Annotated in this window: 39 protein-coding genes (1 of these 39 cut by a window edge); 28 read left to right on the forward strand and 11 right to left on the reverse strand. The window is 61.5% G+C overall.

Annotated features, from left to right (window positions below):
• The 8 genes in view from NZ740_05785 to NZ740_05820 are tightly spaced (at most 13 nt apart) and all read left to right on the forward strand, a layout consistent with a single transcriptional unit that may run on beyond the window.
• Positions 1-172: the 3' end of a hypothetical protein gene (locus NZ740_05785; GenBank protein ID MCS6771518.1), read on the forward strand. 269 nt of this gene lie to the left of the window's left edge; the window shows 172 of its 441 coding nt (coding positions 270-441); the start codon falls outside the window, past its left edge; its stop codon occupies positions 170-172.
• Between the two features lie 2 nt (positions 173-174).
• Positions 175-693 (forward strand): methylated-DNA--[protein]-cysteine S-methyltransferase, encoded by a 519-nt coding sequence (locus NZ740_05790; protein ID MCS6771519.1) that lies wholly within the window; start codon positions 175-177, stop codon positions 691-693.
• Positions 690-1,769, forward strand: a complete 1,080-nt coding sequence (gene murG, locus NZ740_05795) for an undecaprenyldiphospho-muramoylpentapeptide beta-N-acetylglucosaminyltransferase (protein MCS6771520.1) — start codon at positions 690-692, stop codon at positions 1,767-1,769. The genes NZ740_05790 and murG overlap by 4 nt, the downstream gene beginning before the upstream one ends.
• Complete coding sequence (gene murC, locus NZ740_05800) at positions 1,769-3,205, forward strand: UDP-N-acetylmuramate--L-alanine ligase (protein ID MCS6771521.1); 1,437 nt, start codon at positions 1,769-1,771, stop codon at positions 3,203-3,205. Before murG ends, murC begins: the two co-directional genes overlap by 1 nt.
• Positions 3,202-4,092: a D-alanine--D-alanine ligase gene (locus NZ740_05805; protein MCS6771522.1), complete on the forward strand. Its 891-nt coding sequence runs from the start codon at positions 3,202-3,204 to the stop codon at positions 4,090-4,092. Before murC ends, NZ740_05805 begins: the two co-directional genes overlap by 4 nt.
• 13 nt (positions 4,093-4,105) lie before the next feature.
• Positions 4,106-4,984 carry an FtsQ-type POTRA domain-containing protein gene (locus tag NZ740_05810; GenBank protein MCS6771523.1) on the forward strand — a complete coding sequence of 293 codons (879 nt, stop codon included), beginning with the start codon at positions 4,106-4,108 and terminating at the stop codon, positions 4,982-4,984.
• Between the two features lies 1 nt (position 4,985).
• On the forward strand, positions 4,986-6,191 hold the full coding sequence (gene ftsA / locus NZ740_05815) for a cell division protein FtsA (GenBank protein ID MCS6771524.1): 1,206 nt from the start codon (positions 4,986-4,988) through the stop codon (positions 6,189-6,191).
• Positions 6,191-7,378 carry a cell division FtsZ family protein gene (locus NZ740_05820; protein ID MCS6771525.1) on the forward strand — a complete coding sequence of 396 codons (1,188 nt, stop codon included), beginning with the start codon at positions 6,191-6,193 and terminating at the stop codon, positions 7,376-7,378. Before ftsA ends, NZ740_05820 begins: the two co-directional genes overlap by 1 nt.
• A gap of 119 nt (positions 7,379-7,497) precedes the next feature.
• Here NZ740_05820 and NZ740_05825 read toward each other — a convergent pair whose 3' ends face one another.
• Together NZ740_05825 and miaB are read right to left on the reverse strand one after the other, a co-directional pair.
• On the reverse strand, positions 7,498-7,881 hold the full coding sequence (locus NZ740_05825; protein MCS6771526.1) for a hypothetical protein: 384 nt from the start codon (positions 7,879-7,881) through the stop codon (positions 7,498-7,500).
• Position 7,882: 1 nt separating this feature from the next.
• Positions 7,883-9,244, reverse strand: coding sequence for a tRNA (N6-isopentenyl adenosine(37)-C2)-methylthiotransferase MiaB (gene miaB, locus NZ740_05830; protein ID MCS6771527.1), 1,362 nt, complete (start codon positions 9,242-9,244; stop codon positions 7,883-7,885).
• Between the two features lie 86 nt (positions 9,245-9,330).
• On the opposite strand from miaB, the gene NZ740_05835 reads away from it, so the two are divergent.
• The 7 genes from NZ740_05835 (at position 9,331) to NZ740_05865 (ending at position 18,251) form a co-directional block, all read left to right on the forward strand.
• Positions 9,331-11,136, forward strand: a complete 1,806-nt coding sequence (locus NZ740_05835; protein ID MCS6771528.1) for an FAD-dependent oxidoreductase — start codon at positions 9,331-9,333, stop codon at positions 11,134-11,136.
• A 5-nt stretch (positions 11,137-11,141) separates the two neighbouring features.
• Entirely contained in the window at positions 11,142-11,678 is a 537-nt protein-coding gene (locus tag NZ740_05840; protein MCS6771529.1) for a peroxiredoxin, read from the forward strand.
• 52 nt (positions 11,679-11,730) lie between these two features.
• Positions 11,731-13,635, forward strand: coding sequence for a lysophospholipid acyltransferase family protein (locus tag NZ740_05845; GenBank protein ID MCS6771530.1), 1,905 nt, complete (start codon positions 11,731-11,733; stop codon positions 13,633-13,635).
• A gap of 71 nt (positions 13,636-13,706) precedes the next feature.
• Positions 13,707-14,459 (forward strand): hypothetical protein, encoded by a 753-nt coding sequence (locus tag NZ740_05850; protein ID MCS6771531.1) that lies wholly within the window; start codon positions 13,707-13,709, stop codon positions 14,457-14,459.
• Positions 14,456-15,265 carry a TIGR02757 family protein gene (locus tag NZ740_05855; GenBank protein ID MCS6771532.1) on the forward strand — a complete coding sequence of 270 codons (810 nt, stop codon included), beginning with the start codon at positions 14,456-14,458 and terminating at the stop codon, positions 15,263-15,265. Before NZ740_05850 ends, NZ740_05855 begins: the two co-directional genes overlap by 4 nt.
• 85 nt (positions 15,266-15,350) lie before the next feature.
• Positions 15,351-17,339, forward strand: a complete 1,989-nt coding sequence (gene tkt, locus NZ740_05860; protein ID MCS6771533.1) for a transketolase — start codon at positions 15,351-15,353, stop codon at positions 17,337-17,339.
• A gap of 21 nt (positions 17,340-17,360) precedes the next feature.
• Positions 17,361-18,251 (forward strand): PHP domain-containing protein, encoded by an 891-nt coding sequence (locus NZ740_05865; GenBank protein MCS6771534.1) that lies wholly within the window; start codon positions 17,361-17,363, stop codon positions 18,249-18,251.
• A gap of 78 nt (positions 18,252-18,329) precedes the next feature.
• Here the strand turns inward: NZ740_05865 and NZ740_05870 are convergent, their stop codons facing one another.
• Positions 18,330-19,562 (reverse strand): RsmB/NOP family class I SAM-dependent RNA methyltransferase, encoded by a 1,233-nt coding sequence (locus NZ740_05870; GenBank protein ID MCS6771535.1) that lies wholly within the window; start codon positions 19,560-19,562, stop codon positions 18,330-18,332.
• 96 nt (positions 19,563-19,658) lie between these two features.
• Between NZ740_05870 and NZ740_05875 the strand changes: the two genes are divergently transcribed.
• Together NZ740_05875 and NZ740_05880 are read left to right on the forward strand one after the other, a co-directional pair.
• On the forward strand, positions 19,659-20,822 hold the full coding sequence (locus NZ740_05875) for a nucleoside-diphosphate kinase (protein ID MCS6771536.1): 1,164 nt from the start codon (positions 19,659-19,661) through the stop codon (positions 20,820-20,822).
• Positions 20,823-20,835: 13 nt separating this feature from the next.
• Positions 20,836-22,035 carry an aspartate/tyrosine/aromatic aminotransferase gene (locus NZ740_05880; GenBank protein MCS6771537.1) on the forward strand — a complete coding sequence of 400 codons (1,200 nt, stop codon included), beginning with the start codon at positions 20,836-20,838 and terminating at the stop codon, positions 22,033-22,035.
• A 198-nt stretch (positions 22,036-22,233) separates the two neighbouring features.
• Here the strand turns inward: NZ740_05880 and NZ740_05885 are convergent, their stop codons facing one another.
• Positions 22,234-24,174 carry a tetratricopeptide repeat protein gene (locus NZ740_05885; protein MCS6771538.1) on the reverse strand — a complete coding sequence of 647 codons (1,941 nt, stop codon included), beginning with the start codon at positions 24,172-24,174 and terminating at the stop codon, positions 22,234-22,236.
• Positions 24,175-24,209: 35 nt separating this feature from the next.
• Positions 24,210-25,031 carry a hypothetical protein gene (locus NZ740_05890; protein ID MCS6771539.1) on the reverse strand — a complete coding sequence of 274 codons (822 nt, stop codon included), beginning with the start codon at positions 25,029-25,031 and terminating at the stop codon, positions 24,210-24,212.
• A 14-nt stretch (positions 25,032-25,045) separates the two neighbouring features.
• Here NZ740_05890 and sucC point away from each other — a divergent pair, with 14 nt between their 5' ends.
• A complete protein-coding gene (gene sucC / locus NZ740_05895; GenBank protein ID MCS6771540.1) occupies positions 25,046-26,203 on the forward strand; it encodes an ADP-forming succinate--CoA ligase subunit beta in 1,158 nt (385 codons plus the stop codon).
• Positions 26,187-27,059, forward strand: coding sequence for a succinate--CoA ligase subunit alpha (sucD, locus tag NZ740_05900; protein MCS6771541.1), 873 nt, complete (start codon positions 26,187-26,189; stop codon positions 27,057-27,059). The genes sucC and sucD overlap by 17 nt, the downstream gene beginning before the upstream one ends.
• 34 nt (positions 27,060-27,093) lie before the next feature.
• On the opposite strand, the gene hemG is transcribed toward sucD, so the two are convergent.
• The 4 genes from hemG to hemL are packed head-to-tail and all read right to left on the reverse strand — an operon-like array spanning position 27,094 to position 31,677.
• Entirely contained in the window at positions 27,094-28,542 is a 1,449-nt protein-coding gene (hemG, locus tag NZ740_05905; GenBank protein ID MCS6771542.1) for a protoporphyrinogen oxidase, read from the reverse strand.
• Positions 28,539-29,627: a uroporphyrinogen decarboxylase gene (gene hemE, locus NZ740_05910; GenBank protein ID MCS6771543.1), complete on the reverse strand. Its 1,089-nt coding sequence runs from the start codon at positions 29,625-29,627 to the stop codon at positions 28,539-28,541. Before hemE ends, hemG begins: the two co-directional genes overlap by 4 nt.
• A complete protein-coding gene (locus NZ740_05915; protein MCS6771544.1) occupies positions 29,624-30,376 on the reverse strand; it encodes a chlorite dismutase family protein in 753 nt (250 codons plus the stop codon). Before NZ740_05915 ends, hemE begins: the two co-directional genes overlap by 4 nt.
• Positions 30,373-31,677, reverse strand: a complete 1,305-nt coding sequence (hemL, locus tag NZ740_05920; protein MCS6771545.1) for a glutamate-1-semialdehyde 2,1-aminomutase — start codon at positions 31,675-31,677, stop codon at positions 30,373-30,375. The genes NZ740_05915 and hemL overlap by 4 nt, the downstream gene beginning before the upstream one ends.
• A gap of 763 nt (positions 31,678-32,440) precedes the next feature.
• On the opposite strand from hemL, the gene tig reads away from it, so the two are divergent.
• Genes tig through NZ740_05945 form a run of 5 tightly spaced genes read left to right on the forward strand, consistent with a single transcriptional unit; the run spans position 32,441 to position 38,445 of the window.
• The gene (gene tig, locus NZ740_05925) at positions 32,441-33,769 is read left to right on the forward strand and encodes a trigger factor (GenBank protein MCS6771546.1); all 1,329 of its coding nucleotides are present in this window, start codon (positions 32,441-32,443) and stop codon (positions 33,767-33,769) included.
• Positions 33,766-34,386: an ATP-dependent Clp endopeptidase proteolytic subunit ClpP gene (clpP, locus tag NZ740_05930; GenBank protein MCS6771547.1), complete on the forward strand. Its 621-nt coding sequence runs from the start codon at positions 33,766-33,768 to the stop codon at positions 34,384-34,386. Before tig ends, clpP begins: the two co-directional genes overlap by 4 nt.
• 6 nt (positions 34,387-34,392) lie before the next feature.
• Positions 34,393-35,643 (forward strand): ATP-dependent Clp protease ATP-binding subunit ClpX, encoded by a 1,251-nt coding sequence (clpX, locus tag NZ740_05935; GenBank protein ID MCS6771548.1) that lies wholly within the window; start codon positions 34,393-34,395, stop codon positions 35,641-35,643.
• Positions 35,603-37,168, forward strand: coding sequence for a bifunctional metallophosphatase/5'-nucleotidase (locus NZ740_05940; protein MCS6771549.1), 1,566 nt, complete (start codon positions 35,603-35,605; stop codon positions 37,166-37,168). Before clpX ends, NZ740_05940 begins: the two co-directional genes overlap by 41 nt.
• Positions 37,165-38,445 carry an O-antigen ligase family protein gene (locus tag NZ740_05945; protein ID MCS6771550.1) on the forward strand — a complete coding sequence of 427 codons (1,281 nt, stop codon included), beginning with the start codon at positions 37,165-37,167 and terminating at the stop codon, positions 38,443-38,445. The genes NZ740_05940 and NZ740_05945 overlap by 4 nt, the downstream gene beginning before the upstream one ends.
• On the opposite strand, the gene NZ740_05950 is transcribed toward NZ740_05945, so the two are convergent.
• Entirely contained in the window at positions 38,342-39,751 is a 1,410-nt protein-coding gene (locus NZ740_05950; protein ID MCS6771551.1) for a CCA tRNA nucleotidyltransferase, read from the reverse strand. The two genes, NZ740_05945 and NZ740_05950, sit on opposite strands and share 104 nt — an antisense overlap.
• Positions 39,752-39,771: 20 nt before the next feature.
• Complete coding sequence (locus tag NZ740_05955; protein ID MCS6771552.1) at positions 39,772-40,746, reverse strand: hypothetical protein; 975 nt, start codon at positions 40,744-40,746, stop codon at positions 39,772-39,774.
• Positions 40,747-40,788: 42 nt separating this feature from the next.
• On the opposite strand from NZ740_05955, the gene NZ740_05960 reads away from it, so the two are divergent.
• From NZ740_05960 to NZ740_05975, 4 genes are all read left to right on the forward strand, one after another.
• Positions 40,789-41,352 carry a hypothetical protein gene (locus NZ740_05960; GenBank protein ID MCS6771553.1) on the forward strand — a complete coding sequence of 188 codons (564 nt, stop codon included), beginning with the start codon at positions 40,789-40,791 and terminating at the stop codon, positions 41,350-41,352.
• Between the two features lie 99 nt (positions 41,353-41,451).
• On the forward strand, positions 41,452-43,488 hold the full coding sequence (gene fusA / locus NZ740_05965; GenBank protein MCS6771554.1) for an elongation factor G: 2,037 nt from the start codon (positions 41,452-41,454) through the stop codon (positions 43,486-43,488).
• A gap of 28 nt (positions 43,489-43,516) precedes the next feature.
• The gene (locus NZ740_05970) at positions 43,517-44,269 is read left to right on the forward strand and encodes a YebC/PmpR family DNA-binding transcriptional regulator (protein MCS6771555.1); all 753 of its coding nucleotides are present in this window, start codon (positions 43,517-43,519) and stop codon (positions 44,267-44,269) included.
• A gap of 17 nt (positions 44,270-44,286) precedes the next feature.
• Positions 44,287-44,472 (forward strand): crossover junction endodeoxyribonuclease RuvC (locus NZ740_05975; protein MCS6771556.1); only part of this gene is annotated, 186 nt, incomplete at its 3' end.

Here is a 44,472-nt window from a genome sequence, read left to right on the forward strand (position 1 = left end):
GCGGACGACGAATCCGGTGGGTGACGCTCGTTTCCTGCGCTATTTCGCCAGCGGCACCTTCGTCCATTCGCGCCCGCTGGAGCGCGAACGGCGCGTTCTTCGCAACAAGGCCCTTTTCCTGCTTCTCGTCGCGCTGCTGCTCGCGTACCTCGTTTACAGCCTGGTCTTTTAGACATGGCGGACGGCCGCGGGGAAAGCCTGTTGACGATCCACACGACCTGGGGACCGATCCGCTTGGTGGCGAGCCAGGGGCGATTGGCCCGCTGCGTGTTGCCGTTGCAGCAACGACCACGCTCTAAGGCGCCGCGCGTGCTGGCCTCAAGCTGGTCGTCAGCCTCGCCGGCAGACCGATCTGTCCTGCGTGCGGGTGAGAAAATGATCCGAGCCGCGCTGCGCGGAAAAACCGTCGATGCTATTCCTACCCTCGCTGATGACGGATTAACCCCGTTCGCAAAAGCCTGTCGGGCCGCGATGCTCGCCATCCCGATGGGGACAACCATCTCCTATGCCGAACTTGCACGCCGGGCCGGTCGTCCCGGGGCTGCGCGCGCGGCGGGCCAGATTTGCGCGCGCAATCCGTTGCCGCTGATTGTGCCGTGCCATCGTGTTTGCGCGGCAGATCGCTCGCCGGGCGGGTTTTCCGCAGGGCTGGGGTGGAAAATGTGGCTGCTGAAGGCAGAGCGGGCCATATGAACATCGCCGTGGCGTGTGGGGGGACGGGAGGGCATATCTTCCCTGGGCTTGCGACGGCTCAGGAGCTCGTGCGCCGCGGGCACCGAGTCACGCTCTGGCTTGCAGGGAAATCGGGCGAATCGGAGGCGGTCGCGGGCTGGGCCGGACCTGTCGTGCGGCTTCGGGCCAGCGGTTTCGATTCCCGACCGGGCGTTGGGTCGATCCGCGCGGCGTGGTCTCTGCTCCGCGCGGCGGCGGCCGGTCGTTTTGTCATGGCGAAAGACCGGCCGGATGTTGTGCTCGCGATGGGCAGTTACGCCTCGGTCGGACCGGTACTAGCCGCAAGGTCCCTGGGCGTGCCGGCGGTTCTTCACGAATCGAACGTCGTGCCGGGTCGCGCGATCCGCTTCCTCGCCCCACGCGCTGCCGCGGTGGCGATCTCATTTGAGGCTTCCACCTTCTACCTCAGGCGGGCAAATCTTGTTCTGACGGGCATGCCGCTTCGCGCCGAACTGATCGAAGCCGCGCGGTCGCTGCCGCCGCGATCGTTCAACGGCGATCGCGCGACGGTACTGGTGATGGGGGGCAGCGGCGGGGCGAAGCGGCTGAACGAGATGGCGCCCCCCGCCTTGGCGGCCGTGGCGCGGGAGATCCCCTCAATCCGCATCATTCATATCACGGGGCGCGGCCGTGAGTCGGAAGCGCGCAGCTTCTACGACCGGTCCGGGTTGAACGCGGAGGTGCTCGGATTTACAACGGACATGGCCCGAATCTACTCCGAAGCCGACTTCGCGATTTGCCGCGCAGGGGCGGCTACCTGCGCGGAGCTTTCGCTTTTTGGATTGCCCGCCCTGCTGGTGCCTTATCCCCACGCCGTGGCTGACCATCAAACTGCCAACGCGCAGGCGATGGTCAAGTTGGGCGCCGCTGACATGGTGGCGGACGCTGACCTTGCGCCGGGCTGGCTGCAGGAATATCTGCTGGCACGTCTGCGCGATCCGGCCAAACGCGAAGCGATGAGTCGGGCCGCGCGCGCACGGGCGCAACACAAGGCTACAGCTGCGCTAGCCGATCTGGTGGAGCGATGTGCAGCGTAATGGCGGATCGCTCTCCACCCCGATGGGATCGGTTGGCGCCCGCCTACGAACGCGCGTGCCGAATTCTTGCGGCTGTGCCCGGCCCCGTCCACCTTCTCGGCATCTGCGGCGTCGGGATGGCGGGCCTGGCCGTATTGCTGCGGGGACGGGGGCACGTCGTCAGCGGCTGCGATGCAAGTCCCTCGGCGCGGATTGCGGGATTCCTGCGCAAACGAGGCATCGAAGTCCTTCATGGTCACGACCCGGAGCACATCTCTGGCAACGAACAGTTTCTCGTGCGAAGTCCGGCTGTCTCCGAGAGCCACTCGGAATGGCAGGCCGCGGCGGCTGCCGGCCGGCCGTGCTTCGACCGCGGCGAGGTTTTGGCGGCGCTGGTGCGATCCTGCAAGGCGGTCGGCGTATCCGGCACGCATGGCAAAACAACGACGACGGCGATGCTCGTGCACATCCTTCGGCAAGTGCAGGGCTCCGTAAGCTTTGCGGTCGGCGGCGAGATCGACGCCGACGGCACTGTTGCCGACCACGCTCCTGGCGCGCCACTGGTCTTCGAGGCGGATGAAAGCGATGGCACGCTCGTGCTGTACGAATGCGAGCACGCCGTGATCACAAACGTGGAAATGGATCACGCGGATTTTTTTGAAGACGAGGCTTCTCTCGACGCTTGCTTCGGAGCGTTCGCGGCGCGGGTTCGTGGCGAGACCTGGTTTTGTCGGGACGATCCGGGTGCCGTGCGCGCCGCCGAACGCGCCGGCCGGCCGAGAAGCTATGGTTTTGAGCCGGGCGCCGAACTCCGCGCTGAGCGCGTGGAATGCCGTGGTTTGGGGTCGGCGGCTGAGATTTTCGCCGGCGGCCGGCGCATCGGCTCGATGGCCCTGCGCGTCCCAGGGCGCACCAACGTGCTGAATGCGCTCGGCGCGATTGGCGCGTCGATGTCGTTGGGAATTGATCCGGCCTCCGCCATCCGGGCGCTGTCCTCATTTTCGGCCGTGCGGCGTCGCTTCGAGGTGATGCTGGACACTGCGAGGGCGACAATCGTTTCCGATTACGCGCATCACCCCACCGAAATCCGAGCGCTGGTCGCGCAGGCGCAGTTGGGGTTTGCTCCTCGCAGGCTCGTGGCTGTTTTCCAGCCGCACCGATACACGAGGACAGCCCTGCTGGGGTCGCTGTTTCCCGACGCATTCGAAGGTGTCGAACGCGTCATTCTGGCGCCGGTCTATGCAGCGAGCGAGCCGCCCATGCCGGGAGGTTCGCACATCGATCTGGCCGAGCATTTTGTGGCGCGGGGTCGACCTGTGGAAATTGCCGAATCACTGCTTGATGCATGGGACCGGATTCGACACAACTGGCGCGACGGAGATGTGCTCCTTGTGGTCGGCGCTGGCGATGTCGAGAAAATTGCCATGTGGGCCGCCGGCGAATGGAAAACGACATGAACCGAAAATTTCAGCGTGTGGCCGTGTTGATGGGAGGGCCTTCCTCGGAGCGAGAGGTCTCGCTCGCCTCTGGACGCGCCGTCTCCGCGGCCCTTCGCAGCCTCGGATACGAGGTGGCGGATGTGGACGTTCGGGACCGCACGCTGGAGCTGCCGGAGGGGATCGACGCGGTGTTTATCGCACTCCATGGCGAGTTTGGCGAAGATGGCGGCGTGCAATCGATTCTCGAGGCGCGCGGCATCCCCTACACCGGCTCCGGATCGGAGGCCAGTCGTCTGGCGTTCGACAAGATCCTCAGCAAACGGCTCTTCGAGCGGCACGCGATTTCGACGGCGCGGTACGAGGTCCTCAGACGCGGCGGTCGGCGGACCCTTAAGCTGCCCGTGGTTGTAAAGCCGCCGCGCCAAGGGTCGAGCATCGGGCTGAGTCGCGTGATGCAAGAGAGCGACTGGGAGTCGGCAATGGAGACGGCCCTCGCTCACGATACCGAGGTGTTAGTAGAAGCCTTTATTCCAGGCAGGGAATTGACGGTGGGCATCGTGGATGATCAGGTGCTGCCCGTGGTGGAAATTCGGGCTCCGGACGGCTGCTACGACTACCGCGCCAAATACACGAAGGGTTTGACGGAGTACCTCGTGCCCGCGCCGATCTCGCCGGCAGAAACGCGCCGTTGCCAGGAACTGGCATGGCGCACGTTTACCGCGATGGGTTGCCGAGGGATGGGCCGCGTAGACATCCGTTTGACGCCGGAAGGCGAGCCCTATGTACTGGAAATGAACACGATTCCCGGCTTCACCGAAACCAGCCTGCTGCCGAAGGCGGCCCGCGCCGCCGGTCTTGAGTTTGCCGCCCTCTGTGACAAGATCCTGAATCTTGCCCGCTGCTGACGAACCTCCAGGGATGTCGCTGTTTCGCAAATCCGCTTCCAGTTCGAACGTCCGCCGATCGCGGGGACGCGAGAGTGTCCTGGCCGTCAACGCCCGCGGCGGATCGGCGAAGGGCCGCGAACGCGTCCAGAAGACCGCGGCGCTCACGATCCTGTGCCTTGCGCTGCTCGTCACGGGATGGGCGGCCTACGCGGGTTTGTCCGTTGCCGGAGATCATCTCTTCGCCCGAAATGAGCGCTATCGGATCCGACAGATTGACATTTCCACGGACGGCACCCTGCCCATCACGCATCTGCGAGAATACGCTGGCGTGTCCGAGGGGCAGAATTTATTTGCGGTCGACATTCGACAGATCGCGCGGAACATCGAGCGAACGCCTCGAGTCCGGTCGGTCGAGGTCCGCCGTATTCTGCCGGATACGCTTTCGATACGCGTGCGGGAACGAATCCCCTTGGCGCGCGTGGCCGAAGGCGCTGCCGGGGCGCCAACCGGCGTGGATCGGGAGGGCTTCATTCTCGGTCCCGGCGTCGGGCGCGGGCTGCCGATCATTTCCGGTGTGTCGGAGACGGGCCTGTCGCCCGGCAGCGTCCTCACCGATCCGAAAACGCTCGACGCTATTCGCCTGCTTGAAATTTGCGAGCAGTCCAAGCTGGGGCCGTTGCTCCGAATCCAGGCAGTCAACGTCAGGCACCCTGACTATCTCGACGTGGCGCTGGCATCGGGCGCGCGCATCCTGCTCGGCCGCGACAAGTTGGAGTGGCGCCTCGAGAAACTGGCCGATCTGATCCTGACACACCGGGAGCTGGGTTTGGAGATCGAAACAGCCGATTTGACGGTCGACCGGAACTTTCCGGTTCGCACGCGGCCCATCGTGGAGGCGAGGGCGCGCTAACATGCCGTTTCGCGAACAGCCCATCGTGGTGGCCCTGGAACTGGGCACAACCAAAACGCGCGCGGTGGTCGGCGAGGCCCGCGAGGACCAGCATTTGATGGTCCTCGGGGTCGGCGAGTGCCCCTCCCGGGGCATTCGGAAAAGCGAGATCATCGATTTCGACGCTGCTGTCGAATGCGCGCGGGACGCCCTTGCCGCAGCGGAGTCGAATGCGGACGTGGGAATCAAACAGGTGTGCCTGCTGGCGTCCGGGGCGAACATCCGCGCCATTGTCAATCGCGGCAGTATTCCGCTGACCGAGGGCGAAGTCTCCCGCGAGGACATCGAGCACGTGATGGAGACGGCCCGCGCTGTCAACCTGCAGGGCGAATATGAGGTTTTGCATTCGATCTGCCAGCATTTCGAGGTGGATAGCCAGCGGGGGATTATCAATCCCGAGGGCCTCGAGGGCACCAAGCTGGCGGTCGACATGCTCATCCTGCACGCATCGCGGACATGGCTGCGCAATCTCGTGAAGGTTGCGAAAACCGCGGGGGTAGATGTGCAGGATGTCGCGGCCTCGGGGTTGTGCGCTGCGCTGGCCGTGTTGTCTCAGGAGGAGAAACAGCAGGGCGCCGCGGTCATTGAGCTGGGCGGCGGCAGCACGAATTATGTCGCTTACGCGGGGCAGATGATCGCGGCGGCCGGGGCCTTTGCCGTGGGGGGCGATCATGTCACCTACGACCTTGCCTGCGGGCTGAAAATTACGCTCGCCCAGGCCGAGCGCCTCAAAGAGGATTACGGGAGCGCCGTTATTGACCTGCAGCGCCGGGCACAACATGTCGAGCTTGGCCATGAGGCGGCCTCACGGGGGCGGTATGTACGGCTGGGCGATCTTCAGGCCATCACGAATGCGCGCGCGGAGGAAACGCTGTCGCTAGTGCGTGACGAACTGGAGCGCAAGAATCTGCTCCCGTATCTTGGTCGCGGGATTGTTCTGACCGGCGGCGGCAGCTATCTCAGGGACATCCTCGACCTGGCCGAAAAAGTGTTCAATCTGCCGTGCCGACAGGGACGCCCCCGGGACGTGAGCGGCCTGGCCGTTGCGACGGATGGGCCGGAATATGCCAGCACGATTGGCCTGCTCCGCTATGCCCTGCGCTCATCGCGGCAGAGTCGCCGGGGCTGGCTTCAGAATTGGTTCGGCTCCATTTGGGGAGGACGTTGATGGCGTTGCGCGGAAACGGAATGTTGTTTGCCTCCGCCGACGCGCGAGACGCGGGTCGAATCCTTGTGGCGGGCGTTGGCGGGGCCGGATGTAATGCCGTTGCCCTCATGGCCGAACGATGGACGGAGGGGCCCGGTCTGATCGCCATCAACAGCGACGCCCGCGCGCTCGCCACATGCGGGGCGCCCCGCACCCTCTTGATCGGGGAGAAGGCGACCCGAGGCCTCGGCGCCGCAGGTGACGTCGTCGCGGGCCGTCTCGCCGCCGAGGAAAGCCTAGCGTTGATAAAGGACGCTCTCTCCGGCCATGACCTCCTCCTGATGGTCGGCGCGATGGGGCGCGGCACCGGCACAGGCGCGATGCCAGTGATTGCCAGGGCGGCGCGCGACCTCGGGCTGTTGGTATACGCTTTTGTGGCGTTGCCATTTTCGATTGAGGGGGATCGCATTCGCCGCGTGGCGGAAGAGGGGGTCCTGCAGCTTCGCCGCAATGGGGCGGCCGTTGCCACCCTGCCCAATGACCGGTTGATCGCCCTCGCCGGTTCGGAAGCGCCGATGGAAGAGGCCTTCGCCCGGTCGGACGAGATCCTCGCGAACGGCATCCATGCCATCTGGCATTTGCTGTCCCGGACGGGCATCATCAACATCACCTTTGCGGACATCCAAGAATTGGCCGAGCGCAGCGGCGGAACGCTTGCCTTCGGCCATGCGGACGCGCAAGGTCCGGGTTGCGCCGCCGCCGTGCTCCAGAAATTGTTCACCACGCCGTTGTTGGAGGGCGGCCGGCTGATCCGGGAAGCTCAGGGCATCCTCGTCGCCATCGCAGGCGGGCCCGACCTCACCTTGTCAACATACCAGGGCATCGTAGGCCAAATCCAATCGTCAATGCGCGAGGATGCGCACATGACCGTGGGGGTGTTTATCGAGGAATCGCGTCGAAACCGCATCTCAGTCACTGTGCTGACCGCGGAGGCGTGGAGGGAGTTGAGAACGGACCAGGCGACGGGTCCTTCGGACGCTGCCGAACCCGACCGTGACTTGGGTCCGCTCCAGCCCGAATTGAACCTCGGGGATCAACGTCAATTGGACCGGGGTCCGTTTGGCAAAACGACCCCGACGATGATCAACGGGGAGGACCTCGACATTCCCACGTTCATCCGGCGCGGGATAAAACTTTCGTCCGGCTAGCGACAAACCCTTTGGCAGCGGCTCGCTTCGAGCCCCGATATGACCCGCGGAGCAGCTCGCTCAGCAATCGATGGCCGCGCCGCGCCGGAAGGAAACGACCGGCGATTCCGGATGAGCAGTCAGCCTTCGCGTGGTTGCTGCGCGGAGGCTTTCCACGCGATCATTGCTTTTCGCCACGCGTACCACGTGTCGTAAACGTTCGCCAGGTAGACGGCGATGAGGAAGACGGAACTTTTGACCAGCGGCAGGAAAACCGCCCTGGCCTCTTCCGGATCAACGCCCGTGGTCCAGGCATCCACCAGAATACGCACGGCATCCGGGCCCTTTAGCCACAATACATTCAAGAATATGAGGGTTGCTACGGCGCCCGCACCGCCATAGACGCAGCAAGCGACGATCCGGCGTTGGAGCCATTGACCGACACCGGGGAAGATGGCCGCCGAATAGAGCAAAGGTTTGAGGGAGGGCTTCTCCGAGATTCGCGCGGGTTGCGGGTAAAACATCTTATACGGCGAAGACGGGCACGTTGCGGGGGGACTTGGCCGGAGTTCCGATCATCGAATAGGGCGATGTCCAATCGATTCGGACCTCGACCTCCTCGCCCCGGAGATCCCGCATATCATCAAAGAAGACAAGCTTGCCATGCCGCGTGCGACCGCGCCACTTGCCCTTCTGCCGATCCTCGACGAGGACGGAGACGGTGGTCCCGCGAAACGCCCGCATCTTTTCCTCGAGGATCTTTTCCTGCACGGCATCTAATTCCCGCCAACGGGCCTCTTTTTCCTCCTCGGGAACGTCGTCCGGCATTCGCCGTGCCGCGATGGTCTTCGGACGTTCTGAGTATTTGGACAGATGCACTTTGTCGAAACGAACCTCCTGGACGATGCGAACAGTATCCTCGAACTGACGCCGGGTTTCTCCGGGGAACCCCACGATGATATCGGTATGAATTGCGGCGTCCGGGACGATGCTGCGAATCCGGTCGATCAGAGATAGGTACTGAGAAACCGTATAACCCCGGCGCATTCGCTCGAGGACCTCGTCATTCCCCGCCTGGATCGGAACTTCGATTTGTGGGCAGATGACGTCCGAATCGGCCACAGCGCGCAGGATGTCGTCCGTCATGTAGTTCGGGTGACTGGTGAGGAATCGAACGCGGCGGAGCCCGGGCACCGCGGCGACTCGGCGCAGCAATCCGCTCAGTCGGATGCCGTCCCCCAAATCCATTCCGTAGCGGTCGACGATCTGCCCGAGGAGCATCACCTCGCGGATCCCTTGGGAGGCAAGGGAGCGAACTTCGGCGAGGATCTCGTCGGGTGGGCGGCTCCGTTCGGCTCCACGTCGATAGGGAATCACACAGAAGGTGCAGGCATGGGAGCAGCCGAGAACGACAGGCACGTGGGCAGTCACTGTGCCGCGTTGCGTCCGCGGGAGGGGAAGATCCTCGTCCTGGATCGCGTCGCGAAGGGCACGGGCGCGGGTTTCGTCCACCTGAACATCGTCGAACCAGCCTCGCTTCTGAAGGAAATCGAGTAGAGGGGCGGTTTCCGAGGGTGGCATGAATACGTCCACGAAGGGGAATCGCGACTTGAGGGCCGGAGCTTCCTTCATTCCGACCATGCACCCCATGAGGGCGATGGTCATGCCGGGGCGCTCGCGCTTGACGCCGGACAGCGCAGTGAGGCGGCCGACCGCCTTGTCCTCCGCCTGCTGGCGAATGACGCACGTGTTCAACACGACCACGTCGGCCTCTTCGGCGCGTTCGGTCGGATTCAGTCCGGCGAACTCGAGCTGCTGTGCGAGACGGCGGGAATCCGCCTCGTTCATCTGGCAGCCGATTGTCCAGATGTGATAGGTGCGAGCCATTCCGCTGATGGGTAACCTGCCGTTGATTTACAGAAAAACCGATTTATTCGTATGTCATCGTTCTGCATATTTCAATCTTGGACGCCATGTCTCGCCATTCTTCTGCATCGCGATATCTCAAGACCGCGTCGAGGCCGGCGCCACCTCGGCCGCCTCACGCGGCCCTGAGCGTCGCCCGAGGATGCGGTATCGCTCCGAAAGACTTCGACTGGCTTGAGAAGAACATACCCTGCCAGGCAGCCTGTCCGGCGAAGACGGACATCCCCGCCTATCTGGACGCGATTGCAAAGGGAGATTTTGAGCTGGCGTACCGTATCAATTTGCGTGACAACGTCTTTCCCGCCGTTCTGGGGCGGGTGTGCACACGGCCCTGCGAGCCGGCATGCCGCCACGGGTGGAAGGGCTTGGGCGAGCCAGTGGCCATTTGCTTTTCCAAGCGGTCGGCATCGGATTTTCTTGCCCGTCGCGACCCGATTCTTCTCGAACCTGTTTTTCCTCCCTCGGGTAGGCGGGTCGCCATCGTCGGCGCCGGTGCAGCCGGTTTGGCTGCTGCCCGGGAGATGGCGCTGTGGGGTCATGAGGTCACTGTATTCGAAAGAGATGCCGAGCCGGGTGGCATGATGGTGCAGGGAATTCCCGCCTTTCGGTTGCCGCGGGAGATTGTGCATAGAGAGATCCGCCAGATCGCGCTGCAGGGCGTCTCCATCCGCTGCGGAGTCGAGGTGGGGCGCGACATTTCGTTCGACGAGCTGAGGAACTCATACGATGTGGTCCTTCTTGCCGTGGGGACGATGTCGCCCGTGCTGCCCGAAATACCCGGCATCAACCTTCCTGGCGTCGAGCACGGGCTGGTTTTCCTCAGGGCCGCGAATGCGGGCCGGCGGTCCGACATCGGCCGTCGCGTGGTGGTCATCGGCGGCGGATTCACCGCTGTCGATTGCGCGCGCATGGCGAAGAGGCTCGGAGCCGAGTCGGTCGGAATGTATTACCGGCGGACTGTCGATGAGATGTATATCACGCCCGGCGAAGTTGAGGAAATGGCGCGGGAGGGGATCGAATTTTCCGCGCAATGCGCTCCCGTGGCGGTGCTGGAAGAAAATGGTCGCGCAGTGGGCGTTCGTTTTGTCCGCACACGTCCGGGTCCCCCGGGACCGGAGGGTCGAAGAACTTTCGAGCCGATTCCGGGCAGCGAATTCGACGTGGCGGCCGATCTTATTCTCACGGCAACGGGGCAGCGTGCAGACCGAAGCTGGGTGCCGGAGCCCTGGATTGCGGCGCTGGAGGCGGCGAAGGGGCGGGGATGGGTTGATCTGGGTTCCGGGGTTTTTGCGGCGGGCGATTTTTCAGCCGGCGCGCGGTCTCTGATCGATGCGATCGCAGACGGTCGCAACGTCGCCCGCGCGATGGATCGATTCCTGATGGGCCGGGACCGATTCCGCGAGGAGGTGCGGATCGAGGATGCCGAAGAGACGGGCAGGACCCGTGAGATGGATTTTTGGCCGCGGAATCCGATGCCCTGCCTGCCTCCGGACCGGCGGGGGATCGACGACGAAGTCGAAACCGGTTTCGATGCGGAAACTGCGAAACGCGAGGCGAAACGCTGTTATTTGTGCCACTACAAGTACGAAATAGATAATGAACTTTGCATTTACTGCGACCGGTGCCTGAAGGTGAAGCCCGTCGAAGGATGCATTGTCAAGGTCAGCCAGATGATTTACGACGAGCAGGGTCGAATTACGGGATATATCCCATCTACGGGGAGCAAGGATTACAACTTGCTATACATCGACCAGTCGCAGTGCATTCGGTGCGGGGCCTGCAAGGATGTGTGTCCGGTTGAATGCATCGATCTTCAAAAAGTGTCGCTGTGCGTAACTTCGGTGAGGGGGTAGCCATCATGATTCGGCGAGTTTTGACAGTTTTTCTGGCAGTTGTGTGGACCGCCGTCTCGGCCTTTGCGGTCGAGGAGGGCGCTCCGGCGCCTCCTTTTCGCGCGGCCTCCACGGCGGGAGGACCTCTGTCCCTCGGCGATTTCTCCGGATCGTGGCTTGTCCTGTTTTTCTACCCGAAATCGTTCACGCCGGGGTGCACGGCACAAAGTTGTTCGCTTCGGGATGGGTATGCGGCAATCGCCGAACAGGGTGCGAAAATTCTGGGGGTCAGCACGGACAGTTTGGAAACCCAGCAGCGATTCAAAGCTGAGCACCGCCTGCCTTTTGATTTGCTGGCCGACCCGGACGGCCAGGTCGCAAGAGCCTACGGCGTCAGTGGGCTGTTTGGAAAGTTCGCGCGTCGCGTGACGTTCATTATCTCGCCCGACGGGAGGGTCGCGCGGGTGATTGAAGATGTGCAGACCGGTTCTCACGACCGCCAGGTCCTGGACGCCTTGCGGTTGGCCCAACAGACGTTTCAGGCTTCGACTCCCGCTCAATAAAAGATTCTTTGCGAATCGGATTCTGGCATACTGATCCCCATCGAATCGTCCGATGAGCGGATCGGAACAAATCAGGAAGCTGATCAATTTGGGGGATTACTTCAAAAATCCCCTTCAACAAAAGGTGTTCTCCGTGATTGGCGGCGCCGTGGAACGGGCACTGGCCATCGATCGGATCAACCAGTTGTACTACACGGTCGCCACGCTGGACGATGATCGGCACTTTCTGGATCGCGTCCTTGACGTCATGAATATCGAGACGAAGGTCTCGGAATCTGACCTTGATAAGATTCCCCGTTCGGGCCCGTTGGTCGTGGTGGCCAATCATCCGTTTGGTGGAATCGAAGGAATCATCCTCGGTGCCCTTCTTCGCTCGGTTCGGCCGGATGTCAAATTGATGGCGAATTTTCTGCTGAAGGCTATACCGGATCTCCACGACTCAATGATTTTCGTCGATCCTTTTGACCGCAAGGAATCGGCCCAAATCAATATGAAGCCGCTGAAGGAGTCGATCCGCTGGCTCAAATCGGGCGGTGTCCTCGGGGTATTCCCGGCGGGCGAGGTGTCGCACATTGACCTGCGTCGCGGCGGGATCTGCGACCCCGAATGGAGTCCGACGATCGCGCGGCTGATCCGTCTCACCGAATCGCCGGCCCTCCCCGTCTTCTTCCGCGGCTCGAATAGCCTGGTATTCCAAATACTGGGCCTCGTGCACCCCCGTCTGCGAACCGGGATGCTGCCCCGCGAACTCATCAACAAGAGCAACAAATCAATTGAGGTGCGGATCGGCACGCTGATTCCTTGGAAGCGTCTGGCTCCGCTGACCGATGACCGCGAGCTGATGGACTATCTTCGGATGCGCACATACCATCTTCGGCGCCGCCGGGAGGAAAAAAAACCGATCTTTCGTCGGGCAATTTTTCCGATTCGAATGTTCAAGCCTGAGAAGATGGAGATTGCGCCGCCGGTCGCGCCCGAGCTTCTGAAGGCGGAAATTGAGCATCTGCCAGACGCAAATCGCCTCGTGGAAAGCGGCGATTTCGCCGTTTATTACGCGGAGGCGGCGAGACTTCCCAACATATTGCGCGAGATCGGCCGGTTGCGCGAATTGACGTTCCGCGGAGTGGGGGAGGGCACCGGCCAGGCGCTCGATCTGGACCGGTTCGACGATTACTACCTTCATGTGTTTGTCTGGAACAGGTCTCGATCCGAAATCGTCGGCGCGTATCGGCTCGGCAAAACCGACGAAATCGTCAGCCGATTGGGCATCCGCGGCCTTTACACAAGCACGCTGTTTCGGTACCGGCGTCGATTGTTGGAGCGCCTGGGGCCCGCGCTGGAGATGGGCCGGTCGTTTGTCCGCCCCGAGTACCAGAAAAATTTCTCCCCCTTGATGCTGCTCTGGAAGGGCATCGCCCTGTTCATCGCCGACCACCCCAAGTACAAAATTCTTTTCGGGCCGGTGAGCATCAACAACGACTACCAATCCATCTCGCGCCAACTGTTGATTTCCTTCCTAAAGATAAACAACTTTGAGCCCGACCTTGCGAAGCTTGTCCGCGCGCGGAAGCCGCCACTGACCAACCCCTTCCATGCGTGGCAACTGCGCAGGCACCAGGCCGTGGTGAACGACCTGGAAGAGATCGATTCGCTCATTGCTGATCTCGAGACGGATCTCAAAGGGATGCCGATTCTTTTGCGTCAGTATCTCCGACTGGGAGGGCGTTTGTTGGGCTTTAATATCGACCCATCTTTTGGGAATTGCCTCGACGGCCTGATCCTCGTGGATCTCACGGAGACCGACCGAAGCCTGTTGGTCAAATACATGGGCCGGGAAAAGGCCGAACGGTTTCTGGCTTTCCATGGCATTCGCCTCCAAATTCCGGATGCGGCGCCTGCGCCCCCCGCCCCGCCATCCGCCAATCACGCACGGACCGCAGGACAGCTTCCTGCGTAGACCGCCCCGTCGGCTGGCAATTCCGTTCCTGTGGACGGTGCGTCGTCCGTCCGCTACGCTTCCATCGCGCCATGAAAATTGTCGCCCATCGGGGCGCCTCCTGGGAGGCCCCAGAAAACACCATCCCCTCCATCCTCCTCGCCTGGCGGGAGAGAGCGGATGCGGTCGAAATTGATGTTCGCCTCACTGCCGATGGAAAAATCGTTTTGATGCATGATGAAACTACGGCTCGCACGTCGAGGGAGTCGCTGGAGGTCGCACGGGTCCGTTGGGACGCACTCAAAACCCTGGACGTGGGCGCTTGGAAAAGCCCGCGATTCCGTTCCACGCCGATACCTTTGCTACGCGACGTGCTCAAAATGATTCCCGGCGGCCGGCAGCTCTGGATCGAAATCAAGTGCGGGGCGGAAATCCTTCCGCCGTTGCGCGACGAAATGGAGGTCCATCGTCTTCCGCCGCAAGCCATCGGATTTCTCGGGTTCAGCCCTTACCTAATGGCGCTCGTGAAACAGGCGTTCCCCAGATATTCTGTCTATCTCAATGTGGAACCGCGGGGCGAGGTCGGCGCTCCGGACCCATGGACGGCGGAGCATGTAATCGATCTTGCGCGGCGACACGGCCTCGATGGCGTGAGTGCCGGCATGTGTGACGCGGTCGACGAGCGATTTATCTCGGAAATTCTAGCGGCCGGACTCGGCCTAATAGTGTGGGTCGTGGATGATGAACATGTGGCGCTGAAACTCGCGCGGGCGGGTTTGCCCGCCCTGATGACCAACCGGCCGGATTTCCTTCGACACCGCCTGCGAGTCCACGGAATCCATTGAGAAGCCTCGAGGGACTTGCGGCTCGACTTGAAGCACTTTATGCGGAGTTCAACCGCCCGCTGTTGATTGGCGATGACCCGCTGGGATGCGTTCGTCCCTATGCGAATCCCGCCGACCGAGAGGTGGCCGCGCTGGTCGCCGCGGTCTGCGCGTTCGGAAACGTGAAGCAAATTTCCGCAAGCATCCGTCTGGCCCTTGCCGTATTCGGTCAGCAACCGGCGCAAGCGCTGCGCGACATTTCTGAGGCCGAGCTCGTCCAAGCGCTCGGCGGCTGGCGTCACCGTTGGGCGAACGGCCGCCACCTCGCGAATCTCCTTATCGCCGCCCGCTCCGCTTCGGAGCGCTACGGATCATTGGGCGCGGCATGGATCCGCGCGCGCCGAGCTGAGGATGCCGACGCGCATGACACGCTGCAGCGCTGGGTCTTAATGTTGTGTGAATGCGGCCTGCGAAGGGACAACCCGCTGGTGCCCCAGCCGGACCGAGGGTCCGCCTGCAAACGGCTCCACCTGTTGCTGCGGTGGCTGGTTCGTTGCGATGCGGTGGATCCAGGCGGATGGCCGGATGATCCGAGCCGGCTACTGGTTCCCCTGGATGTTCACATGCTTCGCATCGCGCGGGCCCTCCGCTTCACCCGAAGAAAGGCTGCCGACCTGAAGGCGGCTCGGGAGGTCACGCGACGCTTCCGCCTCATCCGCCCGGACGACCCGGTGCGCTATGATTTCGCGCTGACGCGGCTGCCGATCCACCAGCGATGGTCGCTGCCGGAGATTCGTCGCTACCTCCTCGACGTTGTTCACCGATAGCGCGCCTGACAGGCCGATGCCGGGGGCCGGGCGATTGACACGCCATCCGCCCTTTGTTAGAGCGCAAACGAATTCGGAGGCGCTTATGAACACCAAGCATGTCGCCGACATCATTCGTGGTCTCGCCATGGACGGCGTCCAAAAAGCCAATTCAGGACATCCTGGCATGCCGATGGGTACGGCCGATTTCGCCGCGGTCCTCTTCCTAAAATTTTTGAAATATTCACCGTCCGATCCGCAGTGGCCGGACCGCGACCGGTTCGTGCAATCGGCAGGCCATGGCTCCATGTTGCTGTACAGTCTGCTGCATCTGGCGGGCTACGATATGCCCCTAGACGAATTGAAGCGTTTTCGGCAGTGGGGCAGCCGGACCCCGGGGCACCCGGAGGCGCATCTGACACCGGGCGTCGAAACAACAACAGGCCCGCTTGGCCAGGGGTGCGGCAATGCCGTGGGAATGGCGCTTGCGGAGGCGATGCTGGCGGCCAAGTTCAATCGGCCCGGCCACCGAATCGTCGACCATTACACTTATGTCCTCGCCGGCGACGGCGATCTGATGGAGGGCGTTTCGCATGAGGCCTTCTCGCTCGCGGGCCATCTCGGGCTTCACAAGCTGATCGTTTTCTACGACAGCAACCGCATCACGATCGAGGGCGAGACCGATCTGGCGTATAGCGATGACGTTCGCAAGCGTTTCGAGGGGTATCGCTGGAATGTGCTCGAAATCGACGGACACGACCATGCGGCCATCGAGCAGGCGCTCCATTCAGCCCGGTCCGAGCGCGAGCGGCCAACCCTGATCATCGGTCACACCACCATCGCAAAAGGCAGCCCGAATATGGCGGGCCACCACGAGGCGCACGGCGCTCCTCTGGGCGTGGAGGAGGTGAAGGCGACCAAACGGAATCTCGGGCTTCCGGAGGACCAGGAATTTTATATTTCGGACGAGGCCCGAGCCGCATTTGCCACCCGCCGCGAAGAGGGCGAGGCCGCCCGCAGCCGCTGGCTCGCGGCCTTGGACGCCTATCGCGCCGCTTACCCGGACCTGGCCGCCGAATGGGATGCGGCTATCCGCGGAGAGGTGCCTCCCGATCTCGAGCAAAAATTGCCGGTCTTCCCAACTGCGAAGCCGATGGCGACCCGTTCGGCCTCCGGCCAGGTCATTCAGGCGCTGGCGAAAGAGATCCCTCACTTCGTCGGCGGTTCTGCCGATTTGGCGCCCAGCACGGTGACGCTGATCAAGGGGGCGCCATCCGTCGGCCGCCATTCGTATGCGGGCCGAAATCTCCACTTCGGTGTCCGCGAGCACGGGATGGCGGCTGCGGTGAACGGCATGTGTCTGCATCGCGGGTTCATCTGCTTCGGGGCGACGTTCCTGGTCTTTTCGGACTACTGCAGGCCCTCCATCCGGCTGGCGGCGCTCACGGAGATTCCCGCGATTTATGTGTTCACGCACGACAGCATCTTCCTCGGCGAGGACGGGCCGACGCATCAGCCCGTCGAACACCTAATGTCCCTTCGCGGTATTCCGAACCTCACGTTGATTCGGCCAGCGGATGCCAATGAAACGTCGTATGCGTGGCTTGCGGCGCTCCACAACCGGCACGGACCTACGCTGCTCGCGCTTTCCCGGCAGAATGTGCCGGTGCTTGATCGAACCGTTTGCGCGCCAGCGTCTGGCGTGTTGAAGGGAGCTTATGTGCTCTGGGAGTCAGCCCCTGGCGTGCCGGATCTTATCCTGATGGCGAGCGGGTCCGAGGTGGCGCTGGCGTTCGACGCCGGACGCGCGCTGGCGTCCGAAAGGGGGCTACGGGTGCGCGTTGTAAGCATGCCATCATGGGAACTCTTCGAGAAACAGCCCCCTGAGTATCGGGAGGCGGTTTTGCCCCGCGCCTGTCTCCGGCGAGTTGCGGTGGAGGCGGGCATCTCCCTGGGGTGGTCGAAGTATGTCGGGGACAGTGGGAAGGTGGTCGGTCTCGACCGCTTCGGCGCTTCGGCGCCGGCGGGCGAATTGGCCAAACAGTTCGGATTCACCGCGGCGCGCGTTGCTGAGGTGGCAAAATCCATCCTGTGAAGTTGTGTGATCGACCTGCACATGCATTCGACCTTCTCCGACGGCTCCAAAACGCCGGAGGAGCTGGTCGCTCGCGGATCGGCCCTCGGCCTTCGCGGGATGGCGCTGACGGATCATGACACGGTATCGGGGGTCGAGCGATTTTTGAACGCCGCGCGAGCGGCAGGCATTCCGGCGGTTTCCGGGGTTGAGGTCAGCGCGCAGTTAGACGGCGGTTCGGTGCATGTGCTGGGTTACGGCATTGATCCGACCAGCCCCGCACTTCGCGAGGCTCTCGGCTGGATTCGCGAAGGGCGCTCGGAACGAAACCGTGAAATCATCCACAAATTGAATCGGCTGGGCTTTCGCATCACCGAAGAGGAGGTGGCCGCGGCGGCCGGCGGCGAAGTGGTTGGGCGCCCCCACATCGCGGGTGTCCTAGTCCGAAAGGGAATCGTTCATTCGAAGCGGGAGGCGTTCGACCGTTTTCTGGGGAGGGGCAGGCCGGCTTTCGCCGAGAGGCGTCGCCTCGACCCCGTCTCCACGATCCGACTGATTCGGGAGAGTGGCGGCGTGGCGGTGATCGCCCACCCCTATGCGCTCAAAATGAATCGCCGAGATCTCGCGGAACTTCTCCGCGAACTCCATAAGGCGGGTTTGACTGGCATCGAAGTGTACTATCCGGAGCATAGCCCGGAGACCGTGCGCGCGTACAGATCACTTGCGGCCGAAATCGGGCTGTTGGTGACCGGGGGCAGCGACTACCACGGCGAAGCGCCGGCTGAGGACGCGCCAGGCCGGCGGCCGGAACACGTTCATGTGCCCATTGAGGTCTGGGAGCCCCTTCTTGCCGCAATCCAGTCAGTTCAGCTCGGGTGCAGACTCGCAAAGCCCTCTGGCCCAGACCCGGAACGACAAACTCCGTCGCCGTGATAATCTCGCCGCGTGAGGACGTTCGACGGCCCTCGCGAATCCACTCTTCCCAAAGAAGGCCGAACCCCGCCGTTCCGATCAACTGGCGCGGCCGGAGCTTCGCCTTCTGAGCTCCGCAGCCCACATCCCGATACCGGGTCCGTCCGCTGGGTCGATGCGGAGTGTCCGCAGAACGTGAAACCCGGATTCTCGGCAGAATCTTTCCGTCACGTCTTCCGTTTCAGTCCGCGTCAGAGAACAGACCGAATAGATGATGCGGCCGCTCTGTGCGAGGTGTTCGGTTGCGGCCTGAAGCAGAGAGTTTTGGATCCTCGTGTATCTTGGCAGGTCTTCTCGTTTGACGCGAAAACGCCCGTCGGGATTTCGGCTCCAGGTGCCAGTGCCGGAACAGGGAGCGTCAATCAGGATACCTTGGAAACGATCTTTGAAGCCGGAAATGGGCGAGGTTGCGTCAGCCTGGCGAGCCTGCCAGTTTCGAAACCCTGCGGCGCGCGCGCGCCGGGCCAAATCTCGCAACGGTTCCGACCTCAGATCGGTGCAGTAAACGAAGGCATGGTCCTGCGTCAGGTCCAGCAAATGGAGCGCTTTGCCGCCGCCTCCCGCGCACATGTCCCACCAGCGCTCTCCTGAAGCCGGCGCGCAGAAAAGGCCGATTTGCTGGGATGCAAAATCCTGGATTTCCACGTATTGATGCAGGAGCGGCGCCAGGATGGCGCGCGAACATGCGCCGTCGACCCGGATGGCATTCGCAACTCTCGGATGCTCGCACGCCTCAACGCCCGCTTTCCGAAGCGCTTCGAGTGCCTCGCGAAGCCGCCCGAACCGCGCCCGGAGCCAGAGCGGAGGGCGGCGCTGCAAGCTTTCGAGGAAGCGAATTCGGAAATGGGGTCTGCCATCCTCTGGGATTTCCTCCCAGATCCACGAGGGGACAAGGTCCTCGGGCGGGAACGCACGACCCGGCATCAGTGCTGTCAGCCAATGGGAAAGATCGGACAAATCGGCAGACGGGGGCGGCATCGGAGCAAGGTCCGGATTGATCTGTTGCGCCAGTTCCGGCAGGCCGTCGAGCGCGAGCGCAATGGCGAGCCGCGCAGGAGGGTCATCGATGCAGCGGACCCAGCCGTGCCAGCGGATTTCGGCGAAAATGGCGCTTCGGATCAGGCGGCGGTCGCGGGCTCCGGCGGAGGGTCTGCCGCGCAACCATTCGGCCAGAGCGGCATCCGCCGGCTGGCCGCACAATAGGGATCGCGCGACGTGATCGCGAGCCTGCATACAGGCCTCAAGCTGGCGCCTGCGGATTTTTTCGCTCATGGACTCATGCTTGCCTCGGGAAGCCGGACTGCCAAGTCCGCGCTTGATCGCGCCTTGCGACCGGCTTAGGGTACGCGCTCATTTGATGGAGGATTCATGTCGCTCGAACTCGCCTTTTGTCTGATCAACCCTTACACGATCGCGAAATCCCGGACGGGCGGCGTCATTGGGCGCATCATGACACGGACCGGCTTGGAATTGGTGGCTGCGCGCATGTTTGGTCCCAGTGAAGAGCTGGTTCGCCGCTATGCCGATCTGGTGCGCCGGGCCCCCGATGTCTCGCCCCAGGAACGGGATCTGCTGGCGGATTACGTGCTTCGGGCGTATATGCCGGAGCCCGGCACCGACCGGCGTCGTCGCGTGATGATGCTACTCTTTGAAGGGGAGGATGCGATTGCCAAGGTGCGGGATGCAGTGGGTTCCTTGCGTCCCCATGCCTACTCTGGTGAGACCGTGCGCGACACATACGGCGACTTCATTGTCGACGAAAGTGGCCGCGTGATTTACCTCGAGCCGGCCGTGATGACCGCCCGGTCCCGTGAGACAGTTGCGGAGGCGCTGCTGCTGTGGGCGTCCTATGCGGAGTCGGACGGGGGGATTGTGGCGCATGCTCATGACGTGAGCAAGGGCGGCAACGTCCAACAGACACTCGTCATGATTAAGCCTGACAACTTCACCTTCCCGAGCGTGCGGCCTGGCAGCATCATTGATATTTTTTCGAGGTCGGGTCTGCGAATTATTGCCGCGAAGGTGAACCGCATGTCGGTCGCGCAGGCGGAGGAATTTTACGCCCCGGTGCAGCCCGTTCTTCGCCAGAAAATGAAGGCGCTCGTCGCGCAGCGCGGAGGCGACGCACTCGAGCGCGAGATGGGGTTTCCCATTCCGGAAACAGTCCGGCAGATGATTGGAGAGCAATTGGGCCCCATATACGGCGATATCCAGTTCAACCAGATCATCGAATTCATGACGGGGGTCAATCCGGTGGGTCTGACTTCCGAACAAAAGAGCCAGCCCGGACGCCACAAGAGCCTCGTGCTGGTGTATTCCGGCGAAAACGCGGTGGAGAAAATCCGAAAGATCCTCGGGCCCACGGACCCCAGCAAGGCCGAGCCCGGCTCCGTCCGGAAAGAATTCGGGCGGGACATCATGATCAATGCCGCCCACGCCTCCGATTCGCCGGAAAACGCTGCCCGCGAGATCCGGATCGTCAAGCCGGAAGAGGATTGGATCCGCTGGTACGCGGAAAAATATTACGGCTGAACGAGGAATCGACATGTTTGCCCAAATCTCGCCCGCTCCGCCTGATCCGATCCTCGGTCTTACCGAGGCGTGGAAAAATGATCCTAACCCGTGCAAGGTGAACCTCGGTGCAGGGGTGTTCAAAGACGCTCGCGGCCAGACGCCCGTGTTGGAATCGGTCAAGGAGGCCGAGGCGCATATTTTGGCCACGCAAAAAACCAAATCCTACATGCCCATTGCGGGCGACCCGGAATATCGAAATGCCGTTCAGGAACTTCTGTTCGGTCCGGGCCATCCGGTTCTCGCATCACGCCGCGCCCAAACCGCCCACACGCCGGGGGGCACTGCCGCCCTGCGGGTGGGAGCCGATTTCCTGAAAAAATTTTCGCCGGGGTCCACGGTCTGGGTAAGCAGTCCCACGTGGGCCAACCACAAAGGGATTTTCCAGGCGGCGGGCTTCGCCGTTCGCGAATACCCCTATTACGACGCGGCGTCGAAATGGCTGGATTACGATCGATTCCTTGCCTCGCTCGACGCCGTGCCGCCGGGCGATGTGGTGGTGCTTCACGCGTGCTGCCACAATCCGACGGGCGTCGACCTCTCGCCTGCGCAGTGGGCCGAAGTGGCAACGTTGGCCGCGCGCCGCGGTTGGCTCCCCTTCCTGGATTTTGCGTATCAGGGGTTTGGCGAAGGGCTGGCGGAAGACCGCGCCGGGCTGATCGCGCTCGCCGCCGCGTGTCAAGAGCTTCTTGTGGCAAGCTCGTTTTCCAAAAATTTCGGTTTGTATCAGGACCGGGTCGGGGCCTTGACGCTGGTCGCCGAGAATGCGGATGCCGCCGCTGCCGCATTCAGCCATGTGGAAATCGCGATCCGCACGAACTATTCGAACCCGCCGGCACACGGCGGGCTGATCGTCTCGACAATATTGAAAGATCCCGCAAGGCGGCAAAAGTGGGAATCCGAGCTTGCCGGGATGCGGGAGCACATCGCGCGGACCCGACGCGCCTTCGTTGAGGCGCTCGCCGCACACGGTGTGCCCGGAGATTTCAGCTTCATCGCGCGCCAAAAGGGAATGTTCTCGTTTTCGGGGTTGTCTGACGCGCATGTCGCCTATTTGCGCGAGAAAAAAAGTATCTACATCGTTGCCGGCGGCAGGATTAACGTCGCCGGTATTACGCCGGCGAACCTCGATTATCTCTGCACCTCGATCCAAGAAGCCCTGGCCGCTAGTTGATTTCCGGCCTGCCGAGTCCTCGGCGTGAAAAGGTGAGCCATCTTTATTAGGAGCTTATCATCATCCCTCCTTCGATTCACGCTCAGGCCATCGGACATCTCCCGTCACTGGCACAATAAGCTCCCCGACGTGCCGGCGTCGTTCCAGCCGCACAGTTTTTACGAAGGGAGAATCCTCGTTACGGATTCGGCAAGCCGGTCACTCGGAGGGCGGCTTGGGCTCCGAGGACTTCCAGCGAGGATCGAATTCCTTATCGAAGGATTCGACCAGCCGTGGATTGATGCGCCGTGCGCGATCGCGCATCTCGGCCGCCTCGGCAGTTTTGCCCAGCTTTTCATACGAGAGCGCGAGCCACAGCGCGTACAGCGCGTCCTGGCGCTTCAAGCGGATGGCTCGCTTGAGCGCAACGGCGGCTTCCGCGTAATTTCCGAGTTGCGCGGAGGCGATGCCGAAGGCGCCCCAGCTCGGGGCATGGGTGGGCGACCCGCGGGTGGTCAATGCGGTCACGGCGCGCAATTCCTTAGTCCTTGCGAGCCCGCCATAGATATAGCCGGCGGCGATCAGCCGGGGATGGTTGCGGACGGGCATCGGCGATTCCAACTCCAATTTGTAGGCGCGCCTCGCGTTTTCGACGATTTCCAAACCCTTCGCCTGCAGGCCAGAGTCGCCGAGGAGCCGGCTGTTCTCAGGGGAGTTGCGGAGGAAGATGATCGTGGTGCCGTCGAAGTAAGCCGGGATCCATTGACCGCTCTCGATCAGGCGTTTGGCCGCGTAGCCGGAACCAGGCCAAAGACCGCTCAAAATGAAGGCCCCGGGATCGAAGCGCTGGATGAGATTCGTTAGAATCTCGGGCTCATTGTAGAGTCCGCGCGCCAGCTTATGATAAAACGCGGTACCGAACACGGGAACGCGGGTGTCACAGAAAATCTTGCGATTCGGCAGCGCCCATGCGAGGTAGCCGCCGTCGTGCGCGAAATTGATGGCGCGAGCCGGGAAGTCAGGGCGAGCGAGGATCGACTCACACGCGCGCGTGGGGAAAGCATCCTCCGTCACGCCGAGCCCGAAGCTGGATGCGCTTCCGATCCGGTTTAGATAATAACCGCTACAGCTCATGGCCATCATCGCGACCGCAAGGCCCCCGATGAGCCATCGAGCCACGGGCACTATGCCATTCCACTGAATGCGCCGCTGTACAACATGGCCAAGCGCTTCCAGTGACACGGCGCAGAACGGGAAGATGAAAAGCGCGCCGAAGGCCCAATATCGAGGGCTGAGTACGCAGAGCAATGCGCCGAGGCATCCCAACGTCGTCGGCACCCAAGGAAGCGAACCGCGAATGACGATGAAACCTGCCATTATGGCGACCAGCGAGACAAGGAGCGGGGTCCGGAGGGCGAACATCGCGAAATCGGCTTGGAACGGAGAAATCCAGTCCAACAGCGCACCCATGTTTGCGTCGAAAAGCAGCCGATAGGCCAGTTGATGTAGCCGCCATCCGTATGGATTGACGAACGTCGTCGCGGCACAGGCGATCGACATCAGAACGTACAGCCGGCGGCCAGGCCTATTTCGGTCTAATGCGAACAACAGCGCCGTCAGGGGCCCGAGCGCAAACGAGGGGTGCATATTCGTCCACAATACCTGCAGCGCGGGCAATGCAACCCAGTCCGCGCGGCCGATTCCACGGTGTAGTGAGGCAACGAACACCGAGAAAAAAAGCAGCGCCGGCCCCCATGGCGCGATCTGAAAATTGGGGGCCACCAGCCAGGAGACCAGCAGCAGCGCGAGCGCCGCATGGGCGTTGACCGCCTGAGGCGGGATGGACGTTCGAACGAGCGCGAACGCGCTGATGACGCAGGCGATGAAAAGCAGGGACACCGCAACTGCACCGCCGAGCTGCCAAATACGATATAGCAGCCAGTCGTACATCCATGACGGGTTTACCCATCCCAACGAGGGGTCGGTTGCGAAGGAGAAGGGGTCGGACAACAGCCACCCCTTCTCGGCCAGGTGCCGACCAGTGGCCAAATGGATCCAGAAGTCACCGTGTGAAATAGTCCGGATGCCGAAGAACGCCAACGCGAGGACGGCGAGCAACCAGAGAGAGGGAGTCCACTTCGATTCGGAGGGCGTGTTCATGAGGCGGAGGGAGTTTCCATCGGCTGGCGTTTGCGTCAAGGCTGTTCCCTCGCCGATTCAACTTCGTCTGCACGCGTTGGGGACGGCTTATCGCCGTCGTCCAAGAGCGGATCGGGATGGAAATCAGCGCCACTCACAGTTTCCCATTCGCCGCTCCAGCTTTCTATTGACGACTTCGAATCGTCGGGGACATAGTTGAAGGGACGGAGTGACAGCCTTCTTGGCGTGAGGGAATCATCGGCCAGCGGACCATCATTGACAGTCGGTTCCCGTGCTGCTGCGCGCGCGGAGGCCTGGTCTGTCGGAACCCCGATTTCGTCGAGAAACGCCAGCCACGCCGGAGAAGCCCTCTGCCAGAGGGGGTCCAATGAAGGGCGGGTCAGCCACCAAGCGCGTAGCGGCGCCTCCAGTCCCGTGACGGCCCGTCGCAACCAGCCGATCGCGACCGCGTCCTTCTCATCTCGGGCATAGAGCGCCGCGAGTGCGGCCGCCGGAGCCGGTTGGTTGGGATCCAGTCGGGTAGCGATCACCAGCCAGCGGGCTGCGACGTCCCGTTGTCCGACACCCCATGCGCAAAGGGCCGCCAGGTGTCGGCTTGAGGCGTCCTGCGGGCAGGACTCAAGGCAGTTGGTCAATAACAGGAGGGCATCCGCGTAGAACCGCTGGTGGATGTAGTGTCTTGCTCTAAGCCACGCTGCTCGCAGCTTTTCGTCCCTGCGAATGCACGGGCCGGGATCGATGGCCGAGAACTGCGGAATATCCGATGCGGCCGGCGCGAGGGCTGGCAACAGGAGGAGAACCAGCGCACCCAGGGGCCGGATCGTGATTTCGCCTTGCCACATCCCTCGCGCTTGCATAACCTCCCCTTCGCATGAAAATCCACGAGTATCAAGCCAAGGAGTTGTTCCGCCGATACGGGATTCCCACCCAGGCCGGTGAAGTGGCGGAAACCCCCGAGCAGGCAGCAGCGATCGCCCGTAACTATGGACACACGGTGGTGGTCAAAGCGCAGGTCCATGCCGGCGGTCGTGGAAAGGCGGGGGGCGTCAAGCTGGCGAAAACACCTGAGGAGGCAGCCGAAAAGGCCCGGGGCATCCTCGGGATGGATATCAAGGGGAGCCGAGTCCGGAAAGTGCTGATTGCCGATGCTGTGGAGATTGCGCGAGAGGCCTATCTCGCGGTGATCCTGGATCGCAGCGCACGGGGCATTCTGTTCATGGCCAGCGCGGAAGGCGGCATGGAAATTGAGGAGCTGGCCAAAACCTCTCCGGAAAAGATCTTCCGCTTTCACGCCTTCAGCCGGGATTTTCCAGAAGCGGCTGCACTGCCTGTTTCAGAGCGGCTGTTCGGACCGGCCCACCAGGCGGTCGTCCTCGATATCATGCGGAAGCTCTTCCGTATGTTCGTGGAGCTGGATGCGTCGCTCGTTGAAATCAACCCGTTGGTACTGACGCCGGACGGAACCGTGGTCGCCGTCGATGGAAAGGTGAATTTCGATGACAATGCATTATTTCGGCACCCGGATATCGAGGCCCTGCGCGATCTCGGGGAGGAAAATCCGAATGAAGTTGACGCCAAGGCCTGCGGATTAAGCTATGTCGAGCTCGACGGCGACATCGGCTGTATGGTCAACGGGGCGGGGCTGGCGATGGCCACAATGGATATGATCAAACTCTTCGGCGGTCGACCGGCGAATTTTCTGGACGTGGGTGGAAGCTCCAACCCGGACAAGGTCGTGAACGCGTTTCGTATTATTCTGAGCCGTCCAGGCATCAAAGCCGTTTTGATCAATATCTTTGGCGGGATCACTCGCTGCGACGACATCGCAAAAGGGATTCTGGAAGCATTCTCTCGGATGACCATCCGGGTTCCCGTCGTCGTTCGGCTCACCGGCACAAATGCCGAGGCCGGCTTGGCGATGCTCCGCGAAAGCGCGCTTATTCCCGCGGCGACGTTTGCGGAGGCGGTTCGGAAGGTGATTGAGGCGGCGGGCGGACCCGAGGTGAACAGCGATGAGCATTCTGATTGATTCAACGACGCGCGTATTAGTCCAGGGAATTACCGGCCGCGACGGCTCGTTCCACGCCAAAGGCATGTTGGAATACGGAACGAAGGTCGTGGGGGGCGTCACGCCGGGCAAGGGCGGCGAACAGGTCCACGGGTTGCCGGTGTTCAACACCATGAAGGAAGCCGTGGCGGCGACCGGCGCCAACGCGACGGTGATTTACGTTCCAGCGAAATTCGCGACCTCTGCGATTTTTGAGGCGATGGATGCCGGTCTTCCGCTGATTGTCGTGATCACGGAGGGAATCCCGACGCTCGACATGATGGACGTTTATCATGAAGTGCGGCGCCGCGGCATTCGGCTGATCGGACCCAACTGTCCGGGTGTGATCACACCAGGACAGTCAAAAATCGGTATTATGCCTGGCTACATTCATAAGCCGGGGCGCGTCGGCGTCATTTCGAGGAGTGGCACGCTGACCTATGAGATTGTGTATGCGCTGACCCGTCTCGGCGTGGGGCAGTCCACATGCATTGGGATCGGCGGCGATCCCATCGTGGGATCGGGGCCTATGGACCTGCTGCCGCTATTCGAGGCAGACCCCGGCACCGACGCGATCGTTTTGATCGGCGAGATCGGGGGCGACGAAGAGGAGCGTACCGCGGAATTTATCCGCCACCACATTCGCAAACCGGTTTTCGCATTTATCGTGGGACACACCGCACCCGAAGGAAAACGAATGGGCCACGCGGGGGCGATTGTATCCGGTGGAGCCGGAACGGCGGCATCCAAACTGAAGGCCTTCTCCCACGCCGGTGTGCCGGTGGCCAACACGATCGACGAATTGGCAGAGATGGTGGCCGCGGCCCTGAAATCCTGATGCTGCGGCTTCGGCGGCTAATTTACGTAGAGCCTCAGCCGCTCGACTCGTCGCTTTGGTCGCGCCAGTATTGCAAAACCCCTAATACGGCGCGTTTCGCGGACTCAATGCAGTCGGGAATCCCGACGCCGTGGTAGGAGCTGCCCGCGAAAAATAACCCGGTAAGGGACCGTCCCTCGGACTCGATCGCCTTCACCAGGGTCGAATGTCCTACATCGTATTGAGGATTGGCTTCGATCCAGCGGTGGAGTCGGTGAAACAGAGGAGAAGCCCGGATGCCCAGAATGGAGGCGACTTCTGTCCTCGCAATCTGGACCAGATCTTCCTCCGATTGCCAAGCCAACCCCTCGTGGCGAGGACCGCCTAGGAAGACACGCATGAGGGCGGCTCCGGGCGGCGCACGGTTTGCAAATTTGGTGGATGACCAGGTGATCGCGAGAATGGCTCTTCCCTCCGCGTCCGGGACAAGCACGCCAAAGCCGTCGAGAGGCCGCGCCGCCGGTATCGCGTCCGCGCGATAGGCCAGTGTGACGACGGCAGAGCTGACAAACCGGATCCGCTCAAGTTTTTCGGCAAGTCCGTTGGCGGATTCCCGGACAATCTCGGCTGCACGATTCGCGGGAATCGCCAATATCGCTGCGTCGGCGAGAAATGCCTCGCCCGCCTCCGTTTCGACGCGGAGGCTCCGCCCGGAGGGGATGACCCTGTGAACCTGAGTCCGGCGAATTACTCCGGCTTCGATGTGCCGCTCGAGTGCCTCGACGATCCCGGCGATGCCGTTCCGTAATGAGTGAAACAGGGCCCGATGCGCTCGGTTCACCCGGTCGGCGAGAGGGCCGTTTTGGGGACGCTTAGCGGAGGCTGCACGCGCGGCTCGGATGAGGCTTCCATAGGTTCGTTCCATTTCCAGGAGGCGCGGAAATGTTGCCTGCATACTGAGGCGCTCCGGATCGCTGACGAATATTCCGCCGAGGAGCGGTCCTGCAATTCGTTCGAGGCACTCGTTTCCGAAGCGCCGACGGATAAACGAGGCAAGGGATTCGTCTTCCGGATCCTTGCGGGGCGGAATGAAAACCTCGGCGGCCATTCGGAGTTTGCCGAAGGGTGACAACAGCGGAGTGGCCAACAAAGGCATCCAACGGGTGGGGATCGTAAGACGAAACCCCTCCGGAAAGGGGACCAGTCGGCCGCGCCGCAGGATGTATACGCGCCGATACTGTTCGTTTGACGGCAAAATCTCATCCTGCAGGCCCAGTTCGCGGCAGAGCTCGAGCGCGGCCGGTTTTTCAGCCAGGAATGAATCCGGGCCGCCCTCGATGACGAATCCGCCGGTACGCTCCGTCACAATTTTCCCACCGAGGCGATCCGATGCCTCGAAGAGCGTGCAGGAGGCGTTGATGCCGAGACGCGTGAATTCCCGACAGGCATACCACGCGGCGGAGAGGCCGGTGATGCCGCCGCCGATGATCGCCAGGCGTTTCACGGCTGGAGGGGAGCGCTCTCGTTCAGGTGCATCGAATACTCGTGGACAAAATCCACGAGGAGTCGCACGTTATCGACGGGCGTGTGCTCGAGTACGCCGTGACCGAGGTTGAAGATGTGGCCCGGCCGCCCGCGGACGCTAAGCAGGATTCGCGCCGCCTGTCGACGGATTTCTTCTGGCGGAGCGAAGAGGACGATAGGGTCCAAATTCCCTTGCACAGCGGCTGGCCGCCCAAGGCTCGCCCAAGCGCTCGCCAGGTCGACGCGCCAATCCATGCCAACAACCTCGCAACCCGCCTCTTGCATGAGATGGAGAAATCCCCCCGTACCCGTTCCGAAATGGATTCGAGGCACACGTCGGCGCCGCAAAGCGCGCTCCAACGCGACGCGGGAGTAGGGCAGGACATACCGTTCGTAATCGGCAGGGCTCAGAATGCCCGCCCAACTGTCGAACATCTGGACCGCATCCACGCCCGCCTCGATCTGCGCCGCAAGGTAATCGCCGACATCGCTGGCCAGCCGCCCCATCAAGTCCGACCAAGCCTCCGGCTCGTTGTACATAAAGGTTCGGGTTCGCATGAAATCGCGAGAGCTACCCCCCTCAATCGCATAGCAGGCGAGAGTGAACGGGGCTCCGCTAAATCCGATAAGTGGTCGGCGCCCCGCTAACTCTCGCTTCACGAGACGAATCGCCTCCATCGTGAACGAGAGCGTCTCTGCAGGTTCGGCCGGTCGGAGCTTCCGCACGTCGTCCGCGCTACGGATCGGATTGTGGAGCACTGGGCCTTCGCCCTTGATAAACTCGAGTTGTATTCCCATCGGCTCGAGGAGGGTCAGTATGTCCGCGAAGATAATTGCGGCATCTAGGTCAAAGGCCCGCAGGGGCTGCATCGTGATCTCCGCCGCTACCTCCGGTTTTTTCACCATGTTGAGAATTGAGCCGCACTTTTCCTTTACGGCCCGATATTCCGGAAGATAACGGCCAGCTTGCCGCATCAACCAGATGGGCGTGAACGGGGTCGGGCGCGAGTGGCAGGCCGCCAAAAATGGGGATGCGCCGTCCGATGAGACGTCGGCGACGGTCATGGCGATTCAGAGGTTCCGACGAATCCGCCGGGTTTGCGCCAGATGGCGTGGCCGACGAAGAAAGGCCCAAGGCGCTCCAAAAATTCGGACGTCTGGCGCGTTTTTCGCATCGCCTGCACCATCGCGGAAAGCGGGAACAGCGCCTTGCCAATCAAACCGATGACGAAATCATTATCGTTTCTGTCCAGCCCGCGGCAATCGAGGCGTATGTCGCTTCCATAGTCCCCCGCCGTGAAGCGGGCGCCCAGGTCGCCGTGCTCGGCAAGGATTTCGCGCTGCTCATGGGCGCGAAGTTTTTCAAAGATGCCCTTCCGGCGCAAAGGATACCAAATGTGCCATGGGGTTTGAGGATTCGTGGCTCGTTGAATAGGTCGGTTGAAGAGTACGTGAGGGAGGTCGGCTTCGTAGCCCACCGAATAGGTTCTGCCGAACATGGTGAATTCCGGCTTCAACTCGAGGTCCCCAAAAGGCGGAGCGCGCAAAAAACTCCGAAGCTCGCCGGTAAAAAATTCGGGGTATTCATTCCAGGTCAGCAGGCCAATGCCCCAGGGATCGTTCACATCTCGGTAAAGCGTGGAAGGAAAGGGCGCCGCGTCCAGCGCCGCCATAAGCGCCTGTTCGTCTCGTGCATGCCCGAAGACGAGAAGCTGCATGAACAAGCGCCGATTAAGGGAAATGGGCCGGCCCGCGGCGTCGCGGCCTTTCTCAGAGAGATCGGGAATCCCGTGGAGCTGATCGTGTTCGTTCATTGCGATGATTCAGAGTCCAAGCCAGCCAACGCAGTTTGGAAGGCGGCGATTGCTCGGTCGACCACCGCATCCGTATGGGCGGTGGACAGGAAGCTGACTTCAAACGGCGATGGCGGTAGATAGACGCCAGCGTCGATCAAACGATGAAAAAGCCTTACGTAGAGGTTCTGATTCGTGGCCAGCACGTCGTCGAAATCGCGAGGCGTTCGGTCTGCGAAAAAGATCGAAAACACGCTCCCAAGGCAGGGTACCTGGACCTGGACGCCATTACGCCGCGCGGCATCCCGGATCGCGCCCACGAGACGCTGCGTGCGGGCCTCGAGTTCCGCATACGGCGGCTGGCGCTGCAACTGCCGCAAAACCGCAAGCCCCGCTGCGACGGAGACGGGATTCCCGCTCAGCGTGCCGGCCTGGTAGACGTTTCCCAGCGGCGCAAGACATTCCATCACGTCCGCGCGGCCGCCGAGCGCCCCGACAGGCATGCCGCCACCGATGATTTTTCCGAGGCAGGTTAGGTCCGGACGGACGCCGCACAGGGATTGCCAGCCGCCGAAACAAAATCGGAATCCGCTGATCACTTCGTCGAAGACCAGCAGCGCGCCGCATTCGTCGCAAATTGACCGTAGCATTTCGAGAAACCCGGGTTCCGGCAGGATCAACCCGACGTTTGCGGCCACCGGCTCGACCATGATTGCAGCGAGGTCGTTCCCGAAGTCTGCGGCCAGACGCTGCACGTCTTCCACGTGGTTGTAACGCGCGACCAGCGTGTTGCCCGCGCACGAATCCGGCACACCGGCCGACGAGGCGGCGGCCACCCCAGCGACGCCGCTGCCGGCCTTTACTAAAAGGCAATCAGCATGACCGTGGTAGCACCCGCTGAATTTCATAATTTTCGTGCGTCCCGTGAATCCTCGGGCGACGCGTACAGCGGTCATGCACGCCTCTGTTCCTGAACTGACAAGGCGCACGCGTTCGATCGAGGGGAATGCGGACTTGATCAACTCGGCCATCTCAATCTCGGCTTCCGTCGTAACCGCGTAAGAGGTCCCGCGTTGGGCCGCCTCGGCGATCGCGGAAACGACGAGCGGTGGTGCGTGGCCGAGAATCAGCGGGCCAAAAGATAGACAAAAATCTATCAGGGACCGGCCGTCCTCCGTCTCCAATAGCGCGCCGTGGGCCCGTTTCGCAAAGAGCGGTTCCCGACGAACGGACCGAAATGCTCGCACGGGGCTGTTCACGCCGCCGGGCATCGCAGCGCGAGCCCGCTCGGCCAGCGCGGAGATGGCAGTCTCTGTTTCCATGAGACAAAACGGAAATCTACGCTACGACACCGATTCAACCTGCGCAACAGATTCGTTCCGGCAAGATCGTCGCCCGCCTGTTCGAAAGACGAGCGACGCGCACGGCAGGGGTATCAAAAATTTTGAATATTGTGAGATGACCCATTCAGGGATATGGGCGGGGGAGGCGCACTCGACGCCGTAACCTGCTCGCCCCTGCGCGAAGCTAGCAGCATTCCCGCGCGCCTCCCGTCGTGCGCCGCGGCGCGTTCGTAACCCCACGTCTTCTTCCGACGTCTTCATCGCTCTTCCCTATGGCTTGAGTGTTCCTCGGTTTCAAACCTATTCATGGACACGGTCTTCTGAACCATCTCTCCGATGCCGCGGCCGCATAAGCGGTAATAATCTCAGTCCTCTGGCTGAAACCTGAAGGGATCTCCTGTAGCCGGCGCCGTTGGCGCCGGAAATTCTGCGGGCTCACCGCGCCTGGCTGCCGCTCATGAAAACGACGCTGAAGTCGAAGCTGCCGTCCCAACCGCGCGCTGCGTTCGGGATAACACGTGAGCGTCCATTCCCTTATCGCGGCCGCGTTATTCCTGATTCGCTCGTTCAGACTCCGTTGAATTCCTCCCATGGCAGGGGTGTTCCGCGGCCGCCATGAGGGTCATTCCTATCGCGTGACCACGAGGAGATTTTCACAGCATTATGACACCGGTGATGGGCGCCGTTGACGCCAGCCCTTGCCCCATCTATGGTCATACTCTTTACAACCACGGAGCGATAAATGAATGTTCGTGTCGAAACGCTTGGGCCGTGCCGGCGGGAACTTTTCATCCAAATCCCTTCAGAGGAAGTGAGGGATGAGTTTGAAAAAACAACCCGCGAATATGCTCGCCATGCCCGAATTCCCGGGTTTCGGCCTGGCCACGCGCCTCAAAATTTGGTTCGTCGCCGGTTTCATAAGGAAATTTCGGATGACGTAAAACAGCGTCTGATTTCCCGCGCCTACCAATCGGCCCTGTCGCGGGAGAAACTGGCTCCCGTCGCGGTGCTAGACGTTCGGGACGGCGAGATGCTTGAAACCGAGCCGTTTTCCTTTTCGGTCATTGTGGATGTCGCCCCTGACTTCGTGTTGCCGGATTACAAGCGGTTGCGGGTCGTTCGCCGGCCGATTTCGGTACAAGAATCCCAGATCGATGAAACCCTCAAACTTCTCCGCGAAAAACAAGCCCGCTTTGTCGAGGCCAACGATCAGCCGGCAGAAATCGGAGATTTGGTGCTAATCGATTTCGATGGCGTTTCTGAGGGCCGTCCGATCGAGGAGCTTGTCCCCGAGGCCAAGGGGTTGGGTTCGGGCCGCGATTTCTGGCTTCTCGTCGATTCAGCGCGGGAATTCGTACCCGGTTTTTCGCAGGCGCTCTGCGGCGCGACGGCCGGAACGAAGAGGGAGATCCAGGTGGATTTTCCGCCGGACTATCCCGAGACCGCGCTCGCGGGCAGGAAGGCTGCGTACTTTGTGACGGTCAAAGGGGTTCGAAAGCGGAAGATTCCGCCGTTGGATGAGGAATTCGTACGCGCCGCGGGCGCAGCGTCTCTGGAGGAGCTTCGGGAGCGGGTGCGCAGGGATCTGATGGAAATTTTTGAGTCCAATGAGCGACGCCGGATCGAGGACCAAATTACCGAGCAGCTCCTGCGGGGCGTTGATTTTGAGCTGCCCGAGTCCCAGGTGCGGGGCGAGACGGAACAACTGATCTACGAGATCGTCAACGAAAATCGAATCCGCGGGGTGAGCGACGACGAAATACGAGCCCACAAGGATGACATTCTGCAGGGGGCCTCACGGTCGGCTGCGGAAAAAATCAAACTTCGGTATATTTTGAAGCGGATCGCAGAGGCGGAGAATCTGTTCGTCAGCGAGGAGGAGGTGCGCAGCCGAATCCGCGCCATGGCAATCCGTCGGGGCATAACGGAATCCCGACTGCTTACCGACCTTCAGGAACGCGGGTTGCTCGAGGATCTTCGGGACGCCATTTTGGCTCGGAAAACGCTTGATCGACTGGTCGAGCTGGCGGAAGTTGTCACGGAAGCTCCGGTTGAGGAGAAGAAGCCATGACGTCCGAACAGGGGCAGGTGCTCATCCCTATGGTCATCGAGCAGACCGGGCGCGGCGAGCGCGCGTATGACATCTATTCCCGGCTGCTCAAGGAGCGCATCATCTTTCTCGGCACGGCCATCAATGACGACGTCGCCAACCTGGTCATCGCCCAGATGCTCTTTCTTCAGGGCGAGGATGCCGAGAAGGACATTAACCTTTACATCAATTCACCCGGCGGATCGGTTACGGCTGGCCTGGCGATCTATGACACGATGCAGCACCTCAAATGCGATGTGGTGACCTATTGTGTGGGCCAAGCGGCCAGCATGGGGGCCGTCCTTCTCGCCGCAGGGACGCGCGGCAAGCGCCATGCGCTGCCAAATGCCCGCATCATGATCCACCAACCCTGGGGCGGCGCACAGGGTCAGGCGACTGACATCAGCATCCAGGCCAAGGAGATTCTTCGCTTGCGAGACCGCCTGAACGAGATCCTGTCCGCTCACACGGGCCGGCCGGTGGAGGATATCGCGCGAGACACCGATCGTGATTTCTTCATGTCGGCCGAAGAAGCCCGAGCGTACGGCCTCGTCGATGACGTGATGGCAAGCCGTAAACAACCTGGAAAGGCCCGATAAGGTCTCATGCCGACCCGCTCCGATAACCAACCGAAATGCTCGTTTTGCGGCCGTCCGCAAAGCGAAGTCGAACGCTTGATTGCAGGGCCGGGCGTTCACATTTGCAATCACTGCGTGGTTTTGTGCCATTCGCTGCTCAACCGCGGAGGCGCCAAGCCGGAGCGCCTCTCAAACCATGCCCCTCTCCGTGTGCCGAAGCCGCACGAAATCAAAATGGCGCTGGATGAGCACGTTATCGGGCAAGAAACGGCCAAGAGGATCCTGTCGGTCGCCGTCCACAATCATTACAAACGGATCCATTCGCGGTCCGACCCGGCCAGCGGCAGGCATGCCGATGTCGAGATCGAGAAGAGCAACGTCCTGTTGATCGGGCCGACGGGCAGCGGCAAGACGCTGCTCGCCAAAACGCTCGCCCGAATTCTGGACGTGCCGTTCAGCATGTCCGACGCCACGACCTTGACCGAGGCGGGATATGTCGGGGAGGACGTGGAAAACATCCTGCTGCGGCTTGTACAGGCGGCCGATTACAACATTCCGCGCGCTGAAATTGGCATCGTATACATCGACGAGATCGACAAGATTGCCAAAAAAACCGGCGCCAATCCGTCCATCACTCGCGATGTTTCCGGCGAGGGCGTGCAACAGGCCCTCCTCAAAATTCTGGAGGGCACGATCGCGAACATCCCGCCGCAGGGCGGGCGCAAGCATCCCCAGCAGGAATACATCAAGCTTAACACACAAAATATCCTCTTCATTTGCGGCGGAGCGTTTATCGGCCTCGATGCGATCATCAAGCGGCGCCTCGGGCGTGGGGCCCTGGGTTTTGGAGCGGCTCCGGAATCGGCCGATCCATCGATCCGGGTCGAGCCAGAAGACCTGATCGAATTCGGGCTGATTCCGGAATTTATCGGCCGACTGCCTGTCGTGGCAATGCTGCACGAGTTAACCGAGGACGAGCTCGTTCGCGTGCTGACGGAACCCAAAAACGCCATGACCAAGCAATATGCCAAGCTGCTCGCGATGGACGGGGTGGAACTCTCATTCACTGACTCAGCGCTGCGGGAGCTGGCGCGAATCGCGCTGCAGAAAAAGACCGGCGCGCGTGGCTTGCGGTCGATCCTGGAACACATCATGCTGGATGTGATGTATGAGGCGCCGTCGAAGGACGGGCTCAAGGAGTTTCGAGTTACCAAAAGCGTTGTGAGCGGGCACCGCCATGCCCTTGGGCTTCCGGACGATCAGCTCAAGATTGCGTAGCGGCGCCCTGGCCTTGCTGCTGGCGATCGCATCTGTGGCGGTCGCCGCCGCCCGTCCCGTCCGGGTGACGATCCTTCACACGACGGATCTCCACGGTGCCATCCGTCCGACCGAGGATTATTCGGGACGCAAGAACGTGGGAGGTTTACTGCGGTGCGCGACCCTGATCCGGCAGATCCGCGCGGAGTCGGCGAACACCCTGCTGATCGATTGTGGCGACCTATTCCAAGGCTCCGCGGAGAGCTGGCTTGATCGCGGACGGATCATGGTTCGAGCGATTGACGTTCTGGACTATGATGCATGGGTGATCGGCAACCATGAGTTCGACTGGGGCCTTGAGGCCTTGAAGTCCCTGCACGACCTGTCCGCCGTTCCGATGCTCGCTGCCAACATCGTTCCGCGAAAAGGGCGCGCGCACCCTCTCCCGAAAGTTCGCCCGTTCTTGATCCGCGAAGTGGATGGCGTTCGTATTGCGATCGTGGGGCTGACCACTCCGGGCATGCCGCTTTGGTTCACGCCCGACATGCTGGGCGATTGTCTGTTCGAACGATCAGTTGATTCGTTGCGGCGCGTGATGCCGGTGGTCCGCGAACAGCAGCCCGATATTTGGGTGCTCGCCGTCCACCAGGGGATCAAACCGGATGCCGATGACCATGCAAACGAAATTCGAGCCATTGCGCGGGAATTCCCTGAATTCGACATCATTCTCGGCGCACACACGCATCGGGCGGTTCCGGAAGCCTGGCCCAACCCGAAGACGCTGTATACGCAGGCGGGCTACTTTGGCATCTGGCTCGGGCGGGTTGACCTGGAATACGAGACGGTCGAGCGGCGAATCGTCCGAAAGTCGGCCCGGCTCTACGATGTCGATGAGAACATCCCGCCGGACGCTGAGCTTGAACGGGTTTTTGCAGATGAAATTCGAAGAGCCGAGGATTTTCTCCAGCGGCCTGTCGGACAAGCAGTTGCTCCAATTGATTGGAAGCCGGATGCCACGGGGCGATCCCCGATCCAGGCCCTGTTGAGCCGGGCGATCGCTGAGGCGTCCGGCGCCCAGATCGTCCTCCATGGCGCGCTGTCGCAGCACTCGCTGCCCGAGGGGGAGATTCGCATGGCGGACGTCTGGCGGATCGTACCGTTTGAAAATCGTATTGCGCTGATGCACCTGACCCCTGCGGAAATTCTCGAAATCCTGCGAGAAAATGCGGTGCAGCAGGGCTCCATGTCCTTCTTAGGCATCTGGGGCGCGAATTATGAGTGGGCAAATTCGGATGACGGGACCCCTATTCCAGTTCGCCTGGTTCTTTCCGATGGGACATTTCCCCATCCGCGGAAACGCTTCGCCGTCGCGGTCAACTCTTATGTGGTGGCTTCAGGCGGTGGACGGTTTCGGCGGTTGCGCGAGATCGCGGAGCGGCCGGAATCGCGAATGCGCTTGCTCGATGTGGATACCCGGCGGGCGGTTTTGGACTACATCAATAAGCATTCGCCGCTCGACCCGCAGCGATTGATGGAGGCGAAGTGACCGATTCGTTGTTGCGGGCCCCGACGGCACTTGGGCGGGCCCTCGAGGCGTTGTTTCTGCTCCACGCGGCGCTATTGCCCATCTCGATCGCCGCAGGCCAGGTGTGGGCCTATCTGATCGCCGTGGTAACAATCGTGGCCTGGGCGCGCGGCTCACTGGACCCCGATGTACGGCGAGCCGGGCTGGCATTTCCAATCCTCCTCTTTGCTTCGGCCGCCCTGTTCAGCGCGTTCGTCGGGCTTCGTCCGGACACCGCGCTCCGCAAGATGGATCGATTGCTGCTGGCGGCAACGGCGATTGCCGCGCCCTGGATCGCCGGACGATCTGCCGGTTTCAGTGCGCCGGATCTTATTCGAAGGTTGATAAGCGCGTTTCTGATCGGCTGTTCGGCGAAGGCGGCGTACGACCTGGTGAGGATTCCCCTAAAATATTGGATTGCCGTGCACGCCCATGAAGCGGCGTTGTCGGCCGGTGGCACATCCTCCTTCCCGAGCTTCTATTCGTTCGGCAACATGCGTGATCCTCAATTCTACGCCGCTGCGATTTGTATCGCTCTGGCGCTCGGGTTGGCGCGTACGCCGGCATTCCGGCCCCGCCTGCTGACGGTGAGCGCAGCTCTTTGCTCAGCGGCGCTGATCATTCATTTCAAGCGAGGGGCCTGGGCGTCGCTGCTCATCGCACTCCTGGGGATGGCGCTCTTGACGCGGCGCTGGAGAATGCTGGCCATCTTGGCAGTGATTGCCGCGGCGGTTTTACAATTTCCCATGGTGCAGGAGCGGCTTGGCCAGTTGCGGCACGAACTGAGTCCGGAGGCCGGCGGCCGTGTGGCGTTATGGGTGCGCGTGGCGCCCTCGCTATTCCGGGATTATCCGTTGGGGATCGGATGGCGTTCGGTGCGCCATGAGGATCTGCTGGACCGCGGCGCCCCGGTCCAGAATCGGCTGAACCATTTGCACAACAATGTGCTTCATGTTCGTCTGGAAACGGGCTGGTTCGGGCTGCTCGCGTGGCTGTGGTGGATGGGCTCCGCTGCGGCGCTGATGGTCCGGGCTTCGCGTGCCGCCGCTAGAGCGGCGTCTGATCTCCGAGGTCCCGCTCTAGGTGTGTTGTGCGCGTTCGCGGCGGTGCACGCGAACGGCGTTGTGGAATACAACTTTGGCGACGCGGAGATCTTTATGCTGATGAATCTTCTGGCTGGGCTGGGGGCGGCGCTGTGGGTTCATCTGGCTCAGACGGAGGAAGCCGGTTGCTCGCTAGCTGCTCGCGCAACCAGGTGACAAGCGACTCCCGGTCGTCGAATCGTCCCTCGAGCTGGGCATCATAGGCGAGCCGAAGCCATGACCCGAGCTCCGGACCCTCGGGGATACCGAGCGCCAGAAGGTCCCGACCGCGAATCCAGGGCTTTGGCAGCGCGGGCTCGGCACGGAATCGTTCAAATTCTTCTCGCGCGGCGGCCCACGTGTCGAGTAGCCCGTGGCTGGCGAGGCAATCGGCCTTGTGGAGCGCAAGCTCCTTCTCGAACAGCGGATGGGCCACGATTTTCCGGCGCGTGGACGCTTTCATACGCGGCCAATCAACGAATCGCATGTGATGCCTGACCAGGTGGATCACCGCTTCACGCAATTCATTGGAAGCGCGCAGGCGCCGAAGAATTGCGTCTGCCATCTCGGCTCCAACGTTCGCATGGCCGGGGAATCGGATTTGCCCGTCCGGCGTCAGGATTTGCGTTTGCGGTTTTCCGACGTCGTGAAGGAGGACAGACCAGGCAAGGACGGAATCCCGACCCTCCATCGCATTGAGAGCCAGCGCGGTGTGGACAAACACGTCTCCTTCGGGATGAAACTCCGGTGGCTGTTCGACGCCGTTCATCGCCATCACTTCGGGCAGGATGTGTTCAAGCAGTCCGGAATCGCGCAGCAGGTATAGCCCTCGACCAGGCTTATCTGATTCGGTCCAGATGCGGTCCAATTCCTGAAAGATTCGTTCCGCGCTGATCTGCAGGATATGTGGGGCGGCTTCTTTGATGGCATCGAACGTTTGGGAGTCGATTTCAAATTCCAGGACGCTTGCGAATCGGATGGCGCGAAGCATGCGGAGGAAGTCCTCGCGGAAACGGGCCCGTGGGTCACCGACGGCCCGTACGACTCGCTGGTCCAGGTCCTGCAGCCCGTTGACGTAATCGATGACGAGTTCCCTCACGGGGTCATAAAAAAGGGCATTGATCGTAAAATCACGGCGGCGCGCATCCTCTTCCGGACCTGTAAATTCGACAGTCAACGGCCGGCGCCCGTCCGCAGTTCCCACATCGCGCCGAAAAGTGGCAACTTCGAACCATTTTTCGCCGCCGGGCACGAGGGTGACCCCGAAGGATTTTCCGACGAATCGGGCCCCGGGAAAAATCCACGCGACTTCGTCCGGAGTGGCGTTCGTGGCGATGTCGATGTCGACTGGATTGCGCCGTAGTAGGGCGTTTCGCACGCAGCCGCCCGCAAAATAGGCAATGTGTCCGGCCTCCGTCAGACGGCGGGCAACTTGAATGGCTGAAGGATCAAAAACTCCGGCGGGCAGTGGGATCTCAGTCAACCGGCAACTCTTGCAGGCAATCAGGTTCTGGATTTGTTGTTGTCTTGAACTGGGACGGCAGGCCCGGATCCTATATTAGTCGTCGGACCCGAATGGGTTCCTCGAGATGTTCCGTGACGCGTCCCGTGCGCCGTTGCCCCACGAGTTCCACGCACAGTGCCCGCATGTGTCCCACGGGCTGACCCGGCGTGAGTTGCCTTCGCGGAAGATATTGGACGAAGGCGCGAAACCTGTGCCGCACAGTAAGCAAGAAAAGATTGGCGGTCCGCCGGCGAGATGAACAACGGCTCCGCATTATCGAGCAGCTCGATGCGAATGATGCTGCGTCTCGAGGAGGCCATATATCGGCCATTCGTTGCGTGCCTCAGGCCGGCGGCGGGCGAGAGGGATTGAAACATCTCAAATGGGATCGCCATGGCATAAAACAGCCCTTCGATCAGGATCCCTTCACTGCACGCGCGGTAGCAACGGGGCGGATAGACGAGGGGCTGGAATTCCGGAATCAGCGACCAATAGGTGTCGTCATAGGGGGCTTTTTGGACGATGTCCCATTGGACGTCCCGAAAACGTCTCAGGAAACGCACCGTGCGAATCCGCGCGGCGGCAAGGGTCAGAGCAATGGCAACGGCCAGCACGAGCGCGTAGTGGAGTACGGTTCCACCCAGCGCGGAGGGAATGTTCGCCTCCTGCAAAACGGTGATGGAGCGGTAATAGGCCAAAGCGGCAAATATTGGCGGCGCCACCAGGTGGAGGATTGGCGTCGAAATCAGTTCGAGCGTCGCCCCGCCAATCGCCAGTTGGACCACAAAGAGCACGACGATCCCGATTGCCCAGAGCGTATGATGCTGCTCGCGCAGCGCCCGTGTGACCTCATTGCTTCCCGCAGCCTCGAAATACATGAAAGGAACAATCAACGCCACGGCCACAAAGATGAGGGATAACAGGTCGAGCTCCCACGGCCACCCTGGAGAGGACCACTTTTTGTTCTTGCTCATGCTTTCTTCCCTCGACCTACTTACAACCTGAAACTATCCGGTATGAACGGTCATATCAAAAAGTTTTCGCAGGTTGTGCTCATTACTTTCTTGCCCGCTGGCTGCGACGTGAAGCCGCCGCCCGCCTCTCCACCTGAGCCAGCGGCGCCATCGGTTCCGGCCGCGCCATCGTCGCCAAAGCCCGTTGAACTTGGCCGGCGGGATTCGCCCCGCGCCCGATACCTCGCTGGCGGAGGAGGGGAATTCCGAATTGAAGACCTTCGGGGTCGTCCGGCGCTTCTCGCCCTGTTGGGAGCCGGAACTTATGATCTGAAACGGGTCGTCGCGAAGCTCAACCGGCTACAGGCGGAGGGCGTGGTTTTGGTCGGCCTCCTGGCGGCCGTAGCCCCGGAGGAGGACCCTGTTCGCCTTGCATCGGATCTCGGGGCCGGCTTCCCGATTGTGGAGGCAACCGCGCCGCTCCTTTCCGCGATCGGAAATCCTCGCGCTCTGCCCAGTTACATTTTGGTCGATGCCGAGGGATTGCCCAAAAAAGTGGTACAGGGAGCGGCTAGCGAAGGCGAGCTGCGCGAACTCTGGCGAATGGCCGCCGCCGGCGACCACTAACGAATTGTCGTTGCCCTCGCGCGAGAAGCTGCGCTATCAAATCCCATCCGGTCGCGACTGGCGGATCCGCCGTGACGGTCGGAGCGGAGAGCGCATGACATGAAAGACGTGCCCGTATCGCAAACCCGAAACATCGTCTTTGTCGGCCACACTGGAAGCGGGAAAACCACTCTCATCGACGCCCTGTTGTTCAAACTAGGGGCGTCGGATCGGCTCGGTTCACCCGCCGCGGGCACAAGCGCGGCCGATTGGAGCGATGAAGAGAAGGAACGGAAAATCACCGTGTGGGCAAAACCCTTTTCCGTCCGATATCAGGCAAAAGATGGGAAGCCCGTTCATTTCGTTTTCATCGACACCCCCGGCTACGCAGATTTTGTCGGTCAGCAAATTGCCGCCCTGGCTGCGGCGGACGCTGCCTTGCTCGTGATTGACGCCGCCTCCGGAATTCAGGTGGGCACCACTCGCGCTTGGCGCCGTCTTGAAGCTCTCGGCATGCCCCGCGGCATCGTCATCACCGGACTTGACAAGGAAAACGTGGATTTCAAAACCACGCTCTCCCGCATCCAAGATCTGTGGGGTCGCAAATGTGTACCGATTGAGCTGCCCACAGGAGATCGCCACCAAATTGTCGACATCATTGAGGGACAGATCCCCTCCGAATTGAAAGACGACGCCGAACAAGCCATGAGTGTCCTCGAAGAGGACGCGGCGGAAGAGGACGACGCGCTGCTTGAAAAATACCTCGGCGGCGAGCATCTTTCCCACGATGAACTGGTCGGCGGACTCCGGGTCGCGATCCGTCGCGGCCACTTGGTTCCGGTATTTGAGGCGGAGCCGCTGCAAGGCATCGGCATCAGTGAATTGCTGGAGGAGTTGTACCACCTCTTCCCGTCGCCGCTGGAAATCGAACGAAAGGACGCCGAGGGCCGCGGCATTGATCCGTCACCGGAGGCGCCACTTGCCGCACAGGTGTGGCGGACCGTGAACGATCCGTATGTGGGCCAGATGTCCTTTCTGCGAATCTTTGGCGGGACGCTCAAATCCGACTCCGAACTCTTCAACGTCAACAAGGGTCAGAAAGAGCGAATTGGCTTCGTCCATGTCGTCAACGGCAAAAAGGACGTCTCCGTGACGGAGGCCCATGCCGGAGACATCGTCGCGCTGCCCAAGCTGAAGGTGACGCAAACGGGTGACACCCTGACCTCGCCCGGTCAGGTCTTTCGACTTCCCTCCATCGAGTTTCCCCAACCGGTGATGTCCGTGGCCGTGGTTCCCAAGACTTCCGGCGATGACGACAAAATTGGCATCGGACTTCAGCGGATCGCGGAGGAAGACCCGACGCTGAAGGTCGAGCGGAACATGGAAACGAAGGAACTGATCCTGGCCGGGATGGGAGACATCCACCTCGACATCGCTGTGAGTCGGATGAAAAAGCGCAGCAATGTCGACGTGACGCTTTCGACGCCCAAGGTCGCCTATCGCGAAACGATTACCGCTCGGGCGGAAGGGCATTACAAACATAAGAAGCAGACCGGCGGCCGCGGTCAGTACGGCGAGGTGTACATCCGACTTGAGCCCATGGCCCCGGGCGAGACGGAGTGGTTTGTCGATGCTCTGGTGGGCACCAACGTGCCAAGGAATTTTCTGCCGGCCATTCAGAAGGGATTGCTCGAGGGGATGTCGCGCGGCGTGCTCGCCGGCGCGCCGGTTGTGAACACGAAGATCACGATTTACGACGGTTCGCATCATGAAGTGGACTCTTCGGAAATCTCGTTCAAAATCGCCGCCGCTCGCGCATTTACCGATGGCATGCTGAAGGCGAAGCCCGTGTTGCTCGAGCCGATCATGAACGTTAAAATCACGGTGCCGGACCGATACATGGGCGATGTCACCGGCGATCTCAACCACAAGCGCGGTCGGATTCTGAACGTGAGCGCAGAGGGTGGTTTTCAAATCATTGAGGCCGAGATTCCGCAGGCGGAGATGTTCCGCTATTCCGCGGAACTGCGCAGCCTGACCCGGGGAGAGGGCTCGTTCGAGGCTTCATTTGCCCGGTACGACGTGGTTCCGACGCACATCGCGCAGAAAGTGATTGCTGAGGCGCAAAAGAACAAACAAGCGGAAGCCGAAGAGTAAAAGATAATCCTCGTATCAGTTCCGTATCATGGCCGGTCATAGCAAATGGGCAAACATCAAGCATCGGAAGGCGGCGGCGGATGCCGCCAAGGGCCGGATTTTCAGCAAAATCGCGAAGGAAATCATGGTCGCCGCCCGCCACGGGGGCGGTGATCCGGCTGCGAACATCACGCTGCGGGCGCTGATTCAGAAGGCGCGTGGCGTCAACATGCCTGCCGATAACATTGAGCGCGCTATCAAACGAGGCACGGGCGAATTGGAAGGGCAGGCGCTTGAGGAAATCTATTACGAGGGGTACGGGCCCGGCGGCATTTCAATCGTGGTCCACACCCTGTCCGACAACCGAAACCGGACGGCATCGGAGGTGCGAAACGTGTTCAGCAAGCACGGCGGCAGTCTGGCCGGGTCGGGGTCGGTGCTCCGAAATTTCAGGCGCCGAGGCTATTTCACTATCGCCGCCGCCAACGTCAGCGAGGACCGGCTGCTTGAAATCGCGCTGGAGGCCGGCGCGGACGATGTGAAGCGGGATGGCGAGATGTTTGAGGTGATTTGTGAGCCCGCCCGGTTTGGCGCCGTCAGCGATGCCCTGAATGCGGCGGGGATCAAGCCGGAAACCAGCGAAATCACCATGTTGCCTGAGACCACCCTGCCGGTCACTGACCCGGACAAGGCCCGGCAGATTCTTACGTTCATCGAGGCGTTGGAAGAAATGGACGACGTGCAGAACGTGTATGCCAATTTCGACATCGCCGACGACGTGATGGCGAGGGCGCAGGGCTGAACGGAGCGGCCCGGCCGGTGCGGATCATCGGCATTGACACCTCTCTTCGATCGACGGGCGCCGGAATCATCGAGGTTCACGGCAACCGGATGGAGCTTGTCGAAGCCGCCACGCTTGCATTTCCGACGACAAAATCGCGGTCGGCTTGTCTCCTTGGCCTCTTTGAGGGACTGGCGGGGCTGTTGAAGCGCTATGCCCCGGAC

Source organism: Kiritimatiellia bacterium (genome assembly GCA_025054615.1).
GTDB lineage: Bacteria > Verrucomicrobiota > Kiritimatiellia > CAIVKH01 > CAIVKH01 > JANWZO01.

Bases quoted from the DNA above. Each gene is read 5' to 3' on its own strand.
- sucD (MCS6771541.1), top strand. From the start codon at position 26,187: ATGAGCATTCTGATTGATTCAACGACGCGCGTATTAGTCCAGGGAATT.
- NZ740_05825 (MCS6771526.1), bottom strand. From the start codon at position 7,881: ATGTTTTACCCGCAACCCGCGCGAATCTCGGAGAAGCCCTCCCTCAAA.
- NZ740_05915 (MCS6771544.1), bottom strand. From the start codon at position 30,376: ATGAACGAACACGATCAGCTCCACGGGATTCCCGATCTCTCTGAGAAA.
- NZ740_05940 (MCS6771549.1), top strand. From the start codon at position 35,603: ATGCCCTTGGGCTTCCGGACGATCAGCTCAAGATTGCGTAGCGGCGCC.
- NZ740_05875 (MCS6771536.1), top strand. From the start codon at position 19,659: ATGTCGCTCGAACTCGCCTTTTGTCTGATCAACCCTTACACGATCGCG.
- miaB (MCS6771527.1), bottom strand. From the start codon at position 9,244: ATGGCTCGCACCTATCACATCTGGACAATCGGCTGCCAGATGAACGAG.
- clpP (MCS6771547.1), top strand. From the start codon at position 33,766: ATGACGTCCGAACAGGGGCAGGTGCTCATCCCTATGGTCATCGAGCAG.
- hemL (MCS6771545.1), bottom strand. From the start codon at position 31,677: ATGGAAACAGAGACTGCCATCTCCGCGCTGGCCGAGCGGGCTCGCGCT.
- NZ740_05880 (MCS6771537.1), top strand. From the start codon at position 20,836: ATGTTTGCCCAAATCTCGCCCGCTCCGCCTGATCCGATCCTCGGTCTT.
- NZ740_05960 (MCS6771553.1), top strand. From the start codon at position 40,789: ATGAACGGTCATATCAAAAAGTTTTCGCAGGTTGTGCTCATTACTTTC.
- ftsA (MCS6771524.1), top strand. From the start codon at position 4,986: ATGCCGTTTCGCGAACAGCCCATCGTGGTGGCCCTGGAACTGGGCACA.
- NZ740_05870 (MCS6771535.1), bottom strand. From the start codon at position 19,562: ATGAGCGAAAAAATCCGCAGGCGCCAGCTTGAGGCCTGTATGCAGGCT.
- NZ740_05850 (MCS6771531.1), top strand. From the start codon at position 13,707: ATGAAAATTGTCGCCCATCGGGGCGCCTCCTGGGAGGCCCCAGAAAAC.
- NZ740_05885 (MCS6771538.1), bottom strand. From the start codon at position 24,174: ATGAACACGCCCTCCGAATCGAAGTGGACTCCCTCTCTCTGGTTGCTC.
- murG (MCS6771520.1), top strand. From the start codon at position 690: ATGAACATCGCCGTGGCGTGTGGGGGGACGGGAGGGCATATCTTCCCT.
- clpX (MCS6771548.1), top strand. From the start codon at position 34,393: ATGCCGACCCGCTCCGATAACCAACCGAAATGCTCGTTTTGCGGCCGT.
- tig (MCS6771546.1), top strand. From the start codon at position 32,441: ATGAATGTTCGTGTCGAAACGCTTGGGCCGTGCCGGCGGGAACTTTTC.
- NZ740_05845 (MCS6771530.1), top strand. From the start codon at position 11,731: ATGAGCGGATCGGAACAAATCAGGAAGCTGATCAATTTGGGGGATTAC.
- sucC (MCS6771540.1), top strand. From the start codon at position 25,046: ATGAAAATCCACGAGTATCAAGCCAAGGAGTTGTTCCGCCGATACGGG.
- fusA (MCS6771554.1), top strand. From the start codon at position 41,452: ATGAAAGACGTGCCCGTATCGCAAACCCGAAACATCGTCTTTGTCGGC.
- NZ740_05840 (MCS6771529.1), top strand. From the start codon at position 11,142: ATGATTCGGCGAGTTTTGACAGTTTTTCTGGCAGTTGTGTGGACCGCC.
- NZ740_05805 (MCS6771522.1), top strand. From the start codon at position 3,202: ATGAACCGAAAATTTCAGCGTGTGGCCGTGTTGATGGGAGGGCCTTCC.
- NZ740_05790 (MCS6771519.1), top strand. From the start codon at position 175: ATGGCGGACGGCCGCGGGGAAAGCCTGTTGACGATCCACACGACCTGG.
- NZ740_05835 (MCS6771528.1), top strand. From the start codon at position 9,331: ATGTCTCGCCATTCTTCTGCATCGCGATATCTCAAGACCGCGTCGAGG.
- NZ740_05890 (MCS6771539.1), bottom strand. From the start codon at position 25,031: ATGCAAGCGCGAGGGATGTGGCAAGGCGAAATCACGATCCGGCCCCTG.
- NZ740_05820 (MCS6771525.1), top strand. From the start codon at position 6,191: ATGGCGTTGCGCGGAAACGGAATGTTGTTTGCCTCCGCCGACGCGCGA.
- NZ740_05970 (MCS6771555.1), top strand. From the start codon at position 43,517: ATGGCCGGTCATAGCAAATGGGCAAACATCAAGCATCGGAAGGCGGCG.
- NZ740_05955 (MCS6771552.1), bottom strand. From the start codon at position 40,746: ATGAGCAAGAACAAAAAGTGGTCCTCTCCAGGGTGGCCGTGGGAGCTC.
- tkt (MCS6771533.1), top strand. From the start codon at position 15,351: ATGAACACCAAGCATGTCGCCGACATCATTCGTGGTCTCGCCATGGAC.
- hemE (MCS6771543.1), bottom strand. From the start codon at position 29,627: ATGACCGTCGCCGACGTCTCATCGGACGGCGCATCCCCATTTTTGGCG.
- NZ740_05865 (MCS6771534.1), top strand. From the start codon at position 17,361: ATGCATTCGACCTTCTCCGACGGCTCCAAAACGCCGGAGGAGCTGGTC.
- NZ740_05810 (MCS6771523.1), top strand. From the start codon at position 4,106: ATGTCGCTGTTTCGCAAATCCGCTTCCAGTTCGAACGTCCGCCGATCG.
- murC (MCS6771521.1), top strand. From the start codon at position 1,769: ATGGCGGATCGCTCTCCACCCCGATGGGATCGGTTGGCGCCCGCCTAC.